At 63.1% G+C, this 57,090-nt stretch carries 39 protein-coding genes and 1 pseudogene; 21 read left to right on the top strand and 19 right to left on the bottom strand.

What is annotated here, in order from left to right; translation table 11 throughout:
- Positions 1-312: 312 nt before the first annotated feature.
- Positions 313-675, top strand: coding sequence for a hypothetical protein (locus GE027_RS16690; protein WP_153558351.1), 363 nt, complete (start codon positions 313-315; stop codon positions 673-675).
- Between the two features lie 203 nt (positions 676-878).
- A complete protein-coding gene (locus GE027_RS16685; protein WP_153558350.1) occupies positions 879-1,472 on the top strand; it encodes a tetratricopeptide repeat protein in 594 nt (197 codons plus the stop codon).
- Positions 1,473-1,662: 190 nt separating this feature from the next.
- Here GE027_RS16685 and GE027_RS16680 read toward each other — a convergent pair whose 3' ends face one another.
- From GE027_RS16680 to GE027_RS16635, 10 genes are all read right to left on the bottom strand, one after another.
- Complete coding sequence (locus GE027_RS16680; RefSeq protein ID WP_237607598.1) at positions 1,663-2,694, bottom strand: nucleoside hydrolase; 1,032 nt, start codon at positions 2,692-2,694, stop codon at positions 1,663-1,665.
- Complete coding sequence (locus GE027_RS16675) at positions 2,691-3,650, bottom strand: ABC transporter permease (protein WP_237607597.1); 960 nt, start codon at positions 3,648-3,650, stop codon at positions 2,691-2,693. Before GE027_RS16675 ends, GE027_RS16680 begins: the two co-directional genes overlap by 4 nt.
- Entirely contained in the window at positions 3,647-5,158 is a 1,512-nt protein-coding gene (locus GE027_RS16670; RefSeq protein WP_153558348.1) for a sugar ABC transporter ATP-binding protein, read from the bottom strand. The genes GE027_RS16675 and GE027_RS16670 overlap by 4 nt, the downstream gene beginning before the upstream one ends.
- The gene (locus tag GE027_RS16665; RefSeq protein ID WP_153558347.1) at positions 5,155-6,129 is read right to left on the bottom strand and encodes a sugar ABC transporter substrate-binding protein; all 975 of its coding nucleotides are present in this window, start codon (positions 6,127-6,129) and stop codon (positions 5,155-5,157) included. Before GE027_RS16665 ends, GE027_RS16670 begins: the two co-directional genes overlap by 4 nt.
- Positions 6,117-7,031, bottom strand: a complete 915-nt coding sequence (gene rbsK / locus GE027_RS16660; protein ID WP_390621604.1) for a ribokinase — start codon at positions 7,029-7,031, stop codon at positions 6,117-6,119. The genes GE027_RS16665 and rbsK overlap by 13 nt, the downstream gene beginning before the upstream one ends.
- A gap of 35 nt (positions 7,032-7,066) precedes the next feature.
- Positions 7,067-8,050 carry a nucleoside hydrolase gene (locus GE027_RS16655; RefSeq protein ID WP_237607596.1) on the bottom strand — a complete coding sequence of 328 codons (984 nt, stop codon included), beginning with the start codon at positions 8,048-8,050 and terminating at the stop codon, positions 7,067-7,069.
- A gap of 74 nt (positions 8,051-8,124) precedes the next feature.
- On the bottom strand, positions 8,125-9,126 hold the full coding sequence (locus GE027_RS16650; RefSeq protein WP_237607595.1) for a LacI family DNA-binding transcriptional regulator: 1,002 nt from the start codon (positions 9,124-9,126) through the stop codon (positions 8,125-8,127).
- A 204-nt stretch (positions 9,127-9,330) separates the two neighbouring features.
- On the bottom strand, positions 9,331-12,828 hold the full coding sequence (locus tag GE027_RS16645; protein WP_153558343.1) for a WD40 repeat domain-containing serine/threonine-protein kinase: 3,498 nt from the start codon (positions 12,826-12,828) through the stop codon (positions 9,331-9,333).
- 113 nt (positions 12,829-12,941) lie between these two features.
- Positions 12,942-13,355: a hypothetical protein gene (locus GE027_RS16640; RefSeq protein WP_153558342.1), complete on the bottom strand. Its 414-nt coding sequence runs from the start codon at positions 13,353-13,355 to the stop codon at positions 12,942-12,944.
- A gap of 8 nt (positions 13,356-13,363) precedes the next feature.
- Positions 13,364-15,160, bottom strand: coding sequence for an ExeA family protein (locus tag GE027_RS16635; protein WP_162006773.1), 1,797 nt, complete (start codon positions 15,158-15,160; stop codon positions 13,364-13,366).
- A 252-nt stretch (positions 15,161-15,412) separates the two neighbouring features.
- Between GE027_RS16635 and GE027_RS16630 the strand changes: the two genes are divergently transcribed.
- The 5 genes from GE027_RS16630 to GE027_RS16610 all read left to right on the top strand — a co-directional run bounded on the left by GE027_RS16630 (position 15,413) and on the right by GE027_RS16610 (position 21,784).
- Positions 15,413-17,527, top strand: coding sequence for an HlyD family efflux transporter periplasmic adaptor subunit (locus GE027_RS16630; protein WP_153558340.1), 2,115 nt, complete (start codon positions 15,413-15,415; stop codon positions 17,525-17,527).
- A complete protein-coding gene (locus GE027_RS16625; protein ID WP_153558339.1) occupies positions 17,524-18,504 on the top strand; it encodes an HlyD family efflux transporter periplasmic adaptor subunit in 981 nt (326 codons plus the stop codon). The genes GE027_RS16630 and GE027_RS16625 overlap by 4 nt, the downstream gene beginning before the upstream one ends.
- A complete protein-coding gene (locus GE027_RS16620; RefSeq protein ID WP_153558338.1) occupies positions 18,504-20,615 on the top strand; it encodes an efflux RND transporter periplasmic adaptor subunit in 2,112 nt (703 codons plus the stop codon). The genes GE027_RS16625 and GE027_RS16620 overlap by 1 nt, the downstream gene beginning before the upstream one ends.
- Positions 20,616-20,733: 118 nt before the next feature.
- Positions 20,734-21,273 (top strand): peptide chain release factor family protein, encoded by a 540-nt coding sequence (locus GE027_RS16615; RefSeq protein WP_153558337.1) that lies wholly within the window; start codon positions 20,734-20,736, stop codon positions 21,271-21,273.
- Between the two features lie 100 nt (positions 21,274-21,373).
- Positions 21,374-21,784: a DoxX family protein gene (locus GE027_RS16610; RefSeq protein WP_153558336.1), complete on the top strand. Its 411-nt coding sequence runs from the start codon at positions 21,374-21,376 to the stop codon at positions 21,782-21,784.
- Positions 21,785-21,894: 110 nt separating this feature from the next.
- Here the strand turns inward: GE027_RS16610 and GE027_RS16605 are convergent, their stop codons facing one another.
- Both GE027_RS16605 and GE027_RS16600 read right to left on the bottom strand, forming a co-directional pair.
- Positions 21,895-23,334, bottom strand: coding sequence for a DUF1501 domain-containing protein (locus GE027_RS16605; protein WP_153558335.1), 1,440 nt, complete (start codon positions 23,332-23,334; stop codon positions 21,895-21,897).
- Between the two features lie 7 nt (positions 23,335-23,341).
- Positions 23,342-26,335, bottom strand: coding sequence for a DUF1553 domain-containing protein (locus GE027_RS16600; protein ID WP_237607594.1), 2,994 nt, complete (start codon positions 26,333-26,335; stop codon positions 23,342-23,344).
- A 342-nt stretch (positions 26,336-26,677) separates the two neighbouring features.
- Between GE027_RS16600 and GE027_RS16595 the strand changes: the two genes are divergently transcribed.
- Positions 26,678-28,462, top strand: coding sequence for a mechanosensitive ion channel family protein (locus GE027_RS16595; protein WP_153558333.1), 1,785 nt, complete (start codon positions 26,678-26,680; stop codon positions 28,460-28,462).
- Here the strand turns inward: GE027_RS16595 and GE027_RS16590 are convergent.
- Positions 28,459-29,340, bottom strand: a complete 882-nt coding sequence (locus tag GE027_RS16590) for a LysR family transcriptional regulator (RefSeq protein ID WP_153558332.1) — start codon at positions 29,338-29,340, stop codon at positions 28,459-28,461. The two genes, GE027_RS16595 and GE027_RS16590, sit on opposite strands and share 4 nt — an antisense overlap.
- A gap of 194 nt (positions 29,341-29,534) precedes the next feature.
- On the opposite strand from GE027_RS16590, the gene katG reads away from it, so the two are divergent.
- The 8 genes and pseudogenes from katG to GE027_RS16550 all read left to right on the top strand — a co-directional run bounded on the left by katG (position 29,535) and on the right by GE027_RS16550 (position 40,073).
- The gene (gene katG / locus GE027_RS16585) at positions 29,535-31,880 is read left to right on the top strand and encodes a catalase/peroxidase HPI (protein WP_153558331.1); all 2,346 of its coding nucleotides are present in this window, start codon (positions 29,535-29,537) and stop codon (positions 31,878-31,880) included.
- Positions 31,881-31,983: 103 nt separating this feature from the next.
- Entirely contained in the window at positions 31,984-33,492 is a 1,509-nt protein-coding gene (locus GE027_RS16580) for a sulfatase (RefSeq protein ID WP_153558330.1), read from the top strand.
- Between the two features lie 54 nt (positions 33,493-33,546).
- Positions 33,547-35,853: a glycoside hydrolase family 2 protein gene (locus tag GE027_RS16575; RefSeq protein ID WP_153558329.1), complete on the top strand. Its 2,307-nt coding sequence runs from the start codon at positions 33,547-33,549 to the stop codon at positions 35,851-35,853.
- A 279-nt stretch (positions 35,854-36,132) separates the two neighbouring features.
- The gene (locus tag GE027_RS16570; RefSeq protein ID WP_153558328.1) at positions 36,133-37,077 is read left to right on the top strand and encodes a dihydrodipicolinate synthase family protein; all 945 of its coding nucleotides are present in this window, start codon (positions 36,133-36,135) and stop codon (positions 37,075-37,077) included.
- The gene (locus GE027_RS16565) at positions 37,077-38,084 is read left to right on the top strand and encodes a proline racemase family protein (RefSeq protein ID WP_237607592.1); all 1,008 of its coding nucleotides are present in this window, start codon (positions 37,077-37,079) and stop codon (positions 38,082-38,084) included. The genes GE027_RS16570 and GE027_RS16565 overlap by 1 nt, the downstream gene beginning before the upstream one ends.
- Positions 38,085-38,115: 31 nt before the next feature.
- Positions 38,116-38,313 (top strand): serine dehydratase beta chain, encoded by a 198-nt coding sequence (locus GE027_RS16560; protein ID WP_153558327.1) that lies wholly within the window; start codon positions 38,116-38,118, stop codon positions 38,311-38,313.
- A pseudogene (locus GE027_RS23680) lies at positions 38,253-38,405 on the top strand (L-serine ammonia-lyase, iron-sulfur-dependent, subunit alpha); the annotation flags it as partial. The gene GE027_RS16560 and the pseudogene GE027_RS23680, both read left to right, overlap by 61 nt.
- 48 nt (positions 38,406-38,453) lie before the next feature.
- A complete protein-coding gene (locus tag GE027_RS16550) occupies positions 38,454-40,073 on the top strand; it encodes an aldehyde dehydrogenase (NADP(+)) (RefSeq protein ID WP_153558326.1) in 1,620 nt (539 codons plus the stop codon).
- A gap of 231 nt (positions 40,074-40,304) precedes the next feature.
- On the opposite strand, the gene GE027_RS16545 is transcribed toward GE027_RS16550, so the two are convergent.
- The 5 genes from GE027_RS16545 to GE027_RS16525 form a co-directional block, all read right to left on the bottom strand.
- The gene (locus GE027_RS16545) at positions 40,305-41,705 is read right to left on the bottom strand and encodes a DUF1501 domain-containing protein (protein ID WP_153558352.1); all 1,401 of its coding nucleotides are present in this window, start codon (positions 41,703-41,705) and stop codon (positions 40,305-40,307) included.
- 59 nt (positions 41,706-41,764) lie between these two features.
- On the bottom strand, positions 41,765-44,860 hold the full coding sequence (locus tag GE027_RS16540; protein ID WP_237607591.1) for a PSD1 and planctomycete cytochrome C domain-containing protein: 3,096 nt from the start codon (positions 44,858-44,860) through the stop codon (positions 41,765-41,767).
- A gap of 176 nt (positions 44,861-45,036) precedes the next feature.
- Positions 45,037-46,881, bottom strand: coding sequence for a hypothetical protein (locus GE027_RS16535; RefSeq protein WP_153558325.1), 1,845 nt, complete (start codon positions 46,879-46,881; stop codon positions 45,037-45,039).
- 182 nt (positions 46,882-47,063) lie between these two features.
- Positions 47,064-47,987: a hypothetical protein gene (locus tag GE027_RS16530; RefSeq protein ID WP_153558324.1), complete on the bottom strand. Its 924-nt coding sequence runs from the start codon at positions 47,985-47,987 to the stop codon at positions 47,064-47,066.
- Between the two features lie 49 nt (positions 47,988-48,036).
- Positions 48,037-48,549 carry a DUF1569 domain-containing protein gene (locus GE027_RS16525; RefSeq protein WP_153558323.1) on the bottom strand — a complete coding sequence of 171 codons (513 nt, stop codon included), beginning with the start codon at positions 48,547-48,549 and terminating at the stop codon, positions 48,037-48,039.
- A gap of 226 nt (positions 48,550-48,775) precedes the next feature.
- Between GE027_RS16525 and GE027_RS16520 the strand changes: the two genes are divergently transcribed.
- Both GE027_RS16520 and GE027_RS16515 read left to right on the top strand, forming a co-directional pair.
- Complete coding sequence (locus tag GE027_RS16520; RefSeq protein WP_153558322.1) at positions 48,776-50,692, top strand: sulfatase-like hydrolase/transferase; 1,917 nt, start codon at positions 48,776-48,778, stop codon at positions 50,690-50,692.
- Positions 50,693-51,301: 609 nt separating this feature from the next.
- Positions 51,302-51,757, top strand: coding sequence for a rhodanese-like domain-containing protein (locus GE027_RS16515; protein ID WP_162006771.1), 456 nt, complete (start codon positions 51,302-51,304; stop codon positions 51,755-51,757).
- Positions 51,758-51,780: 23 nt separating this feature from the next.
- Here the strand turns inward: GE027_RS16515 and GE027_RS16510 are convergent, their stop codons facing one another.
- Complete coding sequence (locus GE027_RS16510; RefSeq protein WP_153558320.1) at positions 51,781-52,554, bottom strand: VIT1/CCC1 transporter family protein; 774 nt, start codon at positions 52,552-52,554, stop codon at positions 51,781-51,783.
- A gap of 310 nt (positions 52,555-52,864) precedes the next feature.
- On the opposite strand from GE027_RS16510, the gene GE027_RS16505 reads away from it, so the two are divergent.
- The 3 genes from GE027_RS16505 (at position 52,865) to GE027_RS16495 (ending at position 57,066) form a co-directional block, all read left to right on the top strand.
- Positions 52,865-53,902, top strand: coding sequence for a galactitol-1-phosphate 5-dehydrogenase (locus GE027_RS16505; RefSeq protein ID WP_153558319.1), 1,038 nt, complete (start codon positions 52,865-52,867; stop codon positions 53,900-53,902).
- A 251-nt stretch (positions 53,903-54,153) separates the two neighbouring features.
- Positions 54,154-55,827: a solute:sodium symporter family transporter gene (locus GE027_RS16500; RefSeq protein ID WP_153558318.1), complete on the top strand. Its 1,674-nt coding sequence runs from the start codon at positions 54,154-54,156 to the stop codon at positions 55,825-55,827.
- Positions 55,828-55,941: 114 nt separating this feature from the next.
- A complete protein-coding gene (locus GE027_RS16495) occupies positions 55,942-57,066 on the top strand; it encodes an aldose epimerase family protein (protein ID WP_202617442.1) in 1,125 nt (374 codons plus the stop codon).
- Positions 57,067-57,090 lie beyond the last annotated feature (24 nt).

Below are 57,090 nucleotides of genomic sequence, written 5' to 3'. Positions count from 1 at the left end.
AGCAGTGGCATAGGCTTCCAGCCTGTGAAAAACATTGGCATAGGCTTCCAGCCTGTGAAAAACGCCTACTCGCACTCGCCCCCCGTCACCAACCGCAACCCTCTTCAACCACCAGCGATCCGAGTACGAGTACCGCTGCGCTGAGTACGAGTACCGCTGCTGCGCAACTAAGTACGAGTGAGCAGCCAATTCCCATGGGGCGAACGTACTTTGCCAATCTTCGCTGGATTCTATCTTGCTCGCTTGACTTGCCAACGGATAATGAAATGATTGCCGTTGGTGTTGCCCCTTCCTCTTAAACTTCCCCCGTCCATGTCTGGACCGTTTCCCGTCTTCCCGCGTCGCCTGCTCGCCATCGCGTTTTGCGGTGTCTGGATGGGGTTGTCGCTGGTCATGCCCGTGGTTGCGGCTACCGCCAGTCCCGTCCCGTCGTCGGCGGCGGACACCGCGAGCGTTGCCGCGGTGAACACAACGTCTCCTGCCAGTGTCTCGATGGACGAGTTTTCGGTCCGCGAGCTACTGGGCGGACACAGGGGAGATTTTCTTCAGCCCGCGGATCTTGCTTGGCGAGCCCTACAGCATCCGGTCTCCGGATTGGCTGGCGCGCCGTCGCCGGCTCTGCGTTCGGGCCGTCATGCCACGCTGTTGGATCTAGGCATCGCCCTTCGGCTGTAGGGCACTTCTCGATCGTCCTCACCTCTTTGTGACCGACGCCTAGGCTTCGGCCCACGCCCGTGCGTGCTTGCTGTCTGGAAGTCCGTCTGGACATCGCAGACAGGTGTTCTGCGCGTTCGCCGGCGGCTGCACCGCAAGGGCTAGGGCGCGGTCACGCGATTCGATCTACCCATGTATCCCAACCAACTTTCCGTGAGTCAACCATGCCTGTTTCCAGCAAAGCCGCTCAGCCGGCGACCGATCCCAATCCTCGCAGCGATGCCAAGAAAGCCCAGGCGGTCGCGGCAGCCAGCGAACCCAACCTACCCAAGGATCCAAAGTTCCAACGCGCGAAAGATGCCATCGCGAAAGGAGACTACGATCGCGCCCTCCAGCTCTTTTCCGTCGACAGTCGCCATCCGGAAAACCTGAATTGCCGTGCCGTGTGCTTGATACGACTTGGGCGTTTTAAACAAGCCGTCGACGTTTTGCGTTCCTCGGTAATTCAATCCGGTACGCTGACGGTCCGCCCTGAAGTACCGGATCATATGGCGATCAACTTTGCGATCGCTCTGTTCTATGGCGGCACGCCATCGGGGGCCCTGGACGTGTTGGATGAGATCCGCCGCGAGGACGACCCCGCCGTTAAGCAACTACGGCAAGCCACGGCACAGTGGGTTGCGGGGATGAGTTGGCTGCGTCGTTTGGACTGGCGACTGAACCGCATCGAGCCCAAGCAGGGTCCCCCAGTACCGGCACACCCATTGGGCCGGTTCTGTTGGGAAGAGCGGTTCCCGCATCAGCCGACAACGCGCTAGCGTACGGTTCAGCCGACCAACCCATCAGCCGACAACGCGCTAGCGTACGGTTCAGCCGACAACGCGCTAGCGTACGGTTCAGCCGGCCACGCGCTAGCGTACGGTTCAGCCGGCCTGGCGATTCACCACGAAACGTCGCGTGTACGAACCGGGGGCTAGCGCCCAAACGGCTGATGAACCGAACCGGGGGCTAGCGTCCGGACGGTTGGTGACGCACCGGCGGCTGGCTGACCAAAGCGCGCTGGACTTCGATCACGCGAGCCGCCTGCATTCCGTTCATCTTCAGATAGCGATGGTTTCCCGTGGCGGCTGGGGTGAACGTCGTAAAGCCGTCGTCCGCAACGCCGACCGTCCCCTTGGGCGACAACCCAAAATAGCCATCGCCGGGACGGACGGCGTACAGCACGCTGGTCAGGTCCCAGCTGGGGCGGTCGTGATCCGGTCCGCAGAACAACAGATACGACTCGCGAATGATATGGTGCGGCATGTACTTAAAATCATTGGCGATACTACGCCTGGGATACCGAGCGCGGATGCCGATATTAAAATCGCTCCAGACGACGGGCACTTCGCTGGGCCATTGTCGGACAAAACGTTGCATCGAACCGACGTGATTGACGACGTTGGCTTCCAGGAAATGCGTGTTCCCGTTCACCGGGTTGAACGCCCCGGCCATGATCGACAGCAGCTTGACCTTGTCGCGCACCAGTTCGACACCGGTCAGCGGACTGATATCGTCGGCGGGCGACTCCAGCAGGTCGGCGATGTTGACGGCCAGTCCCACCGGTATGATCGTGATCGAATTCGGCTCGGCCTCGGCCAGCACTTGCCGCAGTACGTCCACAGCGTCCGGGGCATCCGCACTGCTCATCAAATCATGGGGATAACGCAGCACGCCGTCGTCCTTTTGTTCGGCAAGATCGACGTATTTGCTGTCCTTGGGGTAGTTTCCCTTGGTCACTCCGATGGGAATCCCGGACCGACCATAGAACGTATTGATCGCATCGACCATCGGCGCATTCTGCGGATGCGACTTGGAAACCGTCACCGCCTCGATGGTACATTCGCCACGGTCGGCCAGCGCATGCAACATGGCCAGCGCCAAAGCGTCATCGACGTCGCCAGCGATGTCGGTATCGAAAACGATCCTGGGAAGTGTCTCGGCAAACCCCCAAACAGGGAACCACAACAACCAGCCCAATAGGAATACTCGAGATGTCACGATGCTGATTTCTCCCAATTGCGTCGCACGGTGTCGATCAACACCGCGATGATGATGACCACGCCGGTCACGATTTGTTTATTAGCATCTTCGACGGACATCCGGCTGAGCCCGGTCTGCAGCACGGCGATTACCAGCACCCCGAGAAAGGTGCTGATCGCATTGCCGCGTCCGCCCATCAAACTGGTGCCGCCGATCACGCAAGCGGCGATCGCCGACAATTCAATACCGTTGCCGGCTCCCGGATCGGCGGCCTCCATCAGCGACGTTGGTGCCAAGGCCGCCAGACCGCACAACAGTCCGCTGATCACGAACACGGTGATCGCATACGGAGCGGTTCGGATCCCCGACATCCGTACGGCCTCGGCATTGGTCCCGATCGCCACGCAGTATCGCCCGAACACGGTTCCGCTGATCAAAAACTGGGCTGCAAAAACGGCCACGATGGCGATCAAGAACGCGGGCGACAAACCGATTCCGGGCAGGGGTTCACTGATCACCGCAATGTCGGATCCGATCGTCAACGTCTTGGATTCGAGCAACCGACGGGTGGCCCCACGAGCGATCTGCAGCATCCCCAGCGAAACAATAAAGGAAGGGATCCGAAACCAGATCGAAATCGCCCCGGTCGTCCAGCCGCAAGCCGCAGCCGTGGCCAAACCGGCCAGAACGGCCGCCCCCAGCGACCAATCATGCTTGGCCATCAAGACGCCCAGTACGGCTCCGGCCAGCGCCATCACGCTGCCGACCGACAGGTCGATCTGGCCGATCAGCAGCACCAACGTCATGCCCACGGCCAACAGCGTCAGCTCCGGGATCTGATTGGCGATCAACCTGGCCGTACCGAGCTGGAAAAAACTATCCGTCCGCAAGCTGAATACCAGGATCAACAGAGCCAGAGCCGTCAGCAAGCCGCCATACTGCGCGACGGTGCCTTTCATTTGTTTGGTAATCACGCAACCGTCTCCGCGTCTCGATAGCCGGCGAACGCCGCTCGCATGATCTGCTCAGCCGACCAGGACCCACGAGCGAAGTCGTCGACCCATTTGCCAGCGGACATCACGCCGATTCGATCACTGGTCTCCAACAACTCGTCCAGGTCACTACTGACGATGACGACCGCTTTGCCGGCCTCCGCCAGCGACTCGATCAATCGATAGATCCGTCGCCGCGCCGCCACATCGATGCCGCGCGTCGGCTCGTCAAAAAAGAAAACTTCCGCATCGCGAACCAACCACTTAGAAATCGCGACCTTCTGCTGGTTGCCGCCGCTGAGCGTGCCGACCATCTGTTCGATGTGGTTGCACTTGGTATCCAGCTGGGCCGCCATCGTTTGGGCCGCCTGCGACTCGCGCTGCCGGCGGATGATACCGAACGAGGCAAATCGTCGACCCAGCGAGTTGATCGTGGTGTTGGAGCGGATGGATTGGCGCAGCAGCAGACCGCTGTGCTTGCGGTCCTCGGTCACCATCGCCAACCCGGCCGCGACCGCTTGGCTGGGCTGGGAAAAGAGCCTCGGGCGTCCGGCGCCGATTTGAACCGTCCCGCCCTGGGCGGGGTCGGCACCAAATACGGCTCGCAACAACTCCGTGCGTCCCGAACCGACCAATCCGGCGATCCCCAAACGCTCGCCGCGACGCACCGAAAAGGAGACGTCTCGAACCATGCCGGCCGACAGGTTCTCGACCCGCAGCATCGTCTGGTCGGTCGCAAAGGAGCGGAATGCATGCTGTTGACCACTGGCCGCTCCCGCCATCAGGTCCACCATCTGGTCGGTCGACAGGGACGATGTCGGCCGCGTGCAAACCGCCTGGCCATCTCGCAGCACGGTGATCCGGTCGGACAACTGGGCCACTTCGTCCAGCCGGTGGCTGATATAGATGATGCCGATTCCTTGATCGCGCATCGTGCGCAAGCGCTGGAACAAGCGCTGCGTTTCGCCGCCGCTGAGCGCCGCGGTCGGTTCATCCAAGATCAGCAACCGACACTGCCGATCCAGGGCGGTGGCGATTTCGACCATCTGCTGTCGGCCCACGCCTAGGGTGCCCATCACGGTGTCGGTATCGACGTCGTTCAATCCGAAATGATCGAGCACGCGTCGAGCTTGCTGGGCCAGGCGACGCGGACGAACAACGCCACAAACATTGGGCAAGCGGGTCAGATAGATATTCTCCGCCACCGTCAACGTACGGACCTGATTCAGTTCCTGCTGAACAATCTGCACCCCGGCCCGTTCCGCGGCCTGCTTGCTCCGTGGCGCATAGGCCCGTTCGGCCAAACGCATCGAGCCTTCATCGCTGGCCAGCAGTCCCGATATGATTCGGCACAGGGTGCTCTTGCCGGCACCGTTGGCACCGAGCAGGGCGTGGATCTCTCCGGGGCGCACGTCCAGCGAAACACCGTCCAGCACCGTCACGGCGCCGAAGCGTTTGGTGATCCCGTTGACGGCCAACAGCGTGGTCATTCGGCGCCCAGCGTTTCGATGGTGACCAAATCCACCGGCGTTTCCACGTCGGCAACCTCAGCCTCCGCATCGGCAATCAATTCCAGCGCCGTTTCGATACCGTACACCGCCAGTTGGTCGCCGTGTTGATCGGCCGTGGCCAGGACTTTGCCGTCACGGATCGCGTCCTGAACGGCCGCGATATTGTCAAAGCCGACGATCAGCAGGTCGTCGCTGCGGCCGACGCTCTTGGCCGCGGCAACCGCGCCCAACGCCATGCTGTCGTTGGCGGCTAAAATCGCTTTGACCTCAGGGTGTTCACTGAGCATCGACGAGGCGACCTCATTGGCTTTGGCCATCTCCCACTGCGCCGACTGGCTGTCCACGATCGTGATGCTCGCCTCGTCCATCGCCTGTTCGAATCCGGCTTTTCTGGCGCGGCCGTTCTCCGACGTCTGCAGCCCCTCTAAAACGGCAACCGCATCGCCTTCATCCAGTCGGGCGGCCAGATACTGTCCGACCTTTTTGGCGCCGGCGTGGTTGTCGGGACCCACGAACGGGATCTCCAACCCTTCGTCGGCCAGCATTTCGGGGTCCAGTTTGTTGTCGATGTTGACCACCACGACGCCCGCTTTGACGGCTCGCCGCAGTGCCGGAATCAGGGCCTGGGATTCCGCCGGCGCGATGACGATGGCATCGATGTCGCTGGCGACCATCTCCTGAACCAAAGCGACTTGGCGACTGACGTCTCGTTCGTCTTTGATCCCGTTGACGATCAGGGTGTATTCGCCGCTTTGGCGCTGATGCGTTTGGGCCCCTTCAGCCATCGTCGAAAAGAACTCGTTGGCCAACGACTTCATGATCAATGCCACCTTGGGTTTGTCCGACGTCTCGCTGGCAGGTGCGTCGGTCGTGATCGATTTCTTGCAACCCATCGTCAGACAGATGCCGGCAAATGCCAGCGGAAGCAGGATTTGTTTTACTGTGTGCATGCTTGTTTCCTAAAAGCTTCGATCTCATTTCGATTGGCAAGACTCTGCTGGGCACCGAACTTCGTCGCCGCCAGGGCACCCGCGAAATTCGCAAAGCGGGTCGCCTGCAGCAGGTTCGACGTATCGGCCCACTCTACGGCCAGGGCGCTGGCAAACGCGTCGCCCGCGGCCGTGGTATCGACGGGCTGGATGGAAGGGGCAGGGACGTGGTGAAACGTCTGGCCGGCCAGCAATCCGGTTCCTTTTTCGCCCATCGTAATCGCGACATTCTTGGCGCCGCGTGTTTGCAATTGCCGAGCCGCCGCACGGGCATCCTCGACGCTGTGGATCTCCCTGCCGACCAGCGCCGCCGCTTCGCTTTCATTCGGGCAGACCAGATCGACGTCCAGCAGCTCGTCGGTCCAGTCCTGGGCAACCGGCGCGGGATCGAGAATACAGCGTACCCCGGCGGTGTTGGCGACCCGAATTGCCGCCAGCACGCTGGGCGTGGGGATCTCCAACTGCAGCATCAGGACGTCGGCGGACTGGATGATCTGCTGATGCCGTAGGACATCCTGCGGCGACAATCGGCCGTTGGCCCCGGGAACCACCAAGATCGAGTTTTCGCCCGACCGTTCCACCGCAATGACGGCCAATCCGCTGGTGCTTTGGGGCGTCGGCATCACCGCAGCGCAATCCACCGCGTGCTTTTGCAGGTTCTCGCACAATCGTCCGGCAAACGCATCGTCGCCAACGCGACCGATCATCTGCACCTGCCCGCCGGCCAACGCCGCGGCGACCGCCTGATTGGCTCCCTTGCCGCCACAGACTTCGGACGCCGACTCCGCGCTCACCGTCTGTCCCGGCTTGGGGATCTGCTGGCAGCGAACGACCAAATCCATATTGATCGAACCGCAGACCACAATCCGCGGCCGCGCGGATGTTTGTTGGACACCGCTCAACGGTCGTCCCCGGCCGCGTGTCCTGCGGGCGGCTGGCTGGAGAGCTGGACGAGCGCCTCTCGAGCCCGAGCCGTTTGATCTTTCCGCAGAATGAGGTAGCGATCGCGGCCGTCGGCGGATGCTTCGAATGTGGTCAGACCGTCATCGGCAACCTGCACGCGGCCCGTTTCCGACAGATCGAAATAACCGTGCTCGGGACGGACCGCCTGCAACACGGAGGTCAAATCCCAGGTCGGACGATCGTGCGGCGGCGGGATGTACAACGTGTAGGCTTCGGCCAGCGGGTGATGCGGCACGTAGCGGTAGTCCCTGAGGATACTCTGATGCGGGTAGGTCAGATTCTTGCCGACCTCAAACCCGCTCCAGATGATCGGCGTCGGCCAGCGATCCGCCAGCGTCTGAGCGGCGGGGATGTCTTTGACGACGTTGTATTCCTTGTGATCGTAGGGTTGGCCTTGGTTGTTGATGATCTGCCGGAAGGCACCGGCCATGATCGACAGCAAGCGAACCTTCTTTTCGACCAGCTCCGTGCCGCTCAAGTCGCTGTGCTCGTCGGCAGTCGACTTCAACAGGTTCGCCAGATTCGTCGAGAACCCAACCTGCACGATCACAACGCTGCCATCTTCTTGACCGGCCAGCGTTTGTCGCAGCACATCGACGGCATCCGGGGCATCCTTGCCACTGCGCAGATCGTGCTCGTAGCGCAGTTGTCCATTGTCTTGGGCTTCGGCCAAAACGTTAAAGCGGCCTGCCTCGGGCGTCACGCCGCTGCGACACACACCGATCGGAATATCGCCGCGTCCGTAGAACGTATTGACCGCATCGGTAAACGGTGCGGCCAACTCGTGATCCTTGGTAATGGTAACGGCCAACAGTTCGCATTCGCCGCGCGTCTGCAACGCATGGATCACGCCCATCGCCAATACATCGTCGCAATCGTTGCCGATGTCGGTATCGAAGATCAACGGGACGGGACGCATCGGAGCCTCCTGAGCAACGGCGGCGGCAGGCAATAGGCAAGCGGTCGCCCAACAAATCAAAGCTAGGTGTTTCATCAGTTTCTTACGCTGGAGATGGAATCGCGGACAATGACACGCGTTTCGACGTCGTGCCGACACTGTGTTTTTTTCCGTGCGGAACCCGTCACCGCCCGCAGCGCCAACTCGGCAGCCAACTGCCCAATGCGTTCCACATCCTGGCAAACGGTCGAGAGCGGAACGCGCATCAAATCGGCGTACGGGCAATCATCGAAGGTCACGAGAGAAAGGTCTTCCGGAACGCTCCGTCCCGCTTCGGCTGCAGCGCGAAGGGCTCCCATCGCGTTGGGCGTACTGAAGGCAAACAGGGCTGTCAGGTCCGGCCGTTCTGCCAACAGTCGCTTGGCCGAGACGTACCCCGAAGCTTCGGTGAAGTTGTCGCCAGCGACCAAACTGTGGTCCATCGAGATCCCGACCTTGGCAAGTGCCTCGGCGTGGCCGCACAGTCGTTGGTCATTGGGCAACGTTCCGGGCAAACCCTGCAGAACGCCAATCAGGCGATGACCTTTGGCCGTGAGCAACTCGGTCGCTTGGCGAGCTCCCCGGCGATGCTGGGAGGTTACCTGGAGCAATCCGCAGTCGGGGAACGTTCGATCGGCCAAGACGACCGGGGTGCCCCGCCCGTCGATCTGCCGCAAGTGTGCGTCTTCGCTGCCCACCGGGCAAACGACGAAGGCTTCCACTTGTCGAGCTTCCAACTGGTGCAGCAGGCGGACTTCGTGTTCGGTTTGTTCGCGGCTGTCCGCGACGATCACGCTGTATCCTTCGGCTTCAGCCGCCAAGGCGATCGTCCGCGAGATGGATGCGAAAAACGCGTTGGCCAGGTCCGGCACCACGACACCCACCAAGCCGGTTTTCTTCAGCCGCAGCGAGCGGGCTGTGTGACTTGGCCGGAAGCCCAGCTGGTCGGCCGCCGCCTTGACGCGCAAGACCGTTGCCTCGCTGATGCGGTACGCCTTGGCGTGCCCGTTCAGCGACCGGGAGGCCACCGAAACGCTGACGCCTGCGCGTTCTGCCACTTGCCGGAGAGTCGATACCACCGCGGTGTTCCCTGGAAAAACCGTCTCTGCACAAACGATTGTGCCCAGGTATCTTAGCAGACCGATTTCGGGTTGCAACTTTGCGAGCCTAGGCCACCTTTCTCAGGCTGGAAGCCTAGGCCACTGTTCACAGGCTGGAAGCCTAGGCCACTGTTCACAGGCTGGAAGCCTAGGCCACTGGGGCTACTGAATATCCCAGAAGGTGAAGGAGCCGCGGTCGTGGCCGGCGACCAGCTGGGACTGGTCGGGCGTCACGGCTAAGAAGTTATGGTCCTTGACGTTTTTCAGCGTCCCCAAGGTGCGGCCGGTGGCCAGATCCCAGAAGCGGAGCGTATTGTCGGTGGCCAAACTCGCCAACACCCGGTCCTGGTCCAAAAAGACCAAGGCTTTGACCTCGTCTTGGTGCCCGCTCAGCCGCAGCGGTGGTCGCGTTCCGTCCAACCACTGCACGCGCAGCGAATGATCGTGATGGGCGCTGGCAAACACGCGGCCGTCACTGGAAAATTTGCCCCAACTGGTCATCTCGGCGGTAACGCGATTCTCTCTCCACAATTCCACCCGTCCGTCCGCCACGCGCAAGTCCCCCTGCTCCGCGCCCACGACGATCGCACTCCGCCCATCGGGATGCGGCAGCATGCGGTCGGCCGCTTCGTCGGGCAGGGCGAGTCTTTGTGTCTGACGGCCGGAAACCAGGTCGAAGCCGGCGACGTGATCGTAGTAGCAAGCCAGCAGTTGGTCGCCCACGGCAACCACGCCCAAACATTTTCCGCTTGCGTCCTGAGCTTCCAGGGTTCGGACGACTTTGGCGGGAGCGTCGAGATCGATCTCGGCCAGCCCGGCTGCTACCGGCAGGTAGAGCCGACGCCGCGAGCTCACGAGGGTTCCCTTTCCTCGGATCGGTTGCTCCAGATCGCAAACGACTCTGGAGGTTCGCCGCCGCATATCCAGCCGGATTACCTGGCCCTCGAGGCCAGCCAAGTACAAGCCGTCGGCATCGGCCGGATCCAAGAACATCTGTTCCACGTCCGCTCCGTCATGCTCTGCCACCGTGGTCCAGTGGCTGAGCGATTCCGCGGGCAGATCCCACAGTTTCACGAAGCCGTCTTTGGATGTCGTCGCAAACCGTGTCCTCGACGGAGACAGATCGCTACCGGCGCCGGCGTCCAGAAACTGTACACAGGTGACCCGGTCGTCGCTGGCCTGAACGACTTGAGGTTCGGGCAGGCGGCGATCCTTGTTCGGCGTCCAGTCGCGCAGGTCCCAGTGGAAAACGATTCCTTCGTCGCTGCCCACGAGGATGGCTTGGCCATCGGCGGTAATATCCAGCGTACGGATCCGAACCCCGAAATCACGCAGTTCGGCCAGCAAGGACTGGCTAGGCCATTGCAGCAACCAGACGTCGTTCTTGCTGGTTGCCAGCAAGCGGCGGTTCGAGTTGCCGTGAGGCTCCTTCGCCGTATCGTTGCCCGAAATGGCAAAATACTCGGCAGCGGCTGGCGTGCGCACCGTCTCTTTTTCATCGGTCCGCACGTTCCACACAACGACTTCACGGTCACGCTCGCGGCGTTGGGCGGTTACCAGCAAGTGGTCCTCGTCGACGAAAGCCAAGGTTTCGTTCCGCGAGTTGCTCTCCCATTGTCCCCGAATGGTCCCCTGGGCATCGAAGACGGTCACTTCGTGGTAGCGGCTTGCCGAGGCCATCCACCGGCCGCTGGGCGACACGGCCACCGCTTCGACGCTGCCCCAGTGTTCACAGTGCTTGGCCTGCCGCTGGCCGGTTTCCGCACAGTAACTGACCACCGGGTTGTAGCCGCTGGGCACGTTCCTGCCGGTCAGGAACGCGGCTTGGGAAGGCAGCAAGGCGAGGGCGTCCAGGTGGTCGCCGATGTGAAATGGATGAGCGGCCTGGGCAGACCGCTCGCCTTGATCGTCGGCCTGCAAGTCAAAACGCCGAACCATGCCATCGTGGCCGGCGGACAAACCAAAGGTTCCGTCAGCAGCCAGCGCGACTTCGGTCGCCGCGTCACCGTGGCGGGCTAGTACGCGATGAGAGACCGTGCGAGTGAGCCGATCGAGCAATCGCCAGGGGGCACCTCTTTGGTCTGCCGACGCATGCGCCGGACGTCGGTAACGATCCAGAATGCGACGCGTGGCCGGCAAATCGTTGTTATCAAAGGCCTCGAACGCGGCCGCCATGTCAGCGACGTACAGTTCGCGGCGGAGGCGCCGTTCGCTGCGCGACAACGCGCGGTGGGAGCTGGCGAGATCTTCGTTGGTTCGTTCAAGGACCCCGTTCAGCCGCCGGATGGACACCGAATTGAAGGTCTGAACCGCCAGCACGGCCAACACCAGTAACAACGCGGCGGCCGCGCTGAGCGAAGCGATCAGCGGGTTTTTCTCGCACCACCGGAAGGCGCGTTGCGCCAAACTCGGGCGGCGAGTCTGGACGCGTTGGCCGTGGGCGAACCGCCGTAGCTCGCCGGCGAATTCCGCGGCCGTTTCATACCGGTCGCGGGGATTGAAGGCCATCGCCCGGTCGATCAACACATCCAGTTCTGGCGGGATCGCAGGGTTGCGTCGTGAGGCCGGCAGGTACTGGCCTTGAAGCAAGGCGTTCAGAACATCGGCACGCGTTCCGCGAAACGGTTTCTCCAGGGTCGTTGCCTGGTAGAGGGTCACGCCCAGGGAATAGATATCGGAGCGTCGGTCCAGCGGTTGGTCGCGGGCGCCTTGCGCCTGCTCGGGGCTCATAAAAGCCAGCGTCCCGAGCACATCATTGGTGGCGGTGATCGTCGTCGTATCGTCGCCCAAGGCCGCGAGCCCAAAGTCGCTTAACCACGCCTTGCCATCCACATCGATCAAGATGTTCGAAGGTTTGACATCGCGATGCACCATCGCCTGCTCATGAGCCAGATGCAAGGCATCGGCGACGTCCGCGAGGCGTGCAACAATCCACCGCAGGTACTGACTCCGGTCCGCCGGAGCCAAACAGCGGTCGATGGGTTGGTCACTGCCAGGCGTCCGCAGCGGCGAATCGGACGCGGCAGACGCCGCGGTGGCAGCGACGGCGGGATCGCCGCTGCGCAGATGGCGAATCAAATGGTCCAGCCCCACCCCGTCGACCAATTCCATGGCCAGAAACGGAATCCCATCTGCGTCGACACCGCTCTCGATCAATCCCACAATATGGTCGTGCCGCAGAGCCGCGTGCGCCAACGATTCGCGGCGCAGCCGTTCCCGATACATGGGATCGCGACAGATCGCCGTGTGCAGGACCTTCAAGGCAACCCGCTGGCCGGTTTGTCGATGGCGCGCGAGATACACAATGCCCATCCCGCCGCGGCCCAGTTCGCGAAGCACGTCGTAGTCTGCGATCGCTTCCGGGGGCCCCGCTCGCAGACTTCGTATCACACTGGACGGTGAGCGCGACGTGTCCCCCGCGCCGGTGTCTCCGCTACCACGATCGATCCGAGTCACGCCGGCCGTGGTTCGCGACACGCAATCGGATCGCCGAGCCGGGGGTTTACAGACAACGCGGACGGTCTGGAGAAACTCCACGCGCCCTTGCTCGCTGCGTTCCAACAGCCCGGTAGGGTCGGGTAATCGTCCACGCCCCACGGCCTGGAGATACTCGGCGATGTACTCGTCTAGCGGTTTGGAAGGGTCGCTGACCGAACTCACAGGGTCACGATCGGGTAGGGCGATGAGAAAGGAGGAACGGACGCGGCCGGTCCATTGTAGTCACCGCTCGCCCGCGCGATCCAGACGCTTCGCCAAACGCAGCCCCACCCTGTTTAAGCAACCACCAACTGAAAGTCGGCTGCCTCGGTGGGACGCGTGCAAACCCGCACCGCAGCGGCCCAAGCCGGAAGGGCCACTTCGCTGCACGCCACGCCGATGCCGAGCGGTCGCTGGGCGCCGGCCGGACGGCCAACGACGGCCACCTGTTTGGCGCTGACCGTAGGAAGACCCTGGGCCTGGATGCGATTGCTCAACCGCCGCAGGCTCAGCCGCTGGGCACCGCTGGTCCAGCGCTGCGGGTCGACGACGAATTCAAAACGCACATCGCGGCCGGCGATCGCCACCGCAACCTCCGCCAACGCCAAATAGAACGACGCCCGCAGACGCAGCCCGGGCTGGGGAAAGAGTACCGGCGTGATCGCTTGCCGGTCGGCCAATTCAACCAGATGTTCTGCCAGTATCTGCATCGCGATTCTTACCCCTGTCGCATGCGGTTCAGCAGTCGTTGGTAGTCCACACTATCGCTGGGATCGTCGTCATAGACCGGGCTCCGCAGGGGAGCCGGTTCGGCATCGACGACATCTTCGACGATCAACATATCGCTGTCGTCGTTCAAACAAATGTCATCGCCCAGAGACTCGCCGGTGCCGACGCCGTCGGTACCGATGGCCGGCACGACCGCCGCCGGCTCGTCCTCGAACTGAATCGTTGCCGCTTCGACCGAGATGCAGGCCACCTCGCAGTGCAATTCGTGCTCGGGTCCCTCGGCGCCCTCCGGCGAGGCAGGCACCAGCGGCTGCAGTCCGGGCACGGGTTCCTCAACCTCAAAGCCGTCGCCGAACAGGTCGGCCGGTTCGATCTTCGGCTCGTCGCATCGCGGCGTCTCAAGCGTCGGCTCGTCGCACTGCGGCGTCTCGAGCTTCAGATCGTCACACCGCGGCGTCTCAAGCGTCGGCTCGTCGCACTGCGGCGTCTCAAGCGTTGGCTCGTCACACTGGGTCTGGTCCTCTTGCGGCTGGGCCATTCTCAGCAGCGAATCGGTGACGCGGTCCAGTTGGGCGGCCAGCTCGGGCATGTCTTCGGCCACCACGGCGGGCCGGTTCGACGGCTCGGCCGCCGCGGGTTCCCGTCCTTGGTCCTGCCGCTCCGCAGCCGGTTCGTCGCCCGCAAGCTCCGCCTCGGATTCGTCTTGCTCGTTCTCGTCGTACCAGAATCCGATGGTGGTCTCGCCGGCGGAGGGTGTTTCACCGCACGGGGACGTCTCACTGCACGAGGACGTCTCACTGCACGAGGGCGTCTCGCCCGCCGAGGACGTTGGGCCGCTGGGCAACGCGTCGTCGTCGCTGGTCAGCTCACCGAACTCGATGATCGATTCGCCCTTGTGCTGGAATCCCTGCTCGCGCGAGCTCTCCGGCTCGGGTGGGTTCTCCGGCTCGGACGTCAACAGTTCCGGCTCGGACGTCAGCAGTTCCGGCTCCATGACCGGGCTGGCCAGCGGATGCAGCTGTTTCCACGCCAGCTCGACATGCTCGCCCGTGATATCCGCCGTGCCGGACACCACCAGCACCTGCCGCATCAATTGATGGATCAACCGCGGCACGCCACCGGTCGCCAGATGCACGGCCTTGGCGGCCTGTTCCTCCAGCTGCGGCCCGGCGGGATGACGAAGCAGTCGGGCACGGATGTAGCCGGCGGCGTCCTGGATGTCCAGCGGATGCAGATAGCAGCGGACCGCAATCCGCTGTGCCAGCGATTCGAACCGCGGCTGCCCGATGCGTTCTTCCAATTCGTGGTTGCCGGCCAGGATCGTTCGCACACAGCTTTTGCCGCCGCGCACGATATTGGTGATCATGCGAATCTCTTCGAGAATCGCGTCCGGCAAGGACTGCGCCTCGTCGACAATCAGGATCAAGCCTTTGGACGCCGCATGCGCGCCGTGTGTCAGGCGATCGATCAGCGACAAGCGCAGCTCGCCCTCGGAACAATCGCGGTAGGGCATGTTCAGCTGGAACAGGATGTTCTGCAGCAGACTGAGCTGGTCGCGGGGCGTGCTGTCGGCCAAGACGACGACTTCGAAGGCGTCCCTTAGGTTGTCGGCCAACAACTGACACAGCAGCGACTTGCCGGTTCCCGGAGGCCCGATCAACAGCCCCAAACCCGCGTCATGGCGAAGCATATGGTCCAGCTGGACGCGGCACTGTTCGATCGAACCGAGTGGTTGGAAATGACGGGCGTCGGGCGCCGACGAGAAGATCGCGAGATCCGATGGCATGGAACTGGTCATAACGGTGTCTTAGCCGCTGGAGGAAACGCAAGCGTCCGCGTGCAGCCACGCAGACCTCTCGTACATCGGCAACCCGGGCCGTGCATCTGTAACGGTTATTCCGAGCTTCCCGGGATTGCCGATTTGCTAGCGTACGCCCGGCCCAGGTGGCTCCTCCCGCGCAGCCCCCCGCGGCGGCGGCGAGTCGACGTTGCTCGGCGGCAGCGGTTTTGGTAGGGGTGGTGATGGAGGATTGTTCGCATGGATGCGACGTCGACGACCGAACCCTTTGCCTTTGCCCCCTCCGCGGCCCGGCCCGCGGAGGAGGATGCGTTGGTGCGCGAAACGCGGCGCGAGATCGCGACCCTGGTCCGTGAAACCGCCGAACTGGCTCGCCAGGACATCGCCGCGTCGCATTTCTTTCGCGCGTTGGCCGATCACACGGCCCGCGCGATGGCCGCCGAGGGAGCCGTCATCTGGCAGCGACACGAACAGGGTTTTCGGCCGCTGTGCCGCTTGGGACGCATCACCGACCTGACCATCGACGCGTCGCAGTGGGCCTGTCACCAGCGAATGCTCGAGGAAGTGGCCCGGGGCGGCCAACCGGTGATCGTGCCCTCCACGCCCGAAGCTCGGGACGCGGACCAGCCCGCCAATCCGTCCCTGGTTCCCGTGGCCGTCGCTCCGCTGAGTGACGGCCCCACAAGCGATGAACCGGCAAGCGATGAACCGGCAAGCGACGTTTCGGGCGGCGCGGCCGAGTACCTGCTGGAGGTGTTTCTCGAAGAGGACGGCGGCCCGACCGCCCAGCGTGGCTACCTGCGCTTCGCCGCCCAGATGGCGGACCTCGGCGGCGACTTCCTGCGTTTGCACCGCATCCGCAGCAACCGCGCGGCAGCCCGCCGCTGGCAACGACTGGCGACGGTCACGCCGCTGCTGCATCATTCGCTGGACGCCAGCGAAACCCAAGTGGCCATCGTCGACACGGCTGCCGACCTGTTCGCAGCCGACCGCGTCAGTCTGTTGCACGTCCAACGGACCGGCGTCCGCTTGTTGGCGGTCAGCCACGTCGAACGCATCGACCAACGCAGTGAGGAAGCCCAAACGATCCGCGGCTTGGCCGCCACGAACGAACCGCGTTATCGCCGGACCGAAGAGGACGATCCGGACGATGCCCGGCAAACGGCCGAGGTCTCACAGCCGGATGGAACGGACCAGTCGGCCGCGACACTACCGACCGAGGGGCCCGAAGCCCCGCAAGGCACCGGCGCGGATGCACTGGACTGGGAAGCCATGCTGCCGCTGGGCCCCGGCGACGCCTATCGCCTGGTTCTCCAGCACCACCACCCTCGCTTCTTCGATCGGCCGCTCCGCCACGACCTGCAGTACTTCTGCCAGCATGCCGGACGCGCCTTGGACAACACGGAAACCGTTGCTCGTATCCCTTGGGCTGGCCTGGCCCTGGACTGGTTGCCCGCCGCGGTGGCGTCGCCACGCCCACGGCGCAAATTCATGTGCTTGGCCATCGCCTGTGTCATCGCGATCGTGGCCGTCTTTCCCGTACCTCTGGTCGTCACCGCCCCGGCCGAACTGAGTGCCCGGCAGACGCAGTATGTGTACGCCCCGGCCGACGGGGTCGTCCGCGAGTTGCTGGTTCGCCATGGGCAATCGGTGGCGGCGGGTGAACCGCTGCTGCGGATCGTCGATCGCGAACTGGAGGACGAGATCGAAAGCCTTCTAGGGCAGCGGGCGGTGCTGGTGCAGCGGGCGGCGGAATTGAGCCATACGCTGGCCGACGGCACACTGCGCGAGCGCACCGACCGCAACCGCGTTCAAGCCGATCAGGATGTGGTCCACCAACAGATTGCGGCGTTGGACGTCCAGTTGCAGCTACACCGCCAGCAGCGACAACGCTTGACGCTCCGCAGCACCAGCCCCGGCATCGTCGACGGCTGGCAACTGGAACGCACGCTCAGTGACCGTCCCGTCACCGCCGGCCAACCACTGTTGAGCGTGATCAGGCCGGAGGCGGGCTGGGAAGTCGAAGCCTTTGTGCCGCAGAATCGGCTCGACCACGTCCTCCGGGCGCAGGCTGCGGCAAGTGATTCGCCGGTCTCGGCCCGGCTGGTTCTCGATGCTCATCCCGACGCGCCGCTGGTGGCCGAACTGACCGGCATCGGTCCGGCGATCACGCTGCAAGCCGATGCGGGTCCGGCCGCCCGAGCCCGCTTTACGCTGCAAACCGACCAATTGCCGCCGGTGCAAACCGGCAGCCCCGCCACGGTGGCGATTCCCTGCGGTCGCCGCCCCCTGTTGTACGTGGCTTTCCAAGACCTGATCCGCACCGTGCGTGCCGCAACGGCTATGTATCTATGACTACTCGCAAGTTCTCCCTCCTCTCGCTCTCCCGTCGCAGGATGTTTCTGCTGGGCGGCTGCCTGGTGGCCGTCCTGGCCGAACCGCTGCCGGCACAGCACGGGGCCGCCCGTCCAGCCGACGAACGTTCCGTCGCCGTCGACGAGTGCGTGATCCGTTATGCCGAAGAGGTCGACGTGCCCGCGACCGAATCCGGCGTTCTGGAAGCGGTACTCGTAAAACAAAACGCTGCGGTCCAACCATCACAGGTACTCGCTTCGCAGGACGTCAGCGGGTTGGCCGTCCAGCTGCGGATCGCTCAGTTACAAAAGCAAGCCGCGGAGGAAAAGCTGGCGGACGACCTGGAACTGCAATACGCCCACACCGCACTGGAAGAGGCGCAAGCCGAACTGGACTCCAACCGTTCGGTGTACGATTCCGCCGCCGGTGCGGTTCCGCTGACGCTGCTGCGAAAACTACGCTTGGCCGTCAAGCGTGCGGAACTGGAGGTGGAACGAGAACGCAAGCAACGGCGACTGGCTCAGGTCGAAATCGATCTCCGCACCGCCGACCTGCAATTGCTGCAGCAGCGGATCGAGCGTCTGAATATCAAGAGTCCCATCGGTGGCGTGGCGGTGGATGTTTACAAGAAGACCGGCGAATGGATCACCGCCGGCGAGCCGGTCGCTCGCATCGCCCGCCTGGACCGTCTGCACGCCCACTGTTTGATGCGAGCCGAGCGATTGCCACCTCGGCAGTGTGTGGGTCGAGCGGTCACGGCGACGTGGACCGAAGGCGGCGTCGTGCGCTCCCTGCGCGGCCGCGTGTTGTCGGTCGATACGGAACTGTTGAACCGCGACAGCTACCGTCTGCACGCGGAACTGCCCAACGTTCACCAAGACGGACACTGGCGTCTGCTGCCCGGCACGGCGGTCACACTGCGAATCCACGACGCCGCCGCGTCCCCGGCGGCCAGCAGTCCCCCAGCGGTGCCCTGATGTCTGCCGTTCCGCCGCTCCGCACCGATCTTCACATCTGCGATCCGCCCCGGCCGCCGGGGTCCTCGCGCACCTCGGCCGCGTTCCGGTCCGGCCCCCGGGCTCGCGAACAGGTCGTGCACGATCCCCTGTCAGGTACCTTTACCCGAATCGATCGCGACCAACTGGACGCGCTTCGCCAGTCGCCTGCGGACTGCGATCCCCAGCTGCTGGCCGCCGCCAACGCGGCGGGCCTGCTCCGCTGTCGACGCCATACCCGCGGCCGTGGCGTCCGGCTGGGCGACCTGTTGGCGATTCGCTTGCCGGGGATTTCGGCCCTGCCACTGGCTCGCCGGGCGGCGCGCTACAGCGGATGGCTGTTCTCCGCTCCTGCGGTGCTTTGTTGGTCCTTGGTCATCCTCCTGGCTCTGTTATCGGTGCCGGTCTATTGGCAGCGATTCCAAGCCAACCTGCCGGGCTTGCAGGCGTTTTTCTCGGCGGCCAATGCGCCGCTGCTGGTGGGCACGCTGGTGGCGACCAAAGCCCTTCACGAATTGGCCCATGCCACGGTCTGTTTTCGCTGTGGTGCCCGGCCCGGCGAGATCGGGATCATGCTGCTGTGCGGGGCGCCCTGTCCCTACTGCGACGTGACCGACAGCTGGCGGTTGCCGCAGCGTCGGCAGCGGATGGCGATCATGTTGGCGGGTGTGTATGTGGAACTGATCCTGGCCGCGCTCGCCCTGCCGCTGTGGTGGTTCACCAGCGCCGGCACGCTGCACTTTGCCGCCATGAACGTGATCGTCGTGTGCAGTCTGAGCACCTTACTATTCAACCTGAATCCGTTAATGCGTTACGACGGATACTACGTTTTGGCCGACCTTTGCCGCAGCACGAACCTGCGTCAGGAAGCGGCGGACGCGTTTGCGGCCGTGGTCGTCCGCCCGCTGGCCGGTCGCCACTACCACAGTTTTGCGTCGCTGTCCTGGCGAAACGTTGGCTTGGCCGCCTTCCACACCCTTTCGCTGGGCTACCGGATCGTGATCGCAGGCGTGCTGGCCCACTGGGTGCTGCAGCTCGCCTCCGGCCTTTCGCTGCGACCGCTGGGAATCGCGGTCGCCGTGATGCTGTTGGCGGCCAGCCCGGTTTTGGCCGGACGCCGCTGGTTGGCGTTGCTGCGAGGCGCAGCGGCTTGGCAGCACGTGCCGCCGCGCCGCCGGCTGGTCTTAGGAGTGCTGCTCGGAGCCGGACTGGTTATCGGCCTGCTGGTTCCGATCCCTTCTTATCAATTGGCGACGGGCCGCGTCGATGTGGCTGGCGCCACGGCGGTCTACCTGCCCGATGCCGGCCGCATCGGAGCGGTTTCGGCAGACTATGGCCAACGTGTCGCAGCCGGCGACCCGCTGGTCCAACTGGATAATTTTGCGATTCAGAAACAAGCCGTGCAGACGCGCGGAAAACGTCAGACGCTGGCCGTTCACAACACCCAGCTACGACGCCAAGCGATCGACCTGCCGGCGTTGCTCGAGCGTTGGGACAGCCAACAAGAGATGCTGAATCGTTTGAGCGTTCAAGAACAAACGCTGCAGTCGCGTCTGAGGGCTTTGCATGTCGTCGCCCCCGCAAGTGGGATCGTGCTGCCGCCGGACACCCCCAGCCCACCAGCTCGGGACAACGAGGCGGAGCAACACGATACCGCCCTGCAGTGCTTTGCCGATTCCACGGTCCGGCGACGAGCTCAAACGTCGCTGCATCGGGCCAGCGGCAGTTGGGCGCGTGCCGGCGGACGATGGTGCCGGATCGGCGATCCCGAGCGGCTGGTCGTGCTGTTGGACGTCGATGCTCGGCACCGCGGTCAGATCGCCGTGGGGGATTCGCTGCGCGTCGGCTGCCAACCGGCCTGTGGTACGGTTGCCACGTTGACCGTCGATTCGATCTCGACCAGGAACGCCGCGACGCATCGCGAGACCGGCAGCCAGAACCGGTTTCAGATCGCCTGCCGCGTTCCGAAGTCGGTTGCCGACCAGTGGCCCATCGGCGCCCCGGTCGAAGCTCGTCTGCAGGCCCCGGCCCGCTCCTTGGCCACCCGCCTGGCGGGTTGGCTGGACCGGTTGTTTCATGAGGCCCCAAAGTAGCTCGGCTGTCCTCAGCCGAGTCGCTGGGGATTTTTTTTCCTCGGCTGGGACAGCCGAGCTACTATGTGATTCTTTTCGGCTGGGACAGCCGAGCTACTATTTACTTGCCGACGAACCTATGCCTCCCACCGAACCGTCTTGGCTGCGGATCGTTGCCCCGCCGCACCCCAGTCGCCAGGCGATCGAAGCCTTCGAGCAGGCCTGCCAGTGGACGGCCACGCGCCGCGGCGGTCCCGGTGGCCAGCATCGCAACAAGACCTCCACCGCGGTCGTGCTGCATCATCGGCCCACGGAGGTGACGGCCGAAGCGAACGAGCGGCGCAGTCAGGCCGAAAACCGCCAGCGAGCCGTCCAGCGGCTGCGCAGCACACTGGCCGTGGTCGTCCGCTGTCAGCCCGACCAGGATCCTGCCGATGCTCGGCTGCGGCAACAGCACCGCGGGCGGCAGGTGTGGGTGGCCGAGCGGAACGCGGCGCGACCGGCCGTGCTGTCGTTGGTGCTGGACGACGCCTGGGCCGCCGAGGGGGACCTGCAAGCGGTCGCATCGCGGTGGGAGACGACCGCCAGCCAATTGCTGAAACTGCTTCGCAGCGAACCGCCGGCCCTGGACTATCTGAACCAAATGCGTGGTTGGTTCGAACTGCGTCCGCTACGATAAACGTGGCATTGGCTTCCAGCCTGTGAACTGCCTCCACAGGCTAGAAGCCTATGCCACTTACTGACTCACGTTGCTAACCATTTTACGCAGGACTCTCCCGATGCTTCGAGACACATTGAACTCCACCGGCCTGCTGGTCCTCCGCGTTCTTTTCGGCTTGTTGATGCTGGTGCATGGCTGGCAGAAGCTGTCGGGTTTCGGCGAGCTGGCCGAGGTCTTTCCCGACCCGATCGGCATCGGCAGCCGGCTGAGCCTGATCCTGGCGATCGGAGCCGAATTCGGTTGCTCGCTGCTGTTGATCATCGGACTGGCCACGCGTCTGGCCACGATCCCGCTGGCTTTCACGATGCTGGTCGCTGGATTGGTAGTCCACAGTGACGATCCGTGGCAGAAGAAAGAACTCGCCTTCTGCTACCTGACCGTCTACATCGTGCTGCTGCTGACCGGTCCGGGCAAATTCTCGCTGGATCATCTGCTGGCCAACCGAAAGTCCAAGACCCCAGCCGAGTAAGTGGCAAGGTGGCATAGGCTTCCAGCCTGTGAATGGCACTCACAGGCTGGAAGCCTATGCCACAAAACGCGGTCCAAATTCTGGCGAATTCAGCTACGAGCGACGACGCTCTACGCCAGCACGTCCTTGACGACGTGGGCCTCTTCGACGCCGGTCAAGCGAAAATCCAAGCCCTGGAACTTGTAGCTGAAGCGGCGGTGATCGATGCCCAGCATGTGCAGCATGGTGGCGTGGAAGTCGCGGACGTGCACCCGGTTTTCCACGGCGTTGTAGCCGAATTCATCGGTGGCACCGTAAGCGGTTCCAGCTCGCACTCCGCCGCCGGCCATCCACAGCGAAAAGCCTTTGATGTGGTGATCGCGGCCGCTGCCCTGGGCCATCGGCGTGCGGCCGAATTCGCCGCCCCAAACCACCAACGTCTCTTCCAGCATACCGCGTTGCTTCAGATCCTGCAGCAGCGCGGCCGTGCCCTGGTCGACCAGTTTGGCCGTGGTGGTGATGCCCTTTTTAATTCCTCCGTGGTGATCCCAACCACGGTGGTACAGCTGGATAAATCGCACGCCGCGTTCGGCCAACCGCCGCGCCAACAAGCAGTTGCTGGCGAAGGAACCGTCGCCGGGCGTGCATCCATACATCTCGACCACATGCTGGGGCTCGTCCGACATATCGGTCAATTCCGGAACGGACGTTTGCATCCGAAACGCCATCTCATAAGTCGACAGTTTGGCCGCGATCTCGGGGTCCTGCAATTGTTGCTGGCGAAGCGTATTGATCCGCGCCACCGCGTCCAACACGTGCCGCTGTTGCCGGTGCGTCACCCCCGCGGGATTACTGACGTAGTGCACCGGATCGCCCGCCGCGTTCAACTGGACGCCCTGATACTGGCTGGGCAGGAACCCCGAATGCCACTGTCGCGAGCTGATCGGTTGGCTCTGCCCGCCGCCCTCGCTGGTCAGGACGATGAAGCCGGGCAGGTTCTCCGTTTCGGCGCCCAGGCCATACAACACCCAGGCCCCCATCGACGGCCGGCCGCTGATCGCCGTGCCGGTGTTGAAGAAAGTATGAGCCGGATCGTGGTTGATCTGTTCGGTGTGCATCGACCGGATCACGCACAGCGAGTCGGCGTGAGCGGCGGTGTGCGGCAGCACATCGCACATCATCAAGCCGCTGTCACCGCGGGGGCGGAAGGGATGCTGCGGCCCCATGACCTTCAATTCTCTGCCCTGCAACTGGGCGATCGGCTGGCCGGCGGTCATCGATTCGGGCATCGCCTGGCCGTTGAGCTTTTCCAGGGTCGGCTTGTAGTCGAACGTCTCCAGATGACTGGGACCGCCCGCCATACACAGATGGATCACGCGTTTGATCCGCGGCCGGTGATGCAGCGAAGCGATGACGCCGCTCGAGGCATCGGTTCCGCTCGCGGCACCGGATGCGTTAGCGGAGTGGCCGTGCAGCAGCGTCCCCAGGGCGATCGATCCGATGCCGGTGCTGCGCAGGAACGTGCGTCGCGAAAGAGCTTGTTTTGACGGAAGTTCGGACTTGGCGTTCATGATGCGTTCAATAGCGGGTAATGGTTTCGTGCAGGTTCAGCAGCACGCGCGCGACGGCCGTCCAGGCGGCGACTTCGGCCGCCTCCAGATCGGATGGAGTGGGCGATTGGCCGGTGGCCAGCAATTGCTCGGCCGCTTCAGGGCTCTGCTCGTAGACGTCCCGCTGCTGCGCATAAACCTCCGCCAGAACGGCCACGATTTCGTCGGACGGTTCCTGGGCCAGGACGCTCTGGTAGGCCCACCGCAGGCGTCGGTCTCGGTCCTCGCCGCCCTCGCGCAGGATGCGGACGGCAAAACCGCGTGCCGCTTCGACAAAGGTCGGATCGTTCAACAGCGTCAAGGCCTGCAGCGGCGTATTGCTGCGCGGCCGAAGCGCCGTGCACTCTTCGCGGCTAGGCGCATCGAAGGCTTTCAACATCGGATGCAGGAACGTCCGCTGCCAGTGCGTGTACAAGCCACGGCGGTACTGCTTCGGGCCGGTGTCGGCCTGGTAGGTACGACGCGGGAAGTTCAGCTGGGCGTAGTAGCCGGCGGGCTGGTACGGTCGCACGCTGGGGCCGCCGACCTGTTCGACCAGTAATCCGCCGGTCGCCAACGCGGTGTCGCGAATGAATTCGGCATCCAAACGGAAACGTCCCTGCCGGGCGAACAGGTCGTTGTAGGGATCCGCCTCGATCAACTCCGGCGTCGGCGTCGAGCTGCGCCGGTAAGCGTCGCTGTGCACGATCAATCGCAGCAGGTGTTTGATGTCCCAGCCCGATTCGATGAATTCCACCGCGAGGGCGTCCAGCAGATCTGGATGCGAGGGGTACGTGCCCTGACCGCCGAAATCATCCACGCTGGTGCAGATCCCGCGGCCGAACAGCAAGCTCCACAGGCGATTGACCATCGTCCGCGCGACCAGCGGGTGCTCGGGATCCGCCAGCCACTCGGCCAGATCTAGCCGCGTCGCTCGGCGACCTGCGACATCCAATTGCCCCAGGAACTCGGGCACCGCCGGCTGGACGATGTCGCCCGAGTCGTCCATCCAGTTGCCGCGTGGCAGGATGCGAATCGTCCGCGGCTTGACCGCTTTACTAATCACGGTGGTCGCCACCGATGCTTTCGTTTGTTCCAGCCGCCGCTGCCGTTGATCGATCTGCTGGTTAATCTCGGCCAGCGGCGCCGCAGTGGCCAAATAATAGTCCTCGACGGCTTGCCGTTGTTCGGCCGACCACTGATCGGCATCGACCGCCAACGCGTCGGTAACGATCCGTGGCGGTGGAGCGTGCCAGCCGGCGCGATCCCACCAGACGCGGCCGCCGAACTGAGTGAACGCCATCCCGTCCGCGACGAACGTTTTTCCCCCTCCGGCCGCAGGATCGTCGTCGGTCGCCAAGCCGACGTCTGCCGCGTCGACTTCCAAGCGGATCCACTGGCCTGTGTCCGGCAAATCGCCCATCCGCCGGTACCCCGTCCAGCTATCTTTGCGACGACCATACTCGATTTGGTCGCCACCCCAGACCGCTCGGTGCTCCCAACTGGGTTCCTTGCCGTCACCGCCGTGCAACTGCAACATGATGGCTTGCGGCGGATCGTCGGGATCCAGATACACCCAAACGTAGAACTTGGTTTGCCGCGAAACCGTGACCGGAGCGTCGGCGTCGATGAAGTAATGTTGAACCAGGTCGCCGCTGGCCTGTTGCCGCGACCGCTGGCCGTGCTGGACCGGACCGTCGGCGGCTTCGACGAAGTTCCATGCTCCGCTGTAGGTGCGGCCCTCGGGCTGGACGTCGTCGATCCAAACCGCTTCGGACGTCGGCGGAGGTTGCCAGGAGGACAAATCCGCCAGCAGCCGTTCGCGCAGCGTTTGTCGCTCGGAGTGCAACCGCTGGAGTTCCGCTTGATGCTGGTCGATCTGGCGTTGTTGCTCGGCCGTCGGCACGGGCATCACCGGGGGGCGATGGCCACGACCGGAGTAGACGCCGCGTTCCTCGAGATCGGCGAAGAAGGCGCCAAAGGCGTAGAAGTCCTTGGCCGTGAACGGGTCATATTTATGGTCGTGGCACTGCGCACAGCCCAGCGTGGAACCGAGGAAAACTTGCGAGACGTTGCGGACGCGATCGGCGAAATAAATCGCCAGGTATTCCTTGGCTTGGGAACCGCCCTCCTCGGTCGTTTGGTTCAAGCGGTTGTAGCCGCTGGCGACCAATTGATCGGTCGTCGGATCGGGCAGCAGGTCGCCGGCCAATTGTTCGCGGATGAAACGGTCGTAGGGCAGGTTGTCGTTGAACGCCCGGATCACGTAATCGCGATAGGGCCACTGGCTGATTTCCTGGTCTCCGTGATAGCCCACCGTATCGGCATAGCGAACGAGGTCCAACCAGTAACTGGCCATCCGCTCGCCATAACGCGGCGATTCGAGCAAGCGGTCAACCAACTGGCTGTAGGCCAGCGGCGAAGGGTCGGCAACAAAGGCTTCCACTTCGGCCACGGTCGGGGGCATTCCGGTCAGGTCCAAGGACAGCCGGCGGATCAGCGTCGCCGGATCCGCCGCCGGCACCGCCGCCACCTGTTCCTGCTGCAACCGCTTCGACACGAAGTGATCGACCAAGTTCGGCGAAAGGTTTTCCGGCGCCGGCCGCAATGGCGCATACGCCCAGTGCGCTTCGTACTCCGCGCCCTGTTGGACCCACTGTCGCAGCCGCTGCCGTTCGGTCGCGGTCAGCGGCTTGTGCACATCCGGTGGCGGCATCCGCAAGTCGTCGTCTTCGGCAAAGATCCTCGCGACCAATTCGCTGGCCTCGGCGTCGCCCGGCAAGATCGCTCCCGACTCCAGGGCGGCTTCGCGCTGGTCCAGCCGCAGATCGGCCGCGGCGTGCTGGGCGTCGGGACCGTGACAGGCAAAGCACTTGTCGGACAGGATCGGACGAATATCGCGATTAAAACGCAGCGGTTCGGTCGCCGTGGCAACGCTGGACGCCAGCATCAGCAGGCCGGCAAGGGAGCGAGCAAACTTCATGATCAGCATTCACGGGGAAGGTTTGGCGGGTGCCACCATTGTACGCGCCGCTTCGGATCGATGCGCGGTTCCGGTTCGCGACCCCGCTGGCATGCGGTTTGCTTCATGCCGTTTGCTTCATGCCGTTTGCTTCATGCCGTTTGCTTGAGGTTGCCCGGCCAAGCGGAGCAAGGGGCGGGTCCGAGTCGGTCGGATGCGCCGCGCCGGTCCGATGCGCTGCGCCGGCGAACTGCCCGAGCTGGCAAACCGTTCTGGGGCAAACCGTTCTGGGGCTGACTTCAAATCGTTCCTGTCGCGTCCCGGTTGCCTGGGCTTTTCTTCCAGCTCTACCAATTGTTCAGTATGTTTGCTTGTCCGCGTTTGCTCTTCGTCGCTTCGTTCTGCTTCTCTGTCGCCGGCGTCGCGACCGCTCAGTCCATCCCCAGCACCTCCCAGTCCGAACCGGCCGGGGGGCGTCCTCAATCGACCCAGGTGGACTTCTTCACACTGCTAGAATCCGGCGGCGACGCGTTCCTGGGTTGGTTCGAACAGGAACAGGACGAGCCCACGGTCGACGCCCCCAAGTGGAATTCGACCGAAAGTCCTCGTCATACCGTGTTGACTTTCGTCGAAGCGATGAACCACGTAGCCCAAGGCCGGCGGGAACCACTCGACCGTGCGCTGCGGACCTTTGCAGACCAGGATCTGGAAGACGCCGAACAGACGGCCTTCGACCTGCTGCACGTCTTCGACCGCCTGCCCGAGCTCAGCCCCGGCACCATTCCGGGTCCGGACCACGTCCGGCACGCGAACATCCGGCGTTATGAACTGTTTCCCCGCGGGATCGATCACCGCTGGGCTTACCAAGCGCTGTCGGCCCCGCCCAAGGGCAGCATCGTACTGATCCAGCAGAACGGCCGGTGGGAGTTCGACGCAGCGACGCTCCGCGGCGCATCGGACTTACTGGAAAGCGTCCAGTCGATACCGCCGCGGCCGCGCATCGATCAGAAAGGCCAGCTGTTCGCCAGCGTCATGGAACCCACCTTTTCCGAGACATCCTTTCTGGACTGGCTGTGGTTCTGCTTGTTCGGTGCCGCGGGCATCGCGATCGCCTATGGGGCTTACAAGGCGATCCTCCGGCTGAAACGCAAGCGAGCCCGCGGCGGCGACGTGATGATCGGTTCGATGCTGGACGGTTTGCTGTGGCCGACGATGGTCATTGCGGTGACCCTGGGCTTCGCCATCGGTTCCACGCGATTAAATTTTCATCCCGGGCTATCGGGGCTGCGTTGGAATTGTATCGAGGTGGCCTTTGTCGTTGCCGGCGTCATGGTCGTGGTGGCGTTGCTGGAATTGTTGGTACTGGGGATGCGAAGATCCCTGTTCGACAACGAAGATCCGTACGCCCAAATGGTCTCGCTGGTCATCCGCCGATCGCTGCGCATTTTGGCCGGAGCAATTCTGTTGCTGTTCGTTTTCCAAAACATTTTCCAGTGGAACATCACGGCGATGTTGGGCGGCCTGGGCATCCTCGCCCTGGCGCTGTCGCTGGCGGCCAAGGACGCGGTCAAGAACCTGTTTGGTGCCGCCACCATCTTCGCCAACCGACCCTTTATCAATGGCGACTGGGTGCGGTTCGATGGCGAACTGGGACAAGTCGACGACGTCAGTTTGCAGGTCACCAAGATCCGTTTGCTGTCCGGCGACGTGATGTGGGTGCCGAACATGAAGTTCATCGACGAGACCGTGGAAAACCTTTCGATGCGCAAGTACCTGCGTCGCGTGATGGACATCGCCATCACCTACGACACGCCGGCCGAAAAGGTCGAGGAAGCCATGGATATCCTGAAAGACATTCTCACCAGCGACGCGGTCGCCGGCGATGGCAACTGCGACCTGGACGAACACCCGCCGCAAGTTTGGTTCGACAAGTTCGGTTCCCACTACTTGAACCTGCGAGCGGACTACTGGTACCTGATGGACGCCGACGAAAATAAAATCCAACGCGACAGCCAACGCGGTTGGTTCAGCTACCTCGATCATGCCACGATCGTCAACCACGAAGTGCTGCGTCGCTTCAACCGCGCCGGCATCGACTTCGCCTTCCCCACGCAAACGATCAAACTGGAGCGTGCCAACCAGGATTAATATGCATCCTTTGAAGCGTGAAGCGATTTGCGAAAAGTGGTCACGAGGCGGCTTTGAAAACGATACGGGTTCCAGGCCACCGCGATCGTGCGTTGCGGTTTGGTGCCGGCAAACGAGCGATACACGCGCTGCTCGCTCTGGTCCACCCGCCTGGCCATCTCAGGCACCAAAGACACGCCGTGACGCAGCGAAACCAATTCCTGGACCATCGCCAGTTGACTGGTCCTTTCCACGGCCACCGGCTGGAATCCGCCGCGGCGACAAAACGACACGACGCTGTCGGTTAAACAGTGCGCCTCGTCCAACAAGACGAAGGGGTACTCGACGATGTCCTGAATGCGGATTTTGGCTTTGCCAACCAGACTATGGTCGCTTGGCAAGACCAACAGCAGTTCCTCATCGAACAACGGCTCGACTTCCAAATGCTTCGCCGGCAGGGGCAGGGCCATGATCGCCAAGTCCAGTTCGCCCTGCTGGCAGGCTTTCAGCAGAGCGTCGGTCGTGTTTTCCTGGACCACGACTCGGGCCTGCGGATGCGACTGTGTGAATCGCTGCAAGACCGCCGGCAGGTAGTACGGTGCGACCGTGGGAATCGCCCCGACGCGCACCGTCCCGGTGCGACCGTCATCGGTGATCTCCGCTTTGGTGTCTTCCAGGATCCGCAGCACCTGCGCCGCGCGCGATTGCAGCAGCGTGCCGGCCTCGGTCAACGTCGCCTGCCGTGTGCCGCGTTCGAGCACCGGCTGGCCCAGCTCTTCCTCCAGCCGCTGAATCGAACGGCTGAGCGCCGGCTGCGAAACCAGCAGTTCCTCGGCCGCCCGCGTGAAATTGCCGCGCTCGGCGACTTTTAAAAAATACCGCAGTTGATCCAGCTCCATCGCTTTGTCTCCCGGTCCTCGTACGCTCGCCCCCACGTTCGCTGCGTTTCGACGCCACGCAAGCATGCACGCAACGCATAGAAACAATCAAAACAATGCACTGGAATCATAGCAGTCAGCTCCGATAATGGGAACAGAAACGGCGGGAACAGCCCGCTCTTCCTTCTTCGTCTGCTTTCTCTGAGGAACCACTTATGCGTTGTTCATTCCCTTTCTTTTTAGGCGTCCTGGCGTCGGCCCTTACCGGCACCGCGACGGTTCGAGCCCAATCGCCGGCGGCCGAACCCCCGGCAAGCGCGACCAGCTCGCCGGCGGGCCATGCTTCCGGCAACGGCGGCGCGGCGGCGTGTCCGGTCATCGGACACGGTGGCGAAACGGTCACCACGATGGACAGCCAGCCCTACGTTCGCGCTGGCAATCACAAATGGTGGCCCAATCAGTTGGACCTCCAAGTCCTGCACCAGAACTCGCCCCAAAGCAATCCGCTGGGCGAATCTTTCGATTATGCCGAGGCCTTCGGCACGATCGATTTGACGGAGTTGAAGCGGGACGTGATGGAAGTGATGACCACGTCTCAGGACTGGTGGCCGGCGGATTACGGACACTACGGGCCCCTGTTCATTCGGATGGCATGGCACAGCGCTGGCACGTACCGCGTGACCGATGGTCGCGGGGGCGCTTCCGATGGCACCCAACGTTTCGCTCCGCTGAACAGCTGGCCCGACAACGCCAACCTCGACAAAGCTCGACGATTGCTTTGGCCGGTCAAACAGAAGTACGGTCAGAAGATCTCCTGGGCCGACTTGATGGTCTTTGCCGGCAACTGTGCGCTGGAGTCGATGGGATTTGAACCCATGGGGTTTGCGGGCGGCCGCGAAGACGTCTGGGAACCGCAGCTGGACGTCTACTGGGGTCCCGAGAATGAATGGTTGGGCTCGGAGCGTTACAGCGGCGATCGCGAACTGGAGCGTCCGTTGGCGGCCGTGCAGATGGGGTTGATCTACGTCAACCCGGAAGGCCCGAACGGCAAACCCGATCCGTTGGCCGCGGCCCAGGACATCCGCGAAACGTTTGGTCGGATGGCGATGAACGATGAGGAAACCGTCGCCCTGATCGCCGGCGGACACACCTTCGGTAAAGCCCACGGAGCGGCCGCTCCGGAAGGCCACGTCGGCCCGGAACCCGAGGCCGCGGCGATCGAGCAACAGGGACTGGGCTGGCAGAACAGCTACGGCACGGGCAACGCTGGCGACACGATCACCAGCGGTCTGGAGGGTGCCTGGACTTCTACGCCGGCCCAGTGGAGCCACGGATACTTTGCGAACCTGTTCGAGTACGACTGGGAATTGACCAAGTCACCGGCGGGGGCTTGGCAGTGGAAGCCCACCAATGGCGAAGGCGCCGGGACCGTTCCGGACGCTCACGACGACACCAAGTCCCACGCCCCGATGATGTTCACGACCGACCTCGCCCTGCGCATGGATCCGGCCTATGAAAAGATCTCGCGGCGGTTTTACGAGAACCCCGAACAATTCGAGCAGGCCTTCGCCAAGGCTTGGTACAAGTTAACGCATCGCGACATGGGACCCCACGCCCGCTTGCTGGGGCCCTGGGTCGCCGAACCGCAACTGTGGCAGGACCCGGTTCCGGCGGTGGACCATCCGTTGGTCGATCGGGCCGACGTCGCCGAACTGAAACAGCGGATCTTGGCTTCCGATCTGTCGGTTTCCCAGCTCGTGACAACCGCTTGGGCCTCGGCGTCGACGTTCCGCGGCAGTGACCTGCGTGGCGGAGCCAACGGCGGGCGGATCCGGCTCGCACCGCAAAAGGATTGGCCCGTCAACCAACCGCAGCAATTGGCCCACGTGCTGGACCGCTTGGAAGCGATCCAACAGCAGTTCAATGCCGCCCAAAGCGACGGCAAGCGGGTTTCGCTGGCGGACTTGATCGTCCTGGGCGGAGCGGCGGCGATCGAACGGGCGGCCGCAACCGCCGGGCACGATGTCGACGTTCCCTTTACACCGGGACGGACCGATGCGACGGCCGAACAGACCGATGTCGAATCCTTTGCGTTCTTGGAACCCAAGAGCGATGGCTTTCGCAATCATTTCAATAAGGACGATCCTCGCCAAGCCGAAGAGCAGTTGGTCGACCGTGCCAGCTTGTTGACGCTGTCGGCACCGGAGATGACCGCCTTGGTCGGTGGCCTGCGGGTGTTGGGTGTCAGCAGTCAGTTCCCCGACTTGGGCGTGTTGACCGAACGGCGAGAAGCTTTGTCGAACGACTTCTTCGTGAACCTGTTGGACATGCAGACGCAGTGGCGGCCCTCGCCGATGTGCGACCACTTCTACGAAGGCGTCGACCGCGACACCGGCCAGGTGAAGTGGACGGCTTCGAGAGTGGACTTGGTGTTCGGGTCGCATTCCCAGCTGCGAGCCATCGCCGAGGTGTATGCCTCGGGCGACGGCGAGCGACGGTTCGTGGACGATTTTGTCGACGCGTGGCACAAGGTGATGACGCTGGATCGCTTCGACGGCTGACAAAATATCGTAGGATGGCAACGAGTGATCTCATGGACGAGGCGCGGCGTGCTGGTAGGATGGTGGAGGAAGTTCACCGTATCCACCCCAAAGGGAAACCAGCATGCCGATGCCTTGCCACCGCCTGATCTTAGTTGCCATCTTGGCGATTGCGGCAGGCCCCGCGTCTGCCGCAGCGCCGCAGCGGCCCAATGTGCTGATGATTCTGGTCGACGACCTGAAGCCGGCCTTGGGCTGCTACGGCGACACCACGGCCCAAACGCCGAACCTGGATGCGTTGGCCGCCCGCGGCATGCGTTTCGATCGCGCCTACTGCAACCAAGCGGTTTGTGCCCCGTCGCGCTTCACGCTGATGCTCGGTGCGCACTCCACCTCGACCGGGCTGTACGGCCTGGGCAGCCAACTGCGGCAAGTGATCCCCGAGGCGGTGACGCTGCCACAGTACTTTGCTCGCCACGGTGGTTACCGAACCGAATCGCTGGGCAAAGTGTTTCATATCGGTCACGGCAACCACGGTGATCCCGAATCCTTCCAGGTGCCCCACTACCATGACAAGGTGATCGAGTACCTCGACCCGGCCAGCACCGACGGCGGCAAACTCACTCGTGAAGAGGCGTACTTTACGAACCAAAAACTCGGACAGATCCGATCCCTGCCTCGCGGAGCGGCCTTTGAATCACCGGTCGCCGAGGATACGGATTACGCCGACGGAAGAGTGGCCGCCGAAACCGTTCGTCGCTTAGAAGCCGCCGCCCAGCGACGCGAGGCCGAAGGCACGCCCTTCTTCATCGTCGCGGGTTTCGCTCGCCCGCATCTGCCTTTCAGCGTTCCGCAGCGTTACTGGGACCTCTACGATCCGGCTACGTTGCCGATGCCCGAAGTGGAAACCCTGCCGGAAAAAGCCCCTCCTGTGGCCGGCAAACGGGGCGGCGAAATCAGCAACTACGCTCCCGTGCCCACCGGCCCTGATGCCGAATTCAGCGAGGACCTAAAGCGGCAACTGATCCACGGCTATTACGCCAGTACCAGTTACGTCGATGCCCAGATCGGCAAAGTCCTCAACGCACTCGATTCGCTACAGCTATCCGACCAGACCATCGTCGTGCTGTGGGGCGACCACGGCTTCCATCTGGGCGATCTGGGGATCTGGACCAAGCACACCAATTACGAACAAGCCAACCGCATTCCGTTGCTCTTGGTCGCCCCTGGCGTGACTCGCTCCGGTTCCTCTTCGCAGCAGCCTGCCGAGAGCGTCGACGTTTATCCGACGCTGGCGGAACTGGCCGGACTGCCCCAACCCGACGTCCCGCAAGGAATCGACGGCGTCAGTCTGGTACCGGTCCTCAAGGATCCCACGACCCGGGTTCGCGACCATGCCTACCACGCCTACCCGAAAGCCAAACTGGGCCGCGCCATTCGCACCGAGCGTTATCGCCTGGTCCAGTGGTCGCCCTGGAACGGCGACGAGGAAGGTATTCGGTACGAGCTGTACGATTACCAGGCCGACCCGCTGGAACGCCGCAATCTGGCCGCAGATCAGCCGCAGGTGGTACAGCGATTGAAGACAATCCTCGATCGCTATCCCGATCCGCTGCCTCGCGACCGCCGATAAGCGGCCGAAATGATCAAGTAAAATGCCCGCAGACCCACCTCTCTGGAGCGCCTCATGAAATCGCAAGCAATTTTAATTTTCGCCACCCTGGCAAGCCTCGTCATAACGGCCGCCACCGGATCCGCTCAGTCGATCGTCGACCAGTGGCAGTACACGCTTCGCCGCCCCGGCGGCGATTGGCAACAGCCGGGCTTCGAAGCCGCCGGATGGAAGCAGGGTTCTGGCGGCTTTGGAACTCGGGATACGCCGGGAGCTCGCGTGGGCACGACCTGGGCGACCAACAGCATCTGGCTGCGCAAAACCTTTGCGCTCGACGCGGTTCCAGATCATCCCGCCCTGTTGGTCCACCATGACGAAGACGCCCAGATCTGGCTGAACGGTAAACGTGTCGCCAATTTGAAGGGTTTCACGACCGAATACATCGTCGTGCCGCTGGAGGATGCCGACCGGGCGGCGCTGCGGCGCGGCGAAAACCTCCTGGCCGTGCACTGCCGTCAAACCGGCGGCGGCCAATTCATCGACGTCCACCTGGTCGATGCCGACAACGTGCCAGCCCTTCCCGAACCGCAGCGCAGCACGCGTCCTTTTATCTCGGACCTGATCACCGAGTGGGGCGAATCGGTCACGCCGGAAAACGCCTGGACCGAGTACCCGCGTCCGCAGCTCAAGCGAGACAACTGGACCAACCTGAACGGCTTGTGGGATTACGCCATCACCGCGCGCGACCAGCAGGAAGCACCGCAGAACTGGGATGGCCAGATCCTGGTCCCGTTCAGCCTGGAATCCAAGCTCGGTGGCGTCCAGCGGCTGCTCGATCCGACCGAAACCCTGTGGTACCGGCGGACGTTCACCGCGCCAAAGTCGCCCGAACAACGGACGATCCTGAACTTCGAAGCGGTCGACTACCGCTGCGAAGCCTTCGTCAACGGCCGCTCGGTCGGCTCGCACACCGGCGGCAACACCCCGTTTGCCTTCGATATCACCGACGCCCTCGAGGAGGGCGAGAACCGCTTGATCGTTCGCGTCGACGACGATACCGAAGAGTACCAACTGCGGGGCAAACAGACGCTGAACCCACGCGGCATCTGGTACACTCAGGTCTCGGGCATCTGGCAGACGGTTTGGCTGGAGCAGGTCCCCAAGGTCCACGCGCGGCATGTGATCATCCACACGTGGCTCGACGGCACGGTCCACGTTCGTGTCGATGCGGCCGGTGCCGAGGCAGCCGGTGCCGAGGCAGCCGGTGCCGAGGCGTCGAATCTGAAACTGCAAGCCGTCGTGCGTCACGGTGACGAAGAGGTAGTTCGCGCCACGGGCACCGGAACCGAACTGACGCTGCGTGTGCCCGATCCCCAGCTGTGGAGCCCCGACTCGCCAACCCTGTACGACCTGCAGCTGCGTGTTGGCGACGACGCCGTGCAGAGCTACTTCGGCATCCGCGAAGTCGGCAAGGTCCAGGACGCGGACGGGCATTGGCGGTTCACTCTGAACGGCCAGCCAATCTTTCACTGGGGACCGCTGGACCAGGGCTGGTGGCCTGATGGGCTGCTGACGCCGCCCTCGGACGAAGGCATGCTGTTCGATATCCAGTGGCTGAAACAAGCCGGATTCAACATGATTCGCAAACACATCAAGGTCGAACCGCGTCGTTACTACTACCACTGCGACCGCCTCGGCATGATGGTCTGGCAGGACCAGGTCAGCGGCGGCGAAAGCCGTCAGAAGGGTTGGCCCGAGTGGACGCGGCTGCGTCCGAATCCGGTCGACGCTGTGTGGCCAGCGGAACAACACGAACAGTTCATGGCGGAACTGGAAGAGATGATCCACCACCTGGAAAGCCACCCTTCGATCGTCGTCTGGGTGCCGTTTAACGAAGCCTGGGGACAGCATCAAACGGTCGAAGTTGGCAAATGGACCGAGCAGCGGGATCCGTCGCGGCTGGTCAACATTGCCAGCGGCGGGAATTTTTGGCCGGTCGGCGACATCGTCGACCACCACCAGTACCCGCATCCCGGATTCCCCTTCGACCTGAACCACAATGGCCGCTTCGATGACTACATCAAGGTCATTGGCGAATTCGGCGGCCACGGCTACCCGGTCCGCGAACACCTGTGGGATGCGGATCGCCGCAATTGGGGGTATGGCGACCTGCCGCAAACCGAGGCCGAGTACAAACAGCGGTACGTGCAATCGCTGGAGATGATCCACGAGCTGCAGTCGCGCGGCATCGCGGCCGGCGTGTACACCCAGACCACGGACGTCGAAGGCGAGATCAACGGCCTGATGACCTACGATCGCAAGGTAATCAAGATTCCCGCCAAAGAACTGGCGACCCTGCACCAGCGGTTGTTTGCCGAGTAGTGCGAGCGGGTTTGGGGTTAGGGGGATTGCAGAGCAGCACGCCCCCTTCCGTATTTCGATGCGGTGTGCGGTTTGGAAATCGCACGCAAACAGTCACCCCGTTGCACCGGAGCCCCCTCACCCCCGGCCCCTCTCCCACCACTGCTTCACTCGCTGACGCTCGCGGCGCCGCGGGGGAGAGGGGAGAAAACGTTGTATTCTATCGCTCCGATCACGCTATACTCTAGCTGCTTTAACGCCCCGTGATTGCCTGTCCCGCCCTTGGCTGGAGTTCCGCTCGTGTCCGCTGACGCAACGATTTTCGAAGGCTGTATCCCCGCGCTGATGACGCCCTGCGACGCCCGTGGCAATCCCAACTTCGACGCCTTGGTCGCCAAGGGTCGCGAGTTGATTGATTTGGGCATGCGGGGCGTGGTCTACTGTGGTTCGATGGGCGATTGGCCGCTGCTGTCCGACGCCCAGCGTCAGGACGGCGTGCGGCGGTTGGTCGAGGCGGACGTGCCGGTCGTCGTCGGCACCGGTGCTCAGAACACGTCCCTGGCGGTCGCCCATGCCGCGCATGCTCGCCAGGTTGGCGCGGCCGGGTTGATGGTCATCCCGCGAGTGCTGTCCCGGGGCATTTCCACGCCCGCCCAGCGCGCTCATTTCGTGGCCATCCTCGAAGCGGGTGGCGAGATTCCCGCGGTGATCTACAACAGCCCTTACTATGGCTTCGAAACCAAAGCCGATCTGTTCTTTGAACTGCGTCGCGACTTTCCCAGCCTGGTCGGGTTCAAAGAGTTCGGCGGCGCCGAGGCATTGACCTACGCGGCCGAACATATCACCAGCGGCAATCCGGAACTGGCTTTGATGGCCGGCGTCGATACCCAGGTCTACCACGGAATCGTGAACTGCGGAGCCGTGGGCGCGATCACCGGCGTGGGCAACGCCCTGCCCGGACCGGTGCTGCGGCTGGTCCAGCTGTGTCAGAAGGCCGCCGACGGCTGCCCGGATTCCCGACGCTTGGCTGCCGAATTGAACGACGCCCTGGCCGTGTTGTCGAAGTACGACGAAGGTCCCGACCTGGTGCTGTACTACAAACACTTGATGGTCCTGGAAGGCCATCCGGAATACGAACATCACTTCAACGCCAGCGACCGCCTGAGCGATTCGCAGAAGGCGTTTTTGGAAGCCCAGTGGCGGATGTTTCGCAAGTGGTGGGACGCGTGGCCCGGGAAAGCCTGATGCCTACGCCGACCGCGGGAATTCACATCGTCGATTCGCACACCGGCGGCGAACCGACGCGGCTGGTCGTCGACGGCGGACCGGACCTGGGATCGGGTTCGCTGGCCCAGCGACTGATTCGGCTGCGCGAGACGGCGGACGATTTGCGGCAGACCGTGGTCAACGAGCCACGGGGCTGGGACGCGATCGTCGGGGCGTTGCTGTGCGAGTCGACGGACCCCCACTGTGCGGCCGGCGTAATCTTTTTTAACAACACCGGTTACTTGGGGATGTGCGGCCACGGCGCTATCGGCGTTGCCGTGTCGTTGCATTACCTTGGCCGCGTCCCGCTGGGCCGCGTGAAACTGGAAACGCCCGTCGGTCCCATCGAAGTGACACTCCAGTCCGCCAACGAAGTGACGATCGAAAACGTGCCCAGTTACCGCTGGCGAAGCGACGTCACGGTCAACGTCGAGGAGCTAGGACCGGTTACCGGCGACGTCGCCTGGGGTGGCAACTGGTTCTTCTTGGTTCAGGACAGCCCGGTCGAAGTGGTCCGCACCAACATCGCCGCCCTGACCGACGCGGCTTGGCGGGTCCGCCGCGCGCTCGCGGCCGAAGGCGTGACCGGCCGAGGCGGGATCGAGATCGATCATATCGAGTTCTTTGCACCGGCGACGACCGGCGTAGCGAACAGCCGCAATTTTGTGCTCTGTCCGGGTGGTGCTTACGATCGTTCGCCCTGCGGTACGGGAACGAGTGCGAAAATCGCCTGCCTGGCCGCCGATGGTAAACTTGGGCCGGGCGAAACCTGGGTCCAGGAAAGCATTATCGGCAGCCGCTTTGCCGCCAGTTACCACTTGGTCGATTGGACGGACCCGGCCAGCGTCATCAATGTTCCGACCACACTGGACGAGCAGGGCGTACCGGTTGTCATTCCCCGGATCACGGGGCAAGCTTTTATCAGTGGCGAAGGGTTTCTGGTACAACAACCGGAAGATCCATTCCGCTGTGGGGTGCGTTGCTGAGCTGATTGAGCCGCAGGCATTTTTCCACTCAATGGAAGCGAAAGGACCATCAAGGATGTCAGACGCCGAGCAAATGATCGCCAACCAAACCGCCGACGAAAGTTACGTGGGTGTGTTTGATCTGTTCAAAATCGGCATCGACCCCTCCAGTTCGCATTCGGTCGGCCCGATGCGAGCCGCACACCGCTACGTGGCGATGGTCAACACTTCGTTTCGCTCGATCGGGTGATCCCCGTGATACGTCGCACCGGTGCGGACATGTCGTCTCGGTACAAGGAAACCTCGCAGGGTGGCCTGGCCGTTAACTTTATTGAGTGTTAGTCGTGCGGATCCGCCGCGCCGGAAAGTCTTGCATCCCAGGAGGACCTTTTGTTTCCCTTGCATGGACACCATCTGATCGGATCGCAGCGATCGCGAAAGGGCGACGAACCGTTCCAGGCGTTCGATCCTACTACGCAACTGACCTTGCCGACCGAGTTCGTTGATGCGACTCGCGACGAAGTAGGCCGGGCCCTGGAACTGGCTGATAAAGCGTATCCGGTGTTGGTCGAATCGTCGCCGGAAACCCGCGCCCGGCTGCTCGAGAAAATCGCCGATGGACTGGAGCAGAGCGGCGACGAGTTGCTGCAGTATTGCCACGAGGAGACGGCCCTGCCCATGCCGCGTTTGACGGCCGAACGCGCTCGCACCGTGTACCAAACCCGCTTGATTGCGGCGATGCTGCGCGAAGGCAGCTGGGTGGACGCCAAAATCGATCACGGTGATCCAACCCGCCATCCGCAGCCCAAACCGGACGTGCGCAGCATGTTAACCGGCATCGGACCGGTGGTGGTGATGGGCGCCAGCAACTTTCCGCTGGCGATCTCGGTGATCGGCACCGACACGACGACCGCGCTGGCGGCCGGCTGTCCGGTCGTGGTCAAGGGGCACCCGGCGCATCCCGGGACGTGCGAGTTGTTGGCAGGAATCGCCGCCCGGGCTGTCCAGGCCAGCGGCTTGCCGGCCGGGGTGTTTTCGCTGCTGCAGGGACGTTCGCACGAGGTAGGTCAGGCCTTGGTGGAACATCCGGCGACCGCCGCGGTCGCTTTTACCGGATCGCAGGCCGGCGGTCGCGCCCTGTTCGACATCGCGGCCGGACGTCCAAATCCCATTCCCGTCTACGCAGAAACCGAAAGCATCAATCCGGTTTTCGTCTTACCACAGGCGCTGCAGCAACGCGGTGAAGCGATCGCCGAGGCTTACGTCGCTTCGGTTTCGATGGGCTGCGGCCAGTTGTGCACCAAACCGGCCGTGCTGCTGCTGCCTCCGGGCGAAGCGGCGAGTCAGTTGATCGATGCGGTGCGACGAGCACTCGGTTCCGTTCTGCCGGGCAACTTCCTGCACGCCGGGATCGCGGCGGCGTTTTCTCACAACGTCGCCCAGATCCGTCAACTGGACGGCATTGAGTTTCTTGCTCCGGAGACGGATGCCCAGAATTTCATGGAATCCGACGCGGCGCTGCCGGCGGGCCCCGCCGATCCGCCACAGGTTCTGATCGGCGTCGCGGACTTCGAGACCGTCCGTCGCGAAGCGCAACTGCGTCGCGAGATCTTTGGCCCCTTCTCGATGATCATCCGCTGCGAAAGTTTGTCGCAACTGGAGCAAGCCGCCGCGTGGTTCGACGGCCAGTTGAGTGCGACCCTGCACGGCACCGAAGCAGATCTAAGCGACCACCGTCCGCTGGTGGCCGCGCTGCGTCGCAAGGCCGGCCGCTTGGTCGTGAACGGGTTTCCCACGGGCGTGGAGGTGTGTCATGCAATCCATCACGGCGGTCCCTATCCGGCGACGACCCATTCGCATTTTACCTCGATCGGCCCGGCCGCCATCAAACGGTTCGTCCGCCCGATCTGCTTCCAGGACTTTCCCGATGCCGCGTTGCCCGAAGCCCTACAGGAAACCAACCCGCACGGGTTGATGCGTCTGGTCGATGGAACATTGACCCGCACCTGAACCGCCCCCCCAGCCGACGGCGCGAGCCGCGGGTCTCCTAGCCACGAGGTTCTCCGCCGCGGCAACCGTGAGCCACCGTTTAGGGTGCGGACCTGCGAACCGCCGCCGCAACGTTTTCCGCCGCGAGACCCGACGCTCGCGCGTTCGGCTGGGTTAGGCTCGCGAGCCGCGGGTCCAAAGTCTGGCGACTTCAGCTACGGGCGGACTGGCAGATCTAATGTTGACGAACGGCTACGCCGGGTCGTCTTGCAGGATGCCTTCGATGACGTGTCCGTGGACGTCGGTCAAGCGCATGTCGCGACCGCTGAACCGGAACGTCGAACGCGTGTGGTCGACGCCCATCAGATGCAACATGGTGGCGTGCAGATCGTGCATTTCGGCACGGTTCTCGACCGCCTTATACCCCCACTCGTCGGTCGCTCCGTACACCGTGCCGGCTTTGACGCCGCCACCGGCCAGCCAGACGGTAAAGCCATACTGGTTGTGGTCGCGACCGTTCTTGCCTTGCGCGAACGGCGTGCGGCCGAATTCTCCGGCCCAGACGACCAGCGTTTCGTCCAGCAGCCCGCGTTGCCGCAGGTCTTTGAGCAACCCGGCGATGGGTTGATCGACCGCACGAGCGTTGTCCTCGTGTCCCTTTTTCAGGTTCGAATGTTGGTCCCAGCGATCCGCTCCCACATTGGGGCACGTCAGTTCGACAAAGCGGACGCCCTGTTCGATCATCCGTCGCGCGAGCAGACACTGGGCACCGTAGATACGCGTCGGTTCGTACTTGGCATCCAGCCCGTACAAACTGCGGATATGCTCCGGCTCCGATTCCAGCGACATCACGTCGGGCACGGCCATCTGCATCGAATAGGCCAATTCGTAGTTGCGGATGGCCGATTCCAAACTGTCGTGCTCTCCGAACGCCGGCGTCGCTTCGGCATCCAACTGGCTGATCAGGTCCAGTTTCTGCCGCTGTAACTGGGGGTCGGCATCGATGGGCTGGATGTTGGCCACGCCCGTGCCGGACGGTTTGAAAATGGAACCCTGGTAGCTGGCCGGCAGGAAGCCGCTGCCGAAACAATCCAAGCCGCCGGGCGGAATTAATCCACCGTTGATGACCACGAAACCGGGCAGGTTCTGCGATTCGCTGCCCAGGCCATAATTCACCCAAGCCCCCATGCTGGGACGCCCCTGCAAACCGCTGCCGGTGTGCAGAAAATAATTGGCGAAGGTGTGCTCGGGAAACTCCGACGTCATCGACCGCACGACGGCCAACTCGTCGGCGCACTGTCCCACATGCGGAAACAGATCACTGACCGGAAGCCCCGACTCGCCGTACTGCTTGAATTTCCACGGACTGGCCAACACCGAACCGGTGTTGTTGAACTGCGTCGGTTCCATGTCGAACAGCTGGCCGGGATCTTTGCCGTTGAAACGGTCCAGCATCGGTTTGGGGTCAAAGGTATCGACCTGCGAAGGACCGCCGTCCATGTACAGAAAGATCACGTTCTTGGCCCGTACCCGATGATGCGGACCATGACCGGCGTAACCGGCGACCGGTGTCTCGACGCCGGCAAACAGCGGGTCCGACCGCAATGCCGCCAACGCCACCGCACCGAATCCGCCCGCACAGCGAGCCAGCATCTCCCGTCGCGAGGTGGGACGGGACTGCAAACGTTGGCAGGGATAGGGAGCTAGAGGATTCATCGCAGAAAAATGAACTCCTTGGTGTTGACTAGAACGTGAGCCAGGGTGGCCCAAGACTGGACGCGTTCGCCGGCACCACCGCTGGCTTCGGCCTGTTGCTGCAAGAACGCCGTAGCGATCTCCAGCTCTCGATCGCTGGGCTGGCGCCCAAACCCGGACTGGTACATCCACCGCACCCGGTCGCTGGTGGCCTCGGGGCCGTCACCAGGAACGGTTTGCAGAGCCCGCTCGGCCCAGCCCTGGGCCAGTTCGGCGACCAACGGATCATTTAACAGGATCAGGGCCTGAGCTGGAACATTGGAAACATTGCGGCGGCCCATCGAACTGAAGGGTACCGGCGTGTCGAAGGTCAGCATGAACGGGGAGAGGAAGTTCCGCCGTACGGAAATATAAATCGATCGTCGCCCGTCGCCGTCCAGCGGTCCACTGGTTCCGGGCCGGCCGCGTCCGGTCATAAACGATGTCAGGTGAATCGGTACCGGAGGCCCGAACAACTTGGGATCCAACCGGCCGGACAACGCCAACAGGCTGTCGCGAATCACTTCGCCCTCGAGCCGCTGCGGCGGCCGGTGATGCCACAGCAGGTTCTTGGGATCTTGCTGCCTGGCCACCGGATCGACTTGGCTGGACATCTGATAGGTGCGAGACAGGATGATGTACTTGATCATCCGCTTCAGGCTCTGGCCATCCTCTCGGAAACGCCACGCCAGATGATCCAGCAGCAGAGGATGCGTCGGCCGCTGGCCCAAGAATCCAAAGTCGTCGGTCGTAGGCACGATGCCGCGGCCCATCAGGTGATGCCACAGGCGGTTGACGATCACGCGAGCGGTCAAGGGATTCTTGGGATCATTGATTTCCTGGGCCAATTGGTACCGGCCGCTGCCTCGCGGAATCTCCATCGGCTGGTTGCCGGAGATCGCGGTCAGGAAATGCCGCGGCTCGACCTCGCCGGGTTTGGAAGCATTGCCGCGAATCAGGATGTGATCGTCTTCGCCCGTGCCATCCAACATGGCCGGCGCCAAACGCGACTCGCGGACGATTTGGCCAGCGGCCTGCTGACGCTGGTCGCGCCACTGGCCAACCAAGGGATGCACATCGTCGCCGCCGTTAAGAAACCGCTCGGCGGCCCGGGCGTACTGGGCATACCATTCTTGCCGGGCGTCCAGACGCCGATCCAGGTCGGCCCGGCTGTCCGCGTCCATCCCCTGCGTGACGAGTTGCACCGAAAGCTGAGCATCTTCGGCCGGCACAAACTCCAGATGCAGACGATGTCCGACGTAGCGAGCCAGGTTCATACTCACCCAACGCTGGTCGGCCTTGATCGGGACGATGGTCTGACCGTGCAGCGGTCCGGCAACCAAGCGATGCGAGTCGACGCAGGCGATCACGTGCCCCTTGCCTGCAACCCGGCAATCGACTCGGCCGTCGACCAATTCGAACGTCGGCGTGCGGAGCGTCCGGCCGCTCTTGGGCAACTTGGTAAGCTTGCTTTGGTTTCGGACCTGACCGAGGGTCTGAGACTTCAGGCCCGACCACGCCGGATCGCTGACGGCCGCCGCAACGGTAGCGATGTGCACCGGTCCGGACGTTTCTTCGGCGGCGGACTGGTCTTCCCCAGACTCGTCTTCGCCCGCTACAGAACGGGCGTCGCTGGCCACCAAGTAAGGCTTGCCCGGCCGCTGTGGCGCCAGACCAAAGATAAAGCCATCCTGCAGGTACTGCTCCGGCGTAATTTTTCCGTAGTCGACGACAATCCGCGGGTCGTCCAGCGGCTCCGCTTCGCGGGGCGGCACGATATCGCGGGCACGCAGCTCGTCCAGCACTTGCGCTTGGAACCGGGTGTCGATTTCGGCCAGCCGCTGTGCGACTTTGCGGTTCTGCTCGATCGAATCGAAGCGGACTTGGCGGTAGTCGCTGCTCTGCAGGAATCCGGACAGAGAGTAATAATCGGCGGTGCTGATCGCGTCGAACTTGTGATCGTGACAGCGAGCGCAGGCCACCGTGACCCCCAGAAAGGTTTTGGTCATGACGTCGATCATGTTGTCGAACCGGTCCGCTTCGTCCTTGCGGATATCGACCGGCGAATGCACCCATTCGCCCAAGAACCAAAACCCGGTTCCCAGCACCGACTCGTTGAAGCCTTGTTCGGGATGCAAACGAGGCTCGGTCAATAGGTCGCCGGCGATGTGTTCGCGTACCCACTGGTCGTAGGGAACATCCGCGTTGAGCGCGCGGATCACATAGTCGCGGTACTGAAAGGCGTTGGGGGTGTCGTTATCGAATTCGTGTCCCCGCGACTCCGCATACCGGACCAGGTCCAGCCAGTGCCGTGCCCAACGTTCGCCAAAGTGTGGCGAGTCCAGCAAGCGATCGACGACGCGTTCCAGGGCGTCATCACGCTCGTCTGCCAAGAACGCGTTGACCTCTTCCGGCGTGGGCGGCAATCCGATCAGATCAAACGTCACGCGGCGCAGTAGCGCCGTGCGATCGGCATCGCTGGCCGGCGTCAGGCCCGCCTCTTCCAAGCGTGCCAGCACGAATCGATCGGCGTCGGTTTGCGGCCAAGTGGTGTCCTGCACTTTGGGAGGCTGCGGATTGGTGATGGGTTGCCAGACCCAAAACTCGTCCCGCCGCTGTGCGAGGTCGAAGGTTTCCAGCGGAGCCGCCTCGGCCGCAGCCGGCTCCTCGGGCCACGGCGCTCCCATCTCGATCCAGCGTTCGAACACGGCGATCGATTCGTCGGCCAATTGCCCCTTGGGCGGCATCTCGTAGGACTCGTACCGCAGGGCCTCCATCAACAGGCTGCCGTCCGGATCGCCGGGAACAATCGCCTCGCCCGAATCACCACCCCGCAAATGGGCCTCACGGCTGTCCAGTAACAAGCTGCCCTCGATGCGATCCGCTCCCGCACTGTGACAGGAATAACAGTGCTCGACCAACAGCGGCCGTACTTGCTTCTCAAAGAATTCGAGCTGTTCGGGCGAGGCAGCGGGCGGTTCGGAATCTGCCGCCGCGGGCGGCTCAGCCAACGCGGGAGAAACCATCCAGAGCGCCGTCAAGACGACATAGAGCAACGGTCGCGGGTCGGTCATTGCGAATTTTGGGAAAGCGAACAGCAACGGGGCCAGCGGCGGCCTAAGGTGGGGCATCTAGCCTACCATAACATGGCCGGTCCGGCGAATTCTATCAGCCGTTTGGGTGGAACCACGGCTCACAGGACAACCGCTGCAAACGCCCAGACGGCGGAAAGAAACGCCCGCACCGGTGCTCACTGCAGCGAAACCGCCTGGGGGTCACCGCCCACCCTCGCGTCCTTCAGGATGACACGTTGGGGCGTTTCGACGCCGGCCTTGACCCGAAACGTCCTGCCCTCGGGCGCCGGCGGCGAGAACCGTTTACCCGCGACTCGCACCGTGTACAGGACCTCATCGCTGTCGGCCTCGACCAGTTGTACCACCGGCGAATCCACGTCGAACTGCAACTCGCCCAGCGTCCCCCAGGACGGCGGCCGGTAATTATCAAACTGGCTGATCGTCCGCGGCCAGCCCGGATACTGCTCGGCCGCCGGGTCGGTCACGTCGACGTTGCGAGGCCAACATTCCATGGTGATTTCGCGGGTCGCGGTGTTCAGCCGCACGATTCCGAAACCGGCCGCTCGCGTGTTCAGAATGTTGCCGGCGGGTTGTTTGTCGGGATTGGCCGCGGCGTAGTTGGTGACCTTGTTGGCGAATCCATCGAGGTGGTCGCCGGTGTACTGCGGAGCCCCCGGTTCGCGGTTGGCACCGGGTTCGAGCGGCTCCCACCAACGCAGATACAGGTTGGCGATCGAGGGCACACAGAACGACCAGATCGCATCGCGGTGCTCGTCGATGCCGTGATGAAAGATCGTCGCCAAGTGCTGGTCACCGGCACAGTGAAACGCAAACGCCTTGCGGAGTGATTCCAGAGCTCGGTTACGTCCCGACTGGGGCCAACCGTTGGAGTCCATGTCGGCATGCAGACGGCCGTTGGCGCTGCCGTGGATGTGAGCCCCGCCACAAAAGATGGTTTGCGAAAGGGCAACCTTCATCTTGGCTTGCCGCCAGTCCTGGGCCCAGCGGTCGATGAAGTTCAACTGCCGCTGTCCCAACAGCACCGCCCCTTCGACATCGACGCTGGCCGGGTCGTAGTCGGGGTTGCGGATGTGGTCCGGACGGGGCCCCTGCTTGGGCACTCGGCCGGCCGGGCCGGTCTTGAACTTGCGGTCTTCGAGAATCGCAAAGTCCACGCCGCCCCAGTTTAGGTTCGTGTAGTAAACGCCGATGCCCTGGCCGATCTTGTGGGGGTCGGCCGGGTCGGGCAGGTGACTGGTCTGAGCCCGTTCGACTTCCTGGACATACACACCGGGCTGGGAATAGCCTCCGTCGGCGGCACCGGGCAAGGTGGAGATCTTGCCGCTTTCGCCCCACAGATTCGGTTGGCCGGCGTCGTGGTCGTCGGGCAAACACACGGTCGGACGATCTTTGATGATGTCGCCAAAGTCCCTTCCAAATTTCAGCCACGCAGCGTAGTGACGGTGGTGGTCGTAGACCTGGTCGCCCGAGAAAAACAACACGTCGGCGTCGACGCGGCGAACGTTGTCGAGCAAATCCTGTCGCGAGATATCGCCGCCGTGGGCCGGTTGAATGGAATTGCCCGTAAAGGCCGCCACGACGATTTCGTCCTTGTCGACCGGATTATTGCGGATCGTGCCTTCGTAGCTGGCCTGCTGGCCATGCCGCACGCGGTAGGAGACGGTCTGGGTATCGTCCCAGTTCTCCACCCGAAACGGTGCCGTCCAGCCCGCTTCGATCACCTTGGCCGTGGCCACCTGTCGCCACCGGCCGTCCTTGTTCACCTCCAGCCGCAACGTGCGCTCGGCATCGTCACCGAGCGGATACAGCTGGGCGGTCAACTTCAACGTGTTGTCGTGGACCGTGTACAGGGCGAAACAGATCACGTCCGCCGGAGCCACTTCGGGGATGGTCAGATTGGCTCGCCGCGGTCGGCGATTTTTATTCTGCTGGGCAAACAACGAAGGCGCGGACACCAGGCCGATCAAGCAGCAAACAAGCAGGCTGCGACAGATATTCATGCGAGCGTTTTCCATTTCCAAATCAAAGAGGAGGTTGCACCGAACGAAGGTCGGACAGGGAGCAACACAGCCGAGGCCCCCATTCTAACCACCGCCCCCAGGAATTCACCTCCCGGCACACCAATCGTACCCTCATAGCCGAACTCGCCGTAGCTGGCGACTTCAGCTACGAGCTGGCGACTTCAGCTACGCGGGCGGCACCACAACAGCATCAAATACAGCGGCAGCAGGTAGTGCGGAGCTCGCAGGACGGCTTCGTGAACGTACTGGTCGGCCCCCCAATAATTCAGCTCCCACGACATTCCGGCCACCGGCCGCGCTAGCGCCGTCAACAATCCCCACAGCGCTGCATACCCGGCGGCAACCACGCGGACGTAGGGCAGCAACAGGCCCGCGCAGACCGCCAAATCCACCCCCCCGGCCGCACGCAACATCAGCTTCGCCGTCGGGTACTCCACCTCCAAAATCACCGACGTCATCGCAAAGAAACTGCCGGGCGTCGGCCACACGCCCAGTGCATACACCCCGTGACCGGCGAACGTCATCACGACCGCCGCGATGGCTAGCGACACGGTCGCCCGGTGACGCGGCCCCAGCCAGATCGCCAGCACCAACACGGCCGGACTCAGCATCTGCCCGCCGTGCTCGACAAACATCGGCGTCTGGCGCTGGGCCGCGACGTACTTGGCATAGCTGAGGAGCACCAGCAGCCCACAGCCGAGCAACAATCCGGCCATCTGCCCTCGCGCAATCCACCGCCGGGTCTTCGAAGCCTGGGCGGGCGAAGTTTGGGCGGGCGAAGTTTGGGCGAGCGAAGTTTGTGCGGGCGAAGCCGAGCCTGGTCGCCGCGCGGTCACGGCCAACACCGCCCCAGCCAGGAACAGCCACGCCAGCCGCGGCAGCCACCGCTGGATCAGCCCGTCGTTGGCTCCCGAACCGACGAACGCCTCCCAGTCGACGCCCAGCCAGGCCGCCAAGCGATACGTGCCGTCCTGCCACAGCAGCCCGCCCAGCGGACTGTCCCAGTAATAATGCACCCAGGCCCAGCCGGCAAAACACATTGCCGCGGCTAGCCGAAGGCACAGCAGCGGCACCGAAGCGCGCACCGGCTCGGCCTCACGAGCGAGTTCGCACTCGGGTTCGCACGGGGACGGCTCAGGGGCTGGGGCTGGCAAGGGCGATCTTCTCGGTGTCGCTGTGAACGGCGGCCATGGGGATCAGGAAGGCCAGGTGATGGGCGGCGTGCAACCACATGAATTGGCGCCAATCCTCGACGTCCAGATCATCCAGAAACGGGTAGTCCTCGATCGGGCCGGCAAACGCAGCGGCCCGGCGGATCGTGGCGATACAGTGGTCGATCACCACGTCGTCGTCGTCGGCCACCGCCGACGCCGGTCGGGGTTTCAACCGCGGCAGGGTCGGTACGCTGCGCATCCGCCGCGTCTTCAACATGTGGTGCAGCGACCATTTCAGCACGGTGGCTCGCAGCAACCGCGGGGCTCGAAAACCAAATCCCTCCATGCCGCCGCGCATCGTGGCGTCCAGATGCTCGCAGATCTGCGTCAAATTCCAACGCTTGGTCTTCACATATCCATCCGTTCTCAACTGCTCGATCTCGGCGATCACCGCATCACCGGAACGGAAATCGAGGGCGCGTTTACGAACCATGGCAAGGCGTTTTCCTGCACCGTAGCGTAGCGAATCGTCCACTTCCGTATGATCCCGCGAATCGGTCGCGATGGCAAGCGTCTCGCTGCCCAGCAGAACGGTTACCCGGCGGCCGGGGGCTGTGAAACCCGTTCACCCCGGCGGAAACTGCTGACTAGAATGAAGGCGGCGACGGCGTGGGATGGTTCTGGGCCGGTCGCGTCCCTCCCTCCACCGAGTCGCTTTCATGCTTTGCTTTCGCGCCGCGGCCTTTCCGAAACAATTCCTCGCGTTGCTTTTCTTCTGGGTGCTCGGCGGCGGCCTGTTGACGGTCCAACCGGCCGGAGCCGCGGATCGCGGCGAGACAGAACGCCCCAACATCGTGTGGTTGGTCAGCGAGGATAATTCCGCCCGTTGGCTGCGGCTGTACGATCCGCAGGGCGCACCGATGCCTAACATCGAACGCCTGGCCGCCGACGGTTTGGTCTTCAACCACGCCTTCTCCAACGCCCCGGTCTGCTCGACCGCCCGCAGCACCATCATCTCGGGCTGCTACGCCCCGCGGATCGGCGCCCAGTACCACCGCAAGCAACAGACGGTGCCGATGCCCGACGACCTGCGAATGTTTCCGTACTACTTGCGACAGGCCGGTTACCACACGACGAACAATTCCAAGGAGGATTACAACTTTCACCCCGCCGAGCGTGACGGGGTGTGGGACAAGTCGTCTCGCCAGGCCACGTATCGCGACCGCCAACCGGGCCAACCCTTCTTTCACGTGCAAAACTTTGGCACCACCCACGAAGGCGGCCTGCACTTTCCCGCCGGCGATCTCGACCGGCCCACCGAAACCGATCAGGCCTCGGTCCAGCCCTTTGCCTACCATCCGGACACGGACCTGTTCCGTTACACCTACGCCCGTTACCTGGACCATCACCGCAAACTGGATCAACAGATCGGCGTTTTTCTCGATCAATTGCAGCAGGACGGTTTGCTCGACGACACGATCATCTTTTATTACGGCGACCACGGCGGCGTGCTGCCTCGCGGCAAGGGCTACGCCTACAACAGCGGTCTGCAGGTGCCGATGGTGGTGCACATCCCCGAGCGGTGGCAACACCTGGCACCGGCGCCGGCCGGCAGCCGCATCGATGGCTTCGTCGAATTTGTCGACCTCTCGGCCACCGCGCTGAACCTGGCCGGCCTGCCGATTCCCGAGCGTCTCGATGGCGAACCCTTCCTGGGGCCGGGCGTCTCGCTGGAACAGCTGAATCGTCGCGACGTCGCTTTTGGGTACGCGGACCGCTTCGACGAAAAGGGCGACCTGGTGCGGACGCTCCGCAAAGGCCGCTTTGTTTACGTCCGCAGTTACCAGCCATTTAATATCGACGGACTGTTCAACGAGTACCGGTACCGCATGCTGGCCTATCAGCAGTGGCGCGAGCTGTATCGCAAAGGCCAACTGAACGAAGCCCAATCCCAGTTCTTCCGGCCGCGGCCCGCCGAGGCGCTGTTCGATCTGCAAAACGATCCCGACGAAGTGCACAACTTGGCGGACGATCCCGAGCACGCCGAGACGCTCGCCGAGCTGCGTGCGATGCTCCAGCGACGGGTCCGTTCGATGCCCGACCTGAGCTTCATCCCCGAGCCGGTCTTTCTGGCCGAGGGCAGCGAGCACCCGGTGCAGTACGGCCAAGCGAACCAGGAGCGGATCGCCGGTTTGGTGGACCTGGCCGACTTGCAGCTGGCCTCCTTCGACGACGCGCGTGACCAGTTGGGCGAGGCACTCGATGCCGACGACCCGCTGCGCCGCTACTGGGCCCTGATCGTGTGCAGCAGCTTCGGCCGGCCAGCCGCCCCGTTCTACGCGACGGCTCAGCGATTGGCGGCCGAGGACCCGCACGCTCTGGTCCGCATCCGCGCCGCCGAGTTCCTGGCGCTGACCAGTCAAGCGAAACCGCAAGACGTCTTCACCGACGTGCTGCGACAGGTCCAGGACGAGACGACGGCGCTGTGGATTCTGAATTCCGCGGCCCTCCTACACGACAGCCAGCACCGCTACGAATTCGATTTCAGCGAGTTCGCCGGCGCCCCCTGGGCCCAAGGCAAAAAGAACGAAAACCAACGTCGTTTCAGGTACCTGAACAAGCAGCTCTCCCCGTAGCGGAAAAACGCCAGAGTTTGGACGACCAGTGGCATAGGCTTCCAGCCTGTGAGGACCGCCGTCACGGGCCCTTGTCATCGCCCGCATCCGAACGCGCCAGCGTCCAGGCGCTGGAGTCCAGGCTTCAGCCGCCCCAGTTAGATTCAAGATCGTTTTCTCCCCTCTCCCCCGAACGCCTGGCGAGCCCAAGCGAGCCAGGCGTTCGGGGGGGTGAGGGGGCCTACGATCGGAGCCTCACCGACAGCCTCCAGTCCCCAGCCAATGCCCAATGCCATCTACTTTCATCATCGCTTGCGATTGAAGCGTTAGCGGAGCGGCGCAAGCCGCCCGGTGTGTGAAGATTCGCACCGCAAAACCGGACGGCTCGCGCCGTTCCGCTACAAAGGAAGTGGCATTGAGCCAATGCCCCCATTCGCAATGTTCATTTTGCAATTTGCAATCAAACTTCCTACCATCACGCTCCCGCCGAGAGGCTCGATCTCTCAGACCAGGCAGGGCCGCCATCCCCACCGCATCGCCCAACGTCACGCGCCCCACCTCCCCAAAGTTTGGCGACTTCAGCGACCTCCCCATCATCAACCAAAAACCAAAAACCAAAAACCAAAAATCATGTCCCTCCGTCGCCTCTCCGAACGATTCGTCGACGCGATGCAGGCGGTCGCACCATGGCTGGGCCGCGAAAAGGTCCGCACGATCACGACGGACGAGCTATCGCAGCGACTTCGCGAAGCCCCCGAATCGGTGCTTCTGGTGGACGTTCGCACGCCGGCAGAAATCGCGGTCTCGCGGATCCCCGGGGCGATCCCCGCGGCCGAGTTTACCGCAGAGGATGCGTCGACAACCGAAGCTCTGGTGGTGGCTTACTGTACCGTCGGCGGGCGAAGCCTCCTGTGGGCGCAAACGCGAACCGCCGAGGGCCACTCGGTCGCCAATTACCGAGGCGGCATCCTGGCCTGGTGCAGCGAAGGGCATCCCCTGGTCACTCCCGAAGGCGAACCCACAAATCAGCTCCACACCCACACCCGTTTCTTCTCGGTCCCCGACGGCTACAAACGCCCTTCGTAGCTGAACTCGCCAGAGTTTGGACGTCAACCATCAACCAACCCCGCCAGGGCTGCTCCGACCAGATAGGCCAACGAAGCGGCGGCGGCTCCCAACGCCAGCGTCTCCAGAGCCGAGCGGACCCAACTCTGCTCTACAAACCGGGCCTTTACCGCCCCGACCATTACGAATGCGCCGCCGGTCAACCAACAGCTGAGCCGATACGGATGCTCGATCCATTCGGGCGAGACCGCGGCCACAACAAAGCTCAACAGCGGCAGAAAGCCGACGAGCAGGAAGGCCACCATGGTGGCCAGAGCGGCTTTCCACGGTGACCGCCGAACGAGGCTCAGCCCGATCTCGTCGGTCATCATCACATCGACCCAGCGGTCCCTGTCGGCGGTGATGATTTCGACGGCCCGTTCCAGATCCTGTCCTTCAAAACCTTTGGCGGCGAAGATCTGGCGGATCTCCTCGCGTTCCCCTTCGGGGTACAGCTCGATCTCTTCGACTTCGCGAGCCCGAGCTCGATCGAACAGCTGTTGTTCGACGCGAGTGCCCAGGAAGTTACTGGCGGCCATACTAAAGCCATCGCCAACCAGGTTGGCCAGGCCCAGCACGATCACGATCCCCGAGGACAGTTCCGCCCCCGCGACGCCCGAGACGACGGCAAAGGTAGTGACCGTGCCATCGATCGCCCCATACACAAAATCGGGCAAATAATCCGGCCGCTGGCCATCGCGCAGCCGCCGCCGGATCCGTCCGGCCGAATGTTCCGCCACCAAGCGTTCCCGGCGACCAGCGTGATCGGACACATTCATACACGAAGCTTCCGAGGCGGTGAGGATCTTAGTGGCCGCCCACGACGGCAGCCGGCTGCCAATCTACCGCGCCGCCGCTCGCCACCGTAGCGGAACTTCGCGTAGTGGAGAAACGCTGGAGCGTTGAACACCGGGCCTGGGAGTGTAGCCTACAGGCGATTCTCCCTACCTCTTCCCAGTCCAGCGACTTCGGCTACACGCCACCAGTGGATTGTGATCGCTCGCTCAGCGGGTACATTAACACCTTCAAACCCGCCGAATCGGCCGCTGGTGGGCCGTTAATGCTCCCGCCCCAAGCAGGAAGTTTTCTATGAAAGCGTTGATGCTGTCGCAGTACAAACAGCTGGACGTCACCGAGGTCGACAAGCCCGAAATCGGTTCCCGCGATGTGCTGGTCCAAGTTCGCGCCTGTGGGATCTGCGGCAGTGACATCCACGGTTACGACGGCAGCAGCGGACGCCGCATTCCGCCCCTGGTGATGGGGCACGAAGCGGCCGGGGTGGTCGCCGAAGTCGGCAGCGAAGTGTCGGACCTCGAGGCCGGCGATCACGTCACGTTCGACTCGACCGTCTCCTGCGGCGAATGCTTCTTCTGCCGCCGCGGACAAATTAATCTGTGCGACAACCGCATGGTGCTGGGCGTTTCCTGTGGCGAATACCGTCGTCACGGAGCGTTCGCCGAATACGTTTCGGTGCCGCAGCACATCTGCTACCGCCTGCCGCCGGAGTTGCCCTTCGAACACGCGGCGATGATCGAAGCGGTATCGGTCGCGGTCCACGCCGCCAACCGCACTCCGGTCACCCTCGGCGATACGGCCGTGGTCGTGGGCAGCGGCATGATCGGGCTGCTGGCGATCCAAGCCATCCGCTTGGCCGGCTGCGCCCGCGTGATCGCCGTGGACCTGGATGCCGGTCGGCTGGAGAAAGCACGCGAACTGGGTGCGGACGTGGTGCTGAAGGCCGACGAAGTGGACGTGGCGGCCGAAGTTAAAAAACATACCGACGGACGCGGCGCCGACGTGGCTCTGGAAGTCGTCGGTGCGTCGGCTACGATCCAAACCGCCATCGACAGCGTTCGCAAAGGCGGCACAGTGACGCTGGTCGGCAACCTGGCCCCGAACGTCGAGATGCCGCTGCAGGCGATCGTCACCCGCGAATTGTCGGTGCTGGGCACCTGTGCCTCCAGCGGCGAGTACCCGGCCTGCATCGAACTGCTGGCCAGCGGAGCGATCCGCGTCGACGATATGATTACCGCCACCGCTTCGCTGGACGAAGGACCGAGCTGGTTCCGGCGACTGTACGGCGGTGAACCCGGAGCGATGAAGGTGATCTTGGATCCGACGCGATAGTGCTCCGCCAACCTTTGACCTTCGAGTCTGGCCGTAGCTGAAGTCGCTAGACTTTGGACCAATTCGCCGCTTCGATCCTAACTCTGGCGAGATCGGCTACCTTAAGATCAAAGTTGGATGAACCGGTAGTTTTTTTTCACAGGCTGGAAGCCTATGCCACTGTTCACAGGCTGGAAGCCTATGCCACTGTTCACAGGCTGGAAGCCTATGCCACTGTTCACTGGCTGGAAGCCTTTGCCACTAGAGTGCTTATGAATGCTCTGATTACGATTGGTTCCTTTGTCTTCTTTACCGCCTTGGTGGCCGTGCTGACGTGGCTGCTGACGCGCCGGACCAAACTGGATACCGACGAAGGTTACTTCCTTGCCGGCCGCAGTCTGACCGGCGTGTTCATCGCCGGGTCGTTGCTGCTCACGAATCTCTCGACCGAGCAACTGGTGGGGCTCAACGGCGGCTCGTTCAACGACGGCCTGTCGGCGATGTGCTGGGAAGTGATCGCGGGCATCTCACTGGTCATCCTGGCGTTGGTGTTTCTGCCGCGTTACCTGAAGTCGGGCATCGCGACGATCCCCCAGTTCTTGGAAGAACGCTACGGACCGACGGTGCGAGCCACCACAGCGATGATTTTCATTATCGCCTACATGTTGATCCTGTTGCCGTTCGTGTTGTTTCTGGGCGCGAACGGATTGAACGGCATGCTGAGGCTGGACGCCCGACTCGGCTTGACCGAGCTGCAAACGATCTGGTTGGTGATCGTGGCGGTGGCCGGATTGGGCGGTGCCTACGCAATCTTCGGCGGGCTGCGAGCGATCGCCGTGTCCGACACCTTCAACGGTGCGGGACTGCTGATCGGCGGCCTGATGATCACATATTTTTCGCTGTCGTTGATCGCCGGTGAGGAAGGCGGATTCGCCGCGGCGTTTGAAAAAATCGACGCGGCCGATCCGGACGCCTTTCGTTCGCTGGGCGCCGCCAATGAGGACACGCATTGGCCGACGCTGTTTACCGGCGTCCTGCTGTTGAACTTCTTTTACTGGTGCACCAACCAACAGATCATCCAGCGCACCTTCGGGGCCAAGAATCTGGCCGAGGGCCAGAAGGGCGTACTGATGGCGGCCTTCTTCAAAATCCTGGCGCCGCTGATCCTGGTCCTGCCCGGCATCACGGCGGCCTACCTGGTGATGGGAGCCGAAGACCCGCAGATGATCGAGAGCGTGGGCCAGGACGAAGAGGGCAACTGGGTTTCCAGCCGAGCGTATGGGGCGTTGGTCGCACGGGTGTTGCCGGAGTGGCTGTTGGGCTTTTTCGCCGCCGTGGTCGTGGGCTCGATCCTGTCGACGTTCAACTCGGTGCTGAACTCCGCAGCCACGCTGTTCTCGCTGGATGTCTTTAAAAAATACCTGCATCCCGCGGCATCGGATCATCAAACGGTCCGCTCGGGCCAACTGTGCAGTCTGGTGATCGGCGTGCTGGCGATCATCGTCGCGCCCTTGATCTTCTATGGTCGCGAAGGCGTCTTCGATTTCTTCCAGACGCTCAATGGTGTGTACTTTATTCCGCTGCTGGCGATCATCATGGTGGGCATGTTCAATCGCTACGTCGATGGTCGGGCGGCGTTGATTACGCTGTTGATCGGCTTGGGGCTGATGATCCTCGGCACCTTCTTCGGTGGCGGCCCAGAGGGTTGGCTACAATCGACGTTCGGTTCGGGCTTCCACTACATGGGCGCGGTGTTCGTCGTCCTGATCGTGTTGCAACTGGCCCTTGGTGCGGCCGGCCTGCGTCGCCAAGAGCCCTACACCCAGCGAGACGTTCAAGCGGTCGACCTGACGCCCTGGAAAGCGGCTCCGCTGGTCGGCGGATTGCTGGCCGCTTTTGCGATTTCGATCTTCGTCTTCTTCGCCGGCTCGCTGCCCTGGTCATGACCCCGGCTCGGCCCGTTTTGCGACGGTCTTTGCCACGACGCTGTCCCCGCCGCGGCGCGAGTCCCCTATGCTGAAAACCTCACCCGAATGCCTGACACCTACCGGAGAATCCGTATGAAGGGTCTGTTCGCCTGGTTGCTTGTGCCCAGCACGCTGCTGCTGTCACTGGTCCTCAACTCGTCTGTATCGGCTCAGGTCGAAGATTTCGATTCGATCAAGCTGTACACGCTGAAGAACCAGCAGGGAATGACGGTCCGCGTCACCAACTACGGGGCGATCATCACGTCGCTCGTCGTCCCGGACCGCGACGGCAATCGGTCTGACGTCGCTCTGGGCTATGACCGTCTGGAAAAATACATCAACGCCGTCGACAAGCCCTATTTCGGCGCGGTCGTCGGTCGCTATGGCAACCGTATCGCCGGCGGCCAGTTCACCCTGGACGGCCAGACCTACTCGCTGCTGAAGAACAATGGCGAAAACCATCTGCATGGCGGAGCGATCGGGTTCGACAAGGTGGTGTGGAGCGTTGAAGCGTACGAAAGCGGCTCCAGCGGCGGCTCGCTGACGCTGTCCTACCTGGCCCAAGACGGCGAGGAAGGGTACCCCGGCAATCTGCGCGTACAGGTCCGCTACACCCTCGGCGACGACAACACTCTAAAGGTCGACTACCACGCCACCACCGACAAGGCGACTCCGATCAACGTGACCCAGCACACCTACTTCAACCTCAAGGGAGAAGGGCAGGGCACGATCCTAGATCACGAATTGATGCTGAACGCCGACCGCTACACGCCGGTCGATGAAGGCTTGATTCCGACCGGCGAATTGGCTCCGGTGGCCGGCACGCCGTTCGACTTCACCACCGCCAAACCGATCGGCCGCGACATCGGACAGAGCAACGAGCAACTGAAGCGAGGTTTGGGCTACGACCACAACTGGGTGCTGAACCGCAGCGAGTCAGCGGAAGGCCTGACGCTGGCCGCGCGAGTGCATGAACCCGAATCGGGGCGTGTGCTGGAAATCCACACGACCGAACCGGGCGTCCAGTTCTACGCCGGCAATTTTCTGGACGGTCGCTTGGTGGGCAAATCGGGCAAGCCCTACGTGCACCGCGGTGGTTTTTGTCTGGAGACGCAACATTTCCCCGACAGCCCCAACCAACCGGATTTCCCGTCGACGATCCTCCGCCCCGATCAAACGTTTCAGTCACAGACCGTGTTCAAGTTCAGCGCAAATTAGTGGCATAGGCTTCCAGCCTGTGAA

It is taken from the genome of Roseimaritima sediminicola (genome assembly GCF_009618275.1).
In the GTDB taxonomy this organism is placed as follows: Bacteria; Planctomycetota; Planctomycetia; order Pirellulales; family Pirellulaceae; genus Roseimaritima; species Roseimaritima sediminicola.
Note: the sequence above shows the minus strand (reverse complement) of the source record. Positions and strands in the feature narration are given on the sequence as shown.

Bases quoted from the DNA above. Each gene is read 5' to 3' on its own strand.
- GE027_RS16690 (WP_153558351.1), top strand. From the start codon at position 313: ATGTCTGGACCGTTTCCCGTCTTCCCGCGTCGCCTGCTCGCCATCGCG.
- GE027_RS16685 (WP_153558350.1), top strand. From the start codon at position 879: ATGCCTGTTTCCAGCAAAGCCGCTCAGCCGGCGACCGATCCCAATCCT.
- GE027_RS16670 (WP_153558348.1), bottom strand. From the start codon at position 5,158: ATGACCACGCTGTTGGCCGTCAACGGGATCACCAAACGCTTCGGCGCC.
- GE027_RS16665 (WP_153558347.1), bottom strand. From the start codon at position 6,129: ATGCACACAGTAAAACAAATCCTGCTTCCGCTGGCATTTGCCGGCATC.
- GE027_RS16655 (WP_237607596.1), bottom strand. From the start codon at position 8,050: ATGCGTCCCGTCCCGTTGATCTTCGATACCGACATCGGCAACGATTGC.
- GE027_RS16640 (WP_153558342.1), bottom strand. From the start codon at position 13,355: ATGCAGATACTGGCAGAACATCTGGTTGAATTGGCCGACCGGCAAGCG.
- GE027_RS16635 (WP_162006773.1), bottom strand. From the start codon at position 15,160: ATGCCATCGGATCTCGCGATCTTCTCGTCGGCGCCCGACGCCCGTCAT.
- GE027_RS16630 (WP_153558340.1), top strand. From the start codon at position 15,413: ATGGATGCGACGTCGACGACCGAACCCTTTGCCTTTGCCCCCTCCGCG.
- GE027_RS16625 (WP_153558339.1), top strand. From the start codon at position 17,524: ATGACTACTCGCAAGTTCTCCCTCCTCTCGCTCTCCCGTCGCAGGATG.
- GE027_RS16620 (WP_153558338.1), top strand. From the start codon at position 18,504: ATGTCTGCCGTTCCGCCGCTCCGCACCGATCTTCACATCTGCGATCCG.
- GE027_RS16615 (WP_153558337.1), top strand. From the start codon at position 20,734: ATGCCTCCCACCGAACCGTCTTGGCTGCGGATCGTTGCCCCGCCGCAC.
- GE027_RS16610 (WP_153558336.1), top strand. From the start codon at position 21,374: ATGCTTCGAGACACATTGAACTCCACCGGCCTGCTGGTCCTCCGCGTT.
- GE027_RS16605 (WP_153558335.1), bottom strand. From the start codon at position 23,334: ATGAACGCCAAGTCCGAACTTCCGTCAAAACAAGCTCTTTCGCGACGC.
- GE027_RS16600 (WP_237607594.1), bottom strand. From the start codon at position 26,335: ATGAAGTTTGCTCGCTCCCTTGCCGGCCTGCTGATGCTGGCGTCCAGC.
- GE027_RS16595 (WP_153558333.1), top strand. From the start codon at position 26,678: ATGTTTGCTTGTCCGCGTTTGCTCTTCGTCGCTTCGTTCTGCTTCTCT.
- GE027_RS16590 (WP_153558332.1), bottom strand. From the start codon at position 29,340: ATGGAGCTGGATCAACTGCGGTATTTTTTAAAAGTCGCCGAGCGCGGC.
- katG (WP_153558331.1), top strand. From the start codon at position 29,535: ATGCGTTGTTCATTCCCTTTCTTTTTAGGCGTCCTGGCGTCGGCCCTT.
- GE027_RS16580 (WP_153558330.1), top strand. From the start codon at position 31,984: ATGCCGATGCCTTGCCACCGCCTGATCTTAGTTGCCATCTTGGCGATT.
- GE027_RS16575 (WP_153558329.1), top strand. From the start codon at position 33,547: ATGAAATCGCAAGCAATTTTAATTTTCGCCACCCTGGCAAGCCTCGTC.
- GE027_RS16565 (WP_237607592.1), top strand. From the start codon at position 37,077: ATGCCTACGCCGACCGCGGGAATTCACATCGTCGATTCGCACACCGGC.
- GE027_RS16560 (WP_153558327.1), top strand. From the start codon at position 38,116: ATGGAAGCGAAAGGACCATCAAGGATGTCAGACGCCGAGCAAATGATC.
- GE027_RS16545 (WP_153558352.1), bottom strand. From the start codon at position 41,705: ATGCTGGCTCGCTGTGCGGGCGGATTCGGTGCGGTGGCGTTGGCGGCA.
- GE027_RS16540 (WP_237607591.1), bottom strand. From the start codon at position 44,860: ATGACCGACCCGCGACCGTTGCTCTATGTCGTCTTGACGGCGCTCTGG.
- GE027_RS16535 (WP_153558325.1), bottom strand. From the start codon at position 46,881: ATGAATATCTGTCGCAGCCTGCTTGTTTGCTGCTTGATCGGCCTGGTG.
- GE027_RS16525 (WP_153558323.1), bottom strand. From the start codon at position 48,549: ATGGTTCGTAAACGCGCCCTCGATTTCCGTTCCGGTGATGCGGTGATC.
- GE027_RS16520 (WP_153558322.1), top strand. From the start codon at position 48,776: ATGCTTTGCTTTCGCGCCGCGGCCTTTCCGAAACAATTCCTCGCGTTG.
- GE027_RS16515 (WP_162006771.1), top strand. From the start codon at position 51,302: ATGTCCCTCCGTCGCCTCTCCGAACGATTCGTCGACGCGATGCAGGCG.
- GE027_RS16510 (WP_153558320.1), bottom strand. From the start codon at position 52,554: ATGAATGTGTCCGATCACGCTGGTCGCCGGGAACGCTTGGTGGCGGAA.
- GE027_RS16505 (WP_153558319.1), top strand. From the start codon at position 52,865: ATGAAAGCGTTGATGCTGTCGCAGTACAAACAGCTGGACGTCACCGAG.
- GE027_RS16500 (WP_153558318.1), top strand. From the start codon at position 54,154: ATGAATGCTCTGATTACGATTGGTTCCTTTGTCTTCTTTACCGCCTTG.
- GE027_RS16495 (WP_202617442.1), top strand. From the start codon at position 55,942: ATGAAGGGTCTGTTCGCCTGGTTGCTTGTGCCCAGCACGCTGCTGCTG.